The sequence below is a fragment of the Pelagibacterium nitratireducens genome (assembly GCF_037044555.1).
Taxonomy (GTDB): domain Bacteria; phylum Pseudomonadota; class Alphaproteobacteria; order Rhizobiales; family Devosiaceae; genus Pelagibacterium; species Pelagibacterium nitratireducens.
The window spans coordinates 718,547-773,985 of the sequence record NZ_CP146275.1; the positions used below are offsets into that span (position 1 = coordinate 718,547).

57 protein-coding genes and 2 tRNA genes (2 of these 59 running past the window's edge) are annotated in these 55,439 nt (G+C 62.1%); 30 read left to right on the forward strand and 29 right to left on the reverse strand.

Going from position 1 to position 55,439, the window contains the following annotated elements; all coding sequences use genetic code 11:
- A protein-coding gene (locus V6617_RS03735; RefSeq protein ID WP_338609181.1) for an ABC transporter substrate-binding protein crosses the window boundary here: on the reverse strand, positions 1–191 show its start. Its footprint begins 1,111 nt before the window's first position; 191 of the gene's 1,302 nt are visible here — the first part of the coding sequence; the start codon lies at positions 189–191; its stop codon lies beyond the left edge, outside the window.
- A gap of 11 nt (positions 192–202) precedes the next feature.
- The gene (locus V6617_RS03740; RefSeq protein ID WP_338609182.1) at positions 203–1,069 is read right to left on the reverse strand and encodes a metallophosphoesterase; all 867 of its coding nucleotides are present in this window, start codon (positions 1,067–1,069) and stop codon (positions 203–205) included.
- 156 nt (positions 1,070–1,225) lie between these two features.
- Between V6617_RS03740 and V6617_RS03745 the strand changes: the two genes are divergently transcribed.
- Entirely contained in the window at positions 1,226–1,798 is a 573-nt protein-coding gene (locus V6617_RS03745; RefSeq protein WP_338609183.1) for a TetR/AcrR family transcriptional regulator, read from the forward strand.
- Here V6617_RS03745 and V6617_RS03750 read toward each other — a convergent pair.
- The 3 genes from V6617_RS03750 to V6617_RS03760 are packed head-to-tail and all read right to left on the reverse strand — an operon-like array spanning position 1,795 to position 4,267.
- Entirely contained in the window at positions 1,795–2,544 is a 750-nt protein-coding gene (locus tag V6617_RS03750; RefSeq protein WP_338609185.1) for an amino acid ABC transporter ATP-binding protein, read from the reverse strand. The genes V6617_RS03745 and V6617_RS03750 overlap by 4 nt on opposite strands.
- Positions 2,541–3,434, reverse strand: coding sequence for an amino acid ABC transporter permease (locus tag V6617_RS03755; RefSeq protein WP_338609187.1), 894 nt, complete (start codon positions 3,432–3,434; stop codon positions 2,541–2,543). The genes V6617_RS03750 and V6617_RS03755 overlap by 4 nt, the downstream gene beginning before the upstream one ends.
- Positions 3,431–4,267, reverse strand: coding sequence for an ABC transporter substrate-binding protein (locus V6617_RS03760; RefSeq protein WP_338609189.1), 837 nt, complete (start codon positions 4,265–4,267; stop codon positions 3,431–3,433). Before V6617_RS03760 ends, V6617_RS03755 begins: the two co-directional genes overlap by 4 nt.
- Positions 4,268–4,531: 264 nt before the next feature.
- On the opposite strand from V6617_RS03760, the gene V6617_RS03765 reads away from it, so the two are divergent.
- Positions 4,532–6,400 carry a potassium/proton antiporter gene (locus tag V6617_RS03765; RefSeq protein WP_338609191.1) on the forward strand — a complete coding sequence of 623 codons (1,869 nt, stop codon included), beginning with the start codon at positions 4,532–4,534 and terminating at the stop codon, positions 6,398–6,400.
- Here the strand turns inward: V6617_RS03765 and V6617_RS03770 are convergent.
- Positions 6,391–6,951: a flavin reductase family protein gene (locus V6617_RS03770; protein ID WP_338609193.1), complete on the reverse strand. Its 561-nt coding sequence runs from the start codon at positions 6,949–6,951 to the stop codon at positions 6,391–6,393. The two genes, V6617_RS03765 and V6617_RS03770, sit on opposite strands and share 10 nt — an antisense overlap.
- Positions 6,952–7,062: 111 nt before the next feature.
- Here V6617_RS03770 and V6617_RS03775 point away from each other — a divergent pair, with 111 nt between their 5' ends.
- The 4 genes from V6617_RS03775 (at position 7,063) to V6617_RS03790 (ending at position 11,303) form a co-directional block, all read left to right on the forward strand.
- The gene (locus tag V6617_RS03775; protein ID WP_338609195.1) at positions 7,063–7,755 is read left to right on the forward strand and encodes a metalloregulator ArsR/SmtB family transcription factor; all 693 of its coding nucleotides are present in this window, start codon (positions 7,063–7,065) and stop codon (positions 7,753–7,755) included.
- A gap of 113 nt (positions 7,756–7,868) precedes the next feature.
- Positions 7,869–8,801 carry a VOC family protein gene (locus V6617_RS03780; RefSeq protein ID WP_338609196.1) on the forward strand — a complete coding sequence of 311 codons (933 nt, stop codon included), beginning with the start codon at positions 7,869–7,871 and terminating at the stop codon, positions 8,799–8,801.
- Between the two features lie 3 nt (positions 8,802–8,804).
- Entirely contained in the window at positions 8,805–9,413 is a 609-nt protein-coding gene (locus tag V6617_RS03785) for an alpha/beta hydrolase (protein ID WP_338609198.1), read from the forward strand.
- A 45-nt stretch (positions 9,414–9,458) separates the two neighbouring features.
- Positions 9,459–11,303: a diguanylate cyclase gene (locus V6617_RS03790; protein WP_338609200.1), complete on the forward strand. Its 1,845-nt coding sequence runs from the start codon at positions 9,459–9,461 to the stop codon at positions 11,301–11,303.
- Here the strand turns inward: V6617_RS03790 and V6617_RS03795 are convergent.
- Positions 11,300–11,593: a GNAT family N-acetyltransferase gene (locus V6617_RS03795; protein ID WP_338609202.1), complete on the reverse strand. Its 294-nt coding sequence runs from the start codon at positions 11,591–11,593 to the stop codon at positions 11,300–11,302. The genes V6617_RS03790 and V6617_RS03795 overlap by 4 nt on opposite strands.
- Positions 11,594–11,723: 130 nt before the next feature.
- Here V6617_RS03795 and V6617_RS03800 point away from each other — a divergent pair, with 130 nt between their 5' ends.
- Positions 11,724–12,095: a RidA family protein gene (locus tag V6617_RS03800; protein ID WP_338610623.1), complete on the forward strand. Its 372-nt coding sequence runs from the start codon at positions 11,724–11,726 to the stop codon at positions 12,093–12,095.
- A gap of 132 nt (positions 12,096–12,227) precedes the next feature.
- Here the strand turns inward: V6617_RS03800 and V6617_RS03805 are convergent, their stop codons facing one another.
- The gene (locus V6617_RS03805; protein WP_338609203.1) at positions 12,228–13,136 is read right to left on the reverse strand and encodes a VOC family protein; all 909 of its coding nucleotides are present in this window, start codon (positions 13,134–13,136) and stop codon (positions 12,228–12,230) included.
- 56 nt (positions 13,137–13,192) lie between these two features.
- Positions 13,193–13,975, reverse strand: a complete 783-nt coding sequence (locus V6617_RS03810; RefSeq protein ID WP_338609205.1) for a GntR family transcriptional regulator — start codon at positions 13,973–13,975, stop codon at positions 13,193–13,195.
- 247 nt (positions 13,976–14,222) lie between these two features.
- On the opposite strand from V6617_RS03810, the gene V6617_RS03815 reads away from it, so the two are divergent.
- Both V6617_RS03815 and V6617_RS03820 read left to right on the forward strand, forming a co-directional pair.
- Positions 14,223–15,698, forward strand: coding sequence for an NAD-dependent succinate-semialdehyde dehydrogenase (locus V6617_RS03815; RefSeq protein WP_338609207.1), 1,476 nt, complete (start codon positions 14,223–14,225; stop codon positions 15,696–15,698).
- Positions 15,699–15,790: 92 nt separating this feature from the next.
- Positions 15,791–16,327, forward strand: coding sequence for a thermonuclease family protein (locus V6617_RS03820; RefSeq protein WP_338609209.1), 537 nt, complete (start codon positions 15,791–15,793; stop codon positions 16,325–16,327).
- Here the strand turns inward: V6617_RS03820 and V6617_RS03825 are convergent, their stop codons facing one another.
- Together V6617_RS03825 and V6617_RS03830 are read right to left on the reverse strand one after the other, a co-directional pair.
- Positions 16,328–16,540, reverse strand: a complete 213-nt coding sequence (locus V6617_RS03825) for a SlyX family protein (protein WP_338609211.1) — start codon at positions 16,538–16,540, stop codon at positions 16,328–16,330.
- A gap of 13 nt (positions 16,541–16,553) precedes the next feature.
- Positions 16,554–16,946, reverse strand: coding sequence for a GNAT family N-acetyltransferase (locus V6617_RS03830; protein ID WP_338609213.1), 393 nt, complete (start codon positions 16,944–16,946; stop codon positions 16,554–16,556).
- A gap of 184 nt (positions 16,947–17,130) precedes the next feature.
- On the opposite strand from V6617_RS03830, the gene V6617_RS03835 reads away from it, so the two are divergent.
- The 3 genes from V6617_RS03835 (at position 17,131) to V6617_RS03845 (ending at position 20,250) form a co-directional block, all read left to right on the forward strand.
- Entirely contained in the window at positions 17,131–18,090 is a 960-nt protein-coding gene (locus V6617_RS03835; protein WP_338609215.1) for a PfkB family carbohydrate kinase, read from the forward strand.
- Between the two features lie 65 nt (positions 18,091–18,155).
- Complete coding sequence (locus tag V6617_RS03840; RefSeq protein ID WP_338609217.1) at positions 18,156–18,725, forward strand: hypothetical protein; 570 nt, start codon at positions 18,156–18,158, stop codon at positions 18,723–18,725.
- A gap of 184 nt (positions 18,726–18,909) precedes the next feature.
- Positions 18,910–20,250: an MFS transporter gene (locus V6617_RS03845; RefSeq protein ID WP_338609219.1), complete on the forward strand. Its 1,341-nt coding sequence runs from the start codon at positions 18,910–18,912 to the stop codon at positions 20,248–20,250.
- A gap of 100 nt (positions 20,251–20,350) precedes the next feature.
- On the opposite strand, the gene modB is transcribed toward V6617_RS03845, so the two are convergent.
- The 4 genes from modB to eda form a co-directional block, all read right to left on the reverse strand.
- Positions 20,351–21,034, reverse strand: a complete 684-nt coding sequence (gene modB / locus V6617_RS03850) for a molybdate ABC transporter permease subunit (RefSeq protein WP_338609220.1) — start codon at positions 21,032–21,034, stop codon at positions 20,351–20,353.
- Positions 21,031–21,762 carry a molybdate ABC transporter substrate-binding protein gene (modA, locus tag V6617_RS03855; RefSeq protein ID WP_338609221.1) on the reverse strand — a complete coding sequence of 244 codons (732 nt, stop codon included), beginning with the start codon at positions 21,760–21,762 and terminating at the stop codon, positions 21,031–21,033. The genes modB and modA overlap by 4 nt, the downstream gene beginning before the upstream one ends.
- 68 nt (positions 21,763–21,830) lie before the next feature.
- A complete protein-coding gene (locus V6617_RS03860) occupies positions 21,831–22,205 on the reverse strand; it encodes a winged helix-turn-helix domain-containing protein (protein WP_338609222.1) in 375 nt (124 codons plus the stop codon).
- On the reverse strand, positions 22,206–22,841 hold the full coding sequence (eda, locus tag V6617_RS03865) for a bifunctional 4-hydroxy-2-oxoglutarate aldolase/2-dehydro-3-deoxy-phosphogluconate aldolase (RefSeq protein ID WP_338609223.1): 636 nt from the start codon (positions 22,839–22,841) through the stop codon (positions 22,206–22,208).
- Between the two features lie 222 nt (positions 22,842–23,063).
- Between eda and nadA the strand changes: the two genes are divergently transcribed.
- Together nadA and V6617_RS03875 are read left to right on the forward strand one after the other, a co-directional pair.
- On the forward strand, positions 23,064–24,131 hold the full coding sequence (gene nadA / locus V6617_RS03870) for a quinolinate synthase NadA (protein WP_338609224.1): 1,068 nt from the start codon (positions 23,064–23,066) through the stop codon (positions 24,129–24,131).
- Positions 24,132–24,155: 24 nt separating this feature from the next.
- A complete protein-coding gene (locus tag V6617_RS03875) occupies positions 24,156–25,745 on the forward strand; it encodes an L-aspartate oxidase (RefSeq protein ID WP_338609226.1) in 1,590 nt (529 codons plus the stop codon).
- 19 nt (positions 25,746–25,764) lie between these two features.
- Here V6617_RS03875 and V6617_RS03880 read toward each other — a convergent pair whose 3' ends face one another.
- Positions 25,765–26,040, reverse strand: a complete 276-nt coding sequence (locus V6617_RS03880) for a DUF2277 domain-containing protein (RefSeq protein ID WP_338609227.1) — start codon at positions 26,038–26,040, stop codon at positions 25,765–25,767.
- A gap of 181 nt (positions 26,041–26,221) precedes the next feature.
- Positions 26,222–26,707 carry a helix-turn-helix domain-containing protein gene (locus tag V6617_RS03885; protein WP_338609229.1) on the reverse strand — a complete coding sequence of 162 codons (486 nt, stop codon included), beginning with the start codon at positions 26,705–26,707 and terminating at the stop codon, positions 26,222–26,224.
- Between the two features lie 117 nt (positions 26,708–26,824).
- Between V6617_RS03885 and V6617_RS03890 the strand changes: the two genes are divergently transcribed.
- Positions 26,825–27,355, forward strand: coding sequence for a dihydrofolate reductase family protein (locus V6617_RS03890; RefSeq protein WP_338609231.1), 531 nt, complete (start codon positions 26,825–26,827; stop codon positions 27,353–27,355).
- 92 nt (positions 27,356–27,447) lie between these two features.
- Here the strand turns inward: V6617_RS03890 and V6617_RS03895 are convergent, their stop codons facing one another.
- Positions 27,448–27,873 (reverse strand): hypothetical protein, encoded by a 426-nt coding sequence (locus tag V6617_RS03895; protein ID WP_338609233.1) that lies wholly within the window; start codon positions 27,871–27,873, stop codon positions 27,448–27,450.
- Between the two features lie 132 nt (positions 27,874–28,005).
- Between V6617_RS03895 and V6617_RS03900 the strand changes: the two genes are divergently transcribed.
- From V6617_RS03900 to V6617_RS03925, 6 genes are all read left to right on the forward strand, one after another.
- On the forward strand, positions 28,006–28,809 hold the full coding sequence (locus V6617_RS03900) for a creatininase family protein (RefSeq protein WP_338609235.1): 804 nt from the start codon (positions 28,006–28,008) through the stop codon (positions 28,807–28,809).
- Positions 28,809–29,711 carry a LysR family transcriptional regulator gene (locus V6617_RS03905; RefSeq protein ID WP_338609237.1) on the forward strand — a complete coding sequence of 301 codons (903 nt, stop codon included), beginning with the start codon at positions 28,809–28,811 and terminating at the stop codon, positions 29,709–29,711. The genes V6617_RS03900 and V6617_RS03905 overlap by 1 nt, the downstream gene beginning before the upstream one ends.
- A 4-nt stretch (positions 29,712–29,715) precedes the next feature.
- Positions 29,716–31,299, forward strand: coding sequence for a DUF1007 family protein (locus tag V6617_RS03910; RefSeq protein WP_338609238.1), 1,584 nt, complete (start codon positions 29,716–29,718; stop codon positions 31,297–31,299).
- A gap of 133 nt (positions 31,300–31,432) precedes the next feature.
- The gene (gene hemH / locus V6617_RS03915) at positions 31,433–32,455 is read left to right on the forward strand and encodes a ferrochelatase (RefSeq protein ID WP_338609239.1); all 1,023 of its coding nucleotides are present in this window, start codon (positions 31,433–31,435) and stop codon (positions 32,453–32,455) included.
- Positions 32,456–32,549: 94 nt separating this feature from the next.
- Positions 32,550–33,518, forward strand: coding sequence for an SPFH domain-containing protein (locus V6617_RS03920; RefSeq protein WP_338609241.1), 969 nt, complete (start codon positions 32,550–32,552; stop codon positions 33,516–33,518).
- A 4-nt stretch (positions 33,519–33,522) separates the two neighbouring features.
- Positions 33,523–33,984, forward strand: coding sequence for an NfeD family protein (locus V6617_RS03925; RefSeq protein WP_338609243.1), 462 nt, complete (start codon positions 33,523–33,525; stop codon positions 33,982–33,984).
- A gap of 7 nt (positions 33,985–33,991) precedes the next feature.
- Here the strand turns inward: V6617_RS03925 and V6617_RS03930 are convergent, their stop codons facing one another.
- A complete protein-coding gene (locus tag V6617_RS03930; protein WP_338609245.1) occupies positions 33,992–34,861 on the reverse strand; it encodes a flagellar motor protein MotB in 870 nt (289 codons plus the stop codon).
- A gap of 2 nt (positions 34,862–34,863) precedes the next feature.
- Positions 34,864–35,643, reverse strand: coding sequence for a motility protein A (locus V6617_RS03935; RefSeq protein WP_338609247.1), 780 nt, complete (start codon positions 35,641–35,643; stop codon positions 34,864–34,866).
- 261 nt (positions 35,644–35,904) lie between these two features.
- Between V6617_RS03935 and V6617_RS03940 the strand changes: the two genes are divergently transcribed.
- Complete coding sequence (locus V6617_RS03940; RefSeq protein ID WP_338609248.1) at positions 35,905–37,251, forward strand: outer membrane beta-barrel protein; 1,347 nt, start codon at positions 35,905–35,907, stop codon at positions 37,249–37,251.
- Here the strand turns inward: V6617_RS03940 and galU are convergent.
- Complete coding sequence (gene galU / locus V6617_RS03945) at positions 37,235–38,131, reverse strand: UTP--glucose-1-phosphate uridylyltransferase GalU (RefSeq protein WP_338609250.1); 897 nt, start codon at positions 38,129–38,131, stop codon at positions 37,235–37,237. The two genes, V6617_RS03940 and galU, sit on opposite strands and share 17 nt — an antisense overlap.
- A 123-nt stretch (positions 38,132–38,254) precedes the next feature.
- On the opposite strand from galU, the gene galE reads away from it, so the two are divergent.
- The 3 genes from galE to V6617_RS03960 are packed head-to-tail and all read left to right on the forward strand — an operon-like array spanning position 38,255 to position 41,647.
- Entirely contained in the window at positions 38,255–39,253 is a 999-nt protein-coding gene (galE, locus tag V6617_RS03950; RefSeq protein WP_338609252.1) for a UDP-glucose 4-epimerase GalE, read from the forward strand.
- Positions 39,205–40,449, forward strand: coding sequence for a lytic murein transglycosylase (locus tag V6617_RS03955; RefSeq protein WP_338609254.1), 1,245 nt, complete (start codon positions 39,205–39,207; stop codon positions 40,447–40,449). Before galE ends, V6617_RS03955 begins: the two co-directional genes overlap by 49 nt.
- Positions 40,450–40,498: 49 nt before the next feature.
- On the forward strand, positions 40,499–41,647 hold the full coding sequence (locus V6617_RS03960; protein ID WP_338609256.1) for a DUF459 domain-containing protein: 1,149 nt from the start codon (positions 40,499–40,501) through the stop codon (positions 41,645–41,647).
- A 53-nt stretch (positions 41,648–41,700) separates the two neighbouring features.
- Here V6617_RS03960 and V6617_RS03965 read toward each other — a convergent pair whose 3' ends face one another.
- The 4 genes from V6617_RS03965 to V6617_RS03980 form a co-directional block, all read right to left on the reverse strand.
- Positions 41,701–43,125: a glutamate synthase subunit beta gene (locus V6617_RS03965; RefSeq protein WP_338609258.1), complete on the reverse strand. Its 1,425-nt coding sequence runs from the start codon at positions 43,123–43,125 to the stop codon at positions 41,701–41,703.
- Positions 43,126–43,137: 12 nt separating this feature from the next.
- On the reverse strand, positions 43,138–47,853 hold the full coding sequence (gltB, locus tag V6617_RS03970) for a glutamate synthase large subunit (RefSeq protein WP_422394798.1): 4,716 nt from the start codon (positions 47,851–47,853) through the stop codon (positions 43,138–43,140).
- Between the two features lie 468 nt (positions 47,854–48,321).
- Entirely contained in the window at positions 48,322–48,801 is a 480-nt protein-coding gene (gene dps / locus V6617_RS03975) for a DNA starvation/stationary phase protection protein Dps (RefSeq protein WP_338609262.1), read from the reverse strand.
- Positions 48,802–48,928: 127 nt separating this feature from the next.
- Positions 48,929–49,381, reverse strand: coding sequence for an Hsp20 family protein (locus V6617_RS03980; RefSeq protein ID WP_338609264.1), 453 nt, complete (start codon positions 49,379–49,381; stop codon positions 48,929–48,931).
- 456 nt (positions 49,382–49,837) lie between these two features.
- Between V6617_RS03980 and V6617_RS03985 the strand changes: the two genes are divergently transcribed.
- Together V6617_RS03985 and V6617_RS03990 are read left to right on the forward strand one after the other, a co-directional pair.
- Positions 49,838–50,815 carry an alpha/beta hydrolase gene (locus V6617_RS03985; RefSeq protein ID WP_338609266.1) on the forward strand — a complete coding sequence of 326 codons (978 nt, stop codon included), beginning with the start codon at positions 49,838–49,840 and terminating at the stop codon, positions 50,813–50,815.
- Positions 50,812–51,231 carry a GFA family protein gene (locus V6617_RS03990; protein ID WP_338609268.1) on the forward strand — a complete coding sequence of 140 codons (420 nt, stop codon included), beginning with the start codon at positions 50,812–50,814 and terminating at the stop codon, positions 51,229–51,231. The genes V6617_RS03985 and V6617_RS03990 overlap by 4 nt, the downstream gene beginning before the upstream one ends.
- 54 nt (positions 51,232–51,285) lie before the next feature.
- Here the strand turns inward: V6617_RS03990 and hisN are convergent, their stop codons facing one another.
- On the reverse strand, positions 51,286–52,107 hold the full coding sequence (gene hisN, locus V6617_RS03995; RefSeq protein WP_338609270.1) for a histidinol-phosphatase: 822 nt from the start codon (positions 52,105–52,107) through the stop codon (positions 51,286–51,288).
- A gap of 314 nt (positions 52,108–52,421) precedes the next feature.
- The gene (locus V6617_RS04000; protein ID WP_338609271.1) at positions 52,422–53,339 is read right to left on the reverse strand and encodes an N-formylglutamate amidohydrolase; all 918 of its coding nucleotides are present in this window, start codon (positions 53,337–53,339) and stop codon (positions 52,422–52,424) included.
- Between the two features lie 136 nt (positions 53,340–53,475).
- On the opposite strand from V6617_RS04000, the gene cpdR reads away from it, so the two are divergent.
- The 3 genes from cpdR to V6617_RS04015 all read left to right on the forward strand — a co-directional run bounded on the left by cpdR (position 53,476) and on the right by V6617_RS04015 (position 54,401).
- Entirely contained in the window at positions 53,476–53,847 is a 372-nt protein-coding gene (gene cpdR / locus V6617_RS04005) for a cell cycle two-component system response regulator CpdR (protein ID WP_014131860.1), read from the forward strand.
- Between the two features lie 316 nt (positions 53,848–54,163).
- Positions 54,164–54,238: transfer RNA gene (locus tag V6617_RS04010), tRNA-Val, on the forward strand.
- An 88-nt stretch (positions 54,239–54,326) separates the two neighbouring features.
- Positions 54,327–54,401, forward strand: a tRNA-Val gene (locus V6617_RS04015).
- Positions 54,402–54,586: 185 nt separating this feature from the next.
- Here V6617_RS04015 and V6617_RS04020 read toward each other — a convergent pair.
- A complete protein-coding gene (locus tag V6617_RS04020; protein WP_338609275.1) occupies positions 54,587–55,174 on the reverse strand; it encodes a DJ-1/PfpI family protein in 588 nt (195 codons plus the stop codon).
- A 62-nt stretch (positions 55,175–55,236) separates the two neighbouring features.
- A protein-coding gene (locus V6617_RS04025; RefSeq protein WP_338609277.1) for a substrate-binding domain-containing protein crosses the window boundary here: on the reverse strand, positions 55,237–55,439 show its final stretch. 751 nt of this gene lie beyond the right edge of the window; 203 of the gene's 954 nt are visible here — the last part of the coding sequence; its start codon lies beyond the right edge, outside the window — the gene reads right to left on this strand; the stop codon is at positions 55,237–55,239.

The following is a 55,439-nucleotide window of genomic DNA, read 5'->3' on the forward strand; positions in this document are numbered from 1 at the left end:
GCGGCCATGAACTCATCGATCAGCTTGCGGGTCGCGTCCGCGCCGAGGCCGGCAGAGCCGAGATTGTAGTTGTAGAACGTGATGGTGACCGGCTCGTCGATGGTGGACGGGATGGTCTGGGCGGTGGCGGGCAATGCGCCGGCCAGGACGAGGGTGGCCGAGGCGGCCAGGAGAAGGGTTCTGCGGTTCATCTGGGATTTCCTTATTCTGCGGCCTGGGTGGCTTCGTATTTGCGGAGCATTTCGGCCATGCCCGCAAAGGTGAAGCTGTTGAGTTCGCGTCGTTGCGAGGGCTGGGGCACAAAGGAAATGGTCAGGCCCGAGGGGCGGATGGTGCCGAGCGCAAGAGAGGCGCCCTCGACCATGCGCATGCCTTCATGGAGATAGGTGACGTCGGTGGCGGCGTGGGTGCCGATGCCGACGACGACGGGAATGCCGTGCCAGTTGGAAACGCGGTCGAAATGGATGTGGCCCGAGAGAATGCCGAGGATATTGCGGCCGGCAAGCAGGTCAGCCAGCTTGCGAGTGTCGGCGATGGTGAGGCTTTCCCATTCCATATCGGGCCTGTCCTCATCGAGCGCGGGGGCGTGGTGGACGGCGATCAGCTTGGGGAGGTCGGGATGGGCATCGAGTTCGCCTTCGAGCCAGGCGAACTGTTCGGGCTCGATCGAGCCGCCGACCTTGCCCGGAGCGCTCGAATCGAGCGTGATGAGGTGGATGCCGTCGATCACCTGCGCATGAAAGAACGGAGCGGCGAGGTCTTGGGTGCGACCGAGCATGCCGGTGTAAAAGCCCTCGCGCTTGTCGTGATTGCCGAGCGCGAAGAACAGGGGAATTTCAAGGGCCGCTTCGTCGAGGATGGCCTTGAGGTTGCGATAGGAGCCCGCATCGCCCTGATTGGTCAGATCGCCGGTGGCGACGATGAATTTGGGCTGGGGCACCAGGGTCTTGATGTCGGCCAGCAGGGCCTTGAGATTGGCCGTGGTATCGGAAAACAGGTGATCGTCGACGATGTCGGGATTGCCGATATGGAGATCGGTAAGATGGACGAAGGTGAAGAGATCGGTCATGACGCGTGTCCTGATGTTGATGGCATTGCGTCCGCCTGGGACGCCCTGAGCCGATCGTCTTTCGGCGCGCACCCCGCGCTTTGGGCGAAAGACTTGTGCCCGGCTGCAAACACAGCTACCGTCGGAACATGACAGGTGAATGAAGGTTCATTCAGTATGGAAGCGACGATCGGCAAGAAGGACAGAATCCTCGATGCTGCGGCTCAATTGATTGTGGAAAACGGCTTGCAGTGCTCGATGGCTGCGATTGCCGAGCGGGCGGGCGTGGCCACCGGATCGCTCTATAACTATTTTCCCTCAAAGGGCGCGCTGGTGCTTGGGGTCTATGTGCGGGTCGGCGAACAGATGTCGCGGGCGGTGGTGGTCGAGCACGATCAGGCGGTCAGCCATGAGGACCGGATAAAGGGCTATATCGCGCGATATATCGCGTTTATCGCGGCCGATGCCGAACGGGCCAAGCTGTTTGAATATCTCGACAATTCTCCCGAATTGAGCCTTACCGAGATCGCGGCGACGTTTTCGGGGTTCGTCGACTATACGCGCGTTCTGTTTGAAGGCGCGCGGGAAGCCGGGGTGGTGCGCGAGGGGCGGGCCTATCTTTTGGGGAGCTTTGTGCGCGGGGCCATCCGCCACACGATCAAGCGCCGCCGGCTCGATCCGACGCCGATCGAGGATAGCGAATACGCCTGGATCGCGGATATGTGCTGGAAGGCCGTGGCGCGGGATTAAAGCCGTCCAGCCTCGATGATGCGCTGCAGGAATTTCTGCGTGCGGGGGTTCTGGGGGTTCGAGAACAGGGTTTTGGGTTCGGCTTCTTCCACGATGCGGCCGCCGTCGAGAAAGCAGACGCGGTCGGCGACGTCGCGGGCGAAACCCATTTCGTGGGTGACGATGACCATGGTCATGCCATCGGATTTGAGCCGGCGGATGATGGCGAGCACCTCGCCGACCAGTTCGGGATCGAGCGCGGCGGTCACCTCATCGAACAGCATGACCTCGGGCTGGGTGGCCAAGGCGCGTACGATGGCGACGCGCTGTTGCTGGCCGCCCGAGAGCTGTTCGGGATAGGCGTTCTCGAACTCGGCCATGCCGAAGGCGGTGAGCAGTTCGCGGGCGGTGGCCTGCGCCTCGGACCTTGAAATGCCGTGGACCTTGAGCGGGGCCAGGGTGATGTTTTCCATCACGCTCATATGGGGAAAGAGGTTGTAGGACTGGAAGACGATGCCGATCCTGCGATAGACGCCATTGCGGCCCCAGGAGGGGTCTTCGAGGGATTTTCCGTCCAGTGCGATGGTGCCGTGATCGAATTCGGTCAGCCGGTTGATGCAGCGCAGAAGGGTCGACTTGCCCGACCCCGAGGCGCCGATCAGGCACACGACCTCGTGGGGGGCAATGGCGAGATTGATGTCGTCGAGAACGAGGGTCTCACCATAATATTTGGTGAGACCGGAAATGGTTATGCGGTCGTTGGTCAAGAGGCCCCCTGCAGGCGGCGCTGACGGTCTCTTTTTGTCAGGTAGTCGGTGAGGCGGGCCATCGGGATGGTCGCAACAAGGAACAGCAGCGCGGCGGCAATCAGCGAAGAATAGTTGAAGGTCTGGGCGGTGTAGATCTGGGCCTCGCGGACAGCGTCGCGCACGCCGATGACCGAAAGCAGCGCCACGTCCTTTTGCAGGGCGACGGCGAGGTTGAGGAGCACGGGCATAACGTTGCGAATGGCCTGGGGCAGGATGGCGTAGCGCATGGTCTGCCATTGGGAGAGGCCAAGGGCTCTGGCGGCGGCACCCTGGCCGTCATGGACGGCCTCGATGCCGGAGCGATAGATTTCGGCCGAATAGGCGGCGTAGGAAACCACCATGGCGGTGGCGCCCCAGAACAGCGCCGAATTGGGCAAGCCCGGAAGGTTGAGTGCCGGAATGCCGAAGCCGAAGATCAAGACAAGCAAAAGGACCGGCAGACCGCGGAAGAGGTCGATATAGACCACTGTAAACACCCGCAGCGGCGCGAACCACGGACCGGTCAGCGAGCGGAACAGGGCGAGAACCAGCCCCCACGCCATGATGGCGAACAGGCAGATCACCCAGACCTGAAGATTGAGCCAGAAGCCGCGCAGCACCTGGGGGAACGATACCGCCATGGCATTGAGATCGAAAAACTGCCGCGCGATGCGAGGCCATTGTTCGGCCGAGGTCACGGCATAGGCGATGGCGCCGAAAACGACGGCGACCATGACAATCGAGATGATGGCGGGCAGGTAGCGATCCCTGGCGCGCAGTTTCTTTTTTGCCGGGGGGAGAGGCCGACGCGGCCCCGGTTGGGGGGCCGCGTCGGTATCGATGCCTTGCGGCGGTAGTCCAGAACTCATTCGGTGATGACCGGCAGGTCGGGATCGGCAATCAGATATTGAGCGACCAGCGCGTCGATGACGCTTTCGGATTTGAGTTCGGCGATGGCCTCGTTAACCCATTCGACAAGGTCGTTGCCCTGCTCGAAGATCAGGCCGTGGCCGTAATCGTTCTCGTCGGGCGGCAGGATGGCGGCGATGGTGGCGTCTGGCACCTGGACGGCGGTGAGGTAGAGTGCTGTGGGCAATTCGGTGGCCACAGCATCGATCTGGTTGCCCTGCAGGGCCTGGAACAGGCCGACCTGATCACTATAGACGGCGGGTTCGTCAACGCCGATGATGTCTTCGACATAGTCGAGATCGGTGGTGCCGATCATCACGCCCCAGCGCACCTCGCGCAAATCGGCAAAGCTTGTCGCCTCTTCAACGGCTGAGCCGGGCATGGCGACCACGGCTTTTTGCGGCTGGTAATAGACGTCCGAGAAGGTGGCGATCTGGGCGCGATCCTCGGTCACCGAGATCTGCTGGATGCCGAAATCGTAATCCTTGGCGCCGGGCGCAATGGCCTGATCGAAGGTTTCGCGCACCCAGACCACATCCTCGGGCGCAAAGCCCATCTTTTCGGCCAGCGCATAAACGAAAGCGCTTTCAAAGCCTTCCCCGTTCGAGGGATCGTTGTCCATCATCCAGGGGGGAAACACCGGATCGGATGTCGCGACGGTGAGTTGGCCCGGCGCGAACAGGCGCGGATCGTCAGGCGTTTTTTCCTGAGCGTGCGCCGTGCCGATACCAAGCGCGGTAGCGAGCGATGCGGCAACGGCCAGGCGGCTCAGCAATGAGAATTTTGTCGACATGATCGAGGACCTCCAGCGTCCAGGGAGAAAAAGTCCGGGGATTTCGATATTATCGGGCGCATCAAGCGGCGCAAGGGGCGTCTCGATCCCTGACAGCGACAAATCCGGGCAGGGCCTGCTAATTTTTTGCCGCCAAAGCGTTTTTTTGCCCCGGCGGGGGTGGACGCGACGCATTGGCGCCGTAATCATTGCCGTTATTGACTTTCTTTGCCTCCGCGGCCGGTTCGGCCGGCTGCCAAACATTTTAGATCGGGTCATTTGGGGATGATCGACTGGATTTATCCGCTGCTCCTGGTGGGCGCGGCGCTCATCGTCGTTTCGGTTTTTACCAGTCTCGTGGCGTTCCGCTTCGGGGCACCCTTGCTGCTGTTGTTTCTGGGCATCGGCCTGGGCGCGGGCAGCGACGGGCTGGGGATCGAATTTTCCGACGTCAACACCGCCTATTTCGTGGGCTCGCTGGCGCTTGCGGTCATTCTTTTCGATTCGGGGTTCGGCACATCGCTGAAATCATTCCGGCAGGCGGCGGCGCCATCGATCGTTCTGGCGACGGTGGGGGTGCTGCTGACCACGGCGATCGTGGGCATGGCGGCACGGTTGATGTTCGGGTTCGGTTGGGCCGAGGGGCTTTTGATGGGCGCCATCGTTTCCTCGACCGACGCGGCGGCGGTGTTTTTCCTTTTGCGCGTGGGCGGCATCACCATTCGCGACAAGGTGCGCTCGACGCTCGAAGTGGAGTCGGGATCGAACGATCCGATGGCGATCTTTCTGACCATCATGTTCGTGGAACTGCTGGCTTCGGGGTCGGGCATCACCGGGTTCACCCATGAATTTGTCGTGGGGTTCGGGTTGCAGATGGGGCTGGGGGTGACCCTGGGCATCGCGGGGGGAGCGGCGATCGTTTTCATCATCAACCGGGTGGAACTGGAGGGCGCGCTCTATCCCATTATCGTTCTGGGCATGGCGGTGCTGCTGTTTGCCTTTACCGGGCTGCTTGGAGGATCTGGCGCGCTTGCCGCCTATGTGGCGGGGCTGGTGGCGGGCAATCGCCGGGTGCGGGCGCGGGCGACGCTGGTGCGGTTCCAGGACGGGATGACCTGGCTGGCCCAGATCGTCATGTTCCTCATCCTGGGGCTCCTGGCCAGCCCCTCCCAGTTCGGCGAGGTGGCGCTGCCGGCTGTGGCGCTGGCGCTGTTCTTGATGTTTGTGGCGCGGCCGGTCGCGGTGTGGCTGTGCCTTCTGGCGTTCCAGTATCAGCGCGACGAGATCGCGTTCATTTCCTGGGTGGGCCTGCGCGGCGCGGTCTCGATCCTTCTGGCCATCCTGCCGCTGATCGCATTGCTCGAAAACGGGGCCGTGCTGTTCAACACCGCCTTCATCATCGTTCTGACCTCGCTTTTGGTGCAGGGCTGGACCATCCGGCCCATGGCGCAATGGCTGGGCCTGATCGTGCCGCCGCGCATCGGTCCGGTCGAGCGCGTCGGGCTCGAATTGCCGGGCAGCGCGCATCACGAATTGATCGTCTACCACGTTGTCGAGGGGAGCCCGGTGGCCGAGGGCGAAAGGCTGCCGCGCTGGGCGCGTCCCTCGCTGATCGTGCGGGACGGGCAATCGATGCGGTTTCAGTATGCCGGGCGCATCAAGGCCGGCGACTATGTCTATATGTTCATTGCGCCGCGCTATACGCGGCTGCTCGACCGGCTTTTCGCCAGCCCCACCAAGGTGGAGGCCGATGACAAGGATTTCTTCGGCGAGTTCAGGATCAACCCCAGGCGTCCGCTCGTTGCGCTCAAGGATGCCTATGACGCCCAGATCGGGCCCAATGTTTCGCTGGAGAAAACCATTGGCGACTATATGCGCGAGCGGCTGGGCGGGACGGCGGAAATCGGCGACCGGGTGGCCATCGGGGCGCTCGAGCTGATCGTGCGCGAGGTCGATATCGAGGGCGAGGTGTCCGAAGCCGGGCTGGCCATCGACCAGGACGCCCAGAAAGCCCGCGTGCCCGTGTTCATGAGCGGGCGGGAACTCAAGGCGTTCGTCCGGGCCAAGCTCAACGAACGGCGGACCAAAAAGTCCAGCCGGAAGATCGAGGCGCAACAGGCCGCCGAGCCTGCTGCCGATCGCTCTCAGGACTGATCGAGACCCTTGTAGCCGCGCCGGTGCCATATGAGCGGGGCGCGATCGGGGAAGGAGCGGGTGTGGGTGACGATGCCGGCATAGAGGGTGTGGGTGTCCAAAACGATTGCGCCGGCCAGGACGCAATCGAGACTGGTGACGGCGCCGGAAAGCAGGGGCTGACCCGAGGGCCAGTGCTGCCAGTCATCAACCGCAAAACGATCGTCAGGTCCCCAGCCGGCAAAGGCGTCCGCGACCGATTGCTGGTCCTCTGCGAGAACCGAGAGCGAAAAGCGGCCGGCGGCGTCGATGGTGCGGGCCAGATCGGTGTCGCGGGTGATGGAGACGATGACGGCGGGCGGTTCGGCGCTCAGCGAGAGCATGGCGGTGACGGTACGGCCGTACTGGCTGTCGCCCGAACGGGCGGTCACGACAGTGACCGATGCGGCCAGCGTGCTCATGGCGCTGGTAAACTGGGATGCGGGCACCGCGTCGGCGGCGGCGGGGTGGTCGGCCAGCGCGAGGGCAAGGGCCGGGCTGGCCGGCGGCAATTTGATGTTCGGTTTTGTCATTTCAGGGCTGTTCGGAGCGCCGATCGGTGTAGAGAAACCGGCAGGGCTTGATCTTGCGACCCGGTCTCTGTATTTTCCAAGTAAGTGCTTTCTAAATGTCGCTCCGGAGCCATGTCAAGCAGCAAACCGGTTATTGAAAATTCGCCCCCCTTGCCCGAGGCCGCAACCTGGTCTCCGCGCAATGCGGCCGAGCGCGTCCTGTTCCACCTCAAGATGCACGGAGACAAGACGGCCGGCGAGTTGGGCCGGGCGCTCGGAACGTCGGGGGAAGCGGCGCGCCAGCAATTGGTGCGGCTGTCCGAGGACGGACTTGTGGAAAGCTGGAGCCAGTCGCGCGGGGTGGGGCGGCCGTCCCAGTTCTGGCGCCTGACGGCGGCGGGACAATCGCGGTTTCCCGACACCCATGCGGCGCTCACCGTCGAGCTTTTGGGTATCGTGGGCGACACGCTGGGGGCCGAGGTGCTCTCGCGGATCATCGATGCGCGCGAGGAGCGCACCAAATCGGTCTATCACGCGGCGATGAGCGATGCGGGCGGGCTGGGCGAGCGGGTGGCTAGGCTGGCCGATCTGCGCTCGGCCGAGGGGTATATGGCCGACTGGGAGCCCGATGGCGAGGGCGGGTATGTGCTTTATGAAAACCATTGCCCGATCTGCGCGGCGGCGACGGCATGCCAGAATTTCTGCCGGGCCGAACTGGCGGTATTCCGCGATGTATTGGGGCCCGGAGCGAAGGTGGAGCGCACCGATCATATCGTTATGGGCGCGCGGCGGTGTGCGTATCGGATTTCCCGCGCCGGGGACTGATCGTTCGGCAATATCGAATAATGAATGAACCATAGTCCGGATTATCCGGACCGGTGGCTGGACTATATTGGTCTCCAACAGAGCCCGGAGGGGCTTTAACCGGAGATCGGATCATGCTCAACCAGATCAGGGGCCTTCATCATGTGACGTCGATGTCGCGCGATGGCGATGCCAACAATCACTTCTTTACCGATACGCTCGGTCTGCGCCGGGTCAAAAAGACCGTCAATTTCGACGAGCCTTCGGTCTATCATCTCTATTATGGCGACGAGGCGGGGATGCCGGGGTCGGTGATGACCTATTTCCCGTTCCCTCATATCATCCGCGGCCGCCCCGGCACCGGCGAAGTGGGCGAGACGGTGTTTTCGGTTCCCGAGGGCAGCCTTTCGTTCTGGAAGGAGCGGTTTGCCGAAAAGGGCGTTGGCGGGGTGATTTCCGAAGAGGCGTTCGGGGAAAGCCGTCTGCGGTTTACCGCCGTCGATGGCGACAGTTTCGCGCTCGTGGAAGCCAAGGGCGACGCGCGGGCCCCCTGGACCGGCGGAGCGGTGGCCGGGGACGAGGCGATCCGTGGTTTTGCCGGTGCCAGCTTGCGGCTTGGCGACAGCGGGGCGACCGAAGAGCTGCTCAAATTCATGGGGTATGAACACGCCGACACCTCCAAGGGTATCAAGCGGTTCGTGATTCCGGGCGGCAATGGGGCCGATATTATCGATTTGCAGACCCTGCCCAACATGCCGCGCGGCGATCTGGGAGCCGGATCGGTGCACCACATCGCTTTTGCCGTCGACGATCGCGAAGCTCAGAAGGCGGTGCGTCAGGCGCTGCTCGACACAGGGTATCAGGTGACCCCGGTGATCGATCGCGATTATTTCTATGCGATCTATTTCCGCACGCCCGGTGGCGTTCTGTTCGAGATCGCGACCAATGAGCCCGGTTTCGACAAGGACGAGGACACCGCCCATCTGGGCGAGGCCCTCAAACTGCCCAGCCAGCACGAACATCTGCGGGCGTGGCTGGAAACCCATCTGCCCGAAATAAAGGACTGACCGATGAGCGAAACCTATTTCACCAAGGAGCATGCCGGGCAGGGGCCGGCTGCTCCCACGCTCGTGCTGCTGCATGGCACGGGGGGCGACGAGAACCAGTTCTTCAATCTGGGGCGGCAATTGCTGCCCCAGGCCCGGCTGGTCGCCATACGGGGCGATGTGTCCGAGGGTGGAGCGCTGCGCTATTTCAGGCGGACGGGCGAGGGCGTTTACGACATGGACGACCTTGCGGTGCGGACCGAGAAGATGGCGGGGTTCCTGAAGGGGCTGAAGTCGGATGGTCCGCTGATCGGGCTCGGCTATTCCAATGGCGCCAATATTTTGGCCTCGGTGATGATGGCCCATCCCGAACTGATCGATGCGAGCGTGCTCATGCACCCGCTGATCCCCTGGACTCCCGACCCGGTGCACGGGCTTGCAGAGCGGGACGTGCTGATTACGGCGGGGCGGCGAGACCCGATCTGCCCGGCACCGCTCACCCAGGCGCTGGCCGACTGGTTCGGCGCCCAGAGAGCGGCGACGAAGATCGCCTGGCATGAGGGCGGTCACGAAATCGTGCAGGCCGAACTGGCGGCCACCGCGGAATTTCTCGCGGACTTCAATCATGGGTAACAGAGCGTAAACCACTGGCCCGATACGGTTTTGTGGTGCCGGCGCATGAGTGCGCCGGCGCTGTTGGGGGCAAAGCGGGCGATGATGAAATCGCTGATTGGACGACTGGCCGGACCGAGTTTGCGCACACGGGTCCTTTGGCTCGTGCTTGCTGCGCTTGTGCTTGTGGGCCTTGCCGGCTGGTTTGCCATCAACCGCATCATCGACTCCCTGACGCTCCAATTTGGCACCATGATCGCCGAACGGCAGGTCCAGTATGACCGCTATCGCGGCATGGCGGCGCTGAGCCGGGAAATTTCGCTGGCCGAGGCACTCAGCCGTTCTCCGGTCATGGTCGACTGGTTCGCCGACGAACAGAACCCCGAGCGCATGGCGCGCGGGCTGGCCGAAATGGAGCACTACCGGAGATCGTTTACGGACCAGAGCGTTTTCCTGGTCGTCAACGCTTCGGGCAATTACTATTTCAACGACGCCCAGAACAGTTTTGGCGCGGATCCCTACAGCTACACTCTGGAGCCGTCCCTGCAGCGCGATGCCTGGTATTACGCGACGCGGGAGCGGCGCGAGGGGTGTCATCTCAACGTCAATGTCGACGAGGTGCTCAGGCTCACCAAGGTCTGGATCAACTGCCTGGTCAACAGGGGCGGGGAAGTGCTGGGCATGGTGGGCACCGGGCTCGATCTGACCGATTTCATCCGCGAGGTGGTCGATTTGCCCCAGCCGGGCGTCGATTCGATCTTTGTCGATCAGGGCGGCGCGGTGCAGGCACACCGGGATGCTTCGCTCGTCGATTTCCGCTCGATCACCAAGGACATCGCCGAAAAGACGACAGTGTTTTCACTTGTCGATACCCTCGAAGATATGGCGCTGTTGCGGGCCATGATGAACGGGGCGATGGAGGCCCCCAACCAGATTCGCACCGCGACGCTGACCATGGGGGGCATGCCCAAGCTGGTCGGGGTGGGCTATCTCGATCACATCGGTTGGTACAACATCACGGTGATGGACCTTGATGCCATCATTGACCGGCGAATCTTTTTGCCCGTCGGGTTGGCCGCCATCGCGATCCTTTTGGCGGTGGGGCTGGCGCTGAGCTGGATTTTCCGCATCGCGGTGCTCGACCGGCTCGCAAAGGTGGAGGGCGGGCTTGTCGCCCTGCGCGAGGGCAGGCGGGCGGTGATGAAGCCCGATCGCAGCGCCGACGAAATCGGCAGGCTGTCGCGCACGCTGATCGAAATGTCCGATACGATTACCGATGCGCGGCTGAGCCTTGAGAGCCAGGTGCGCGAGCGCACCGAGCAGCTCCAGTCACTGGTCAATCTCGACGCGTTGACCAAGATCGACAATCGGCGCGGGTTCGAGGAAAAGTTCATCGTCAATCGTCGCCGGGAGGACGATGCCAGCCGGATCAACGGGCTGATGCTGATCGACGTCGACAACTTCAAGGCCGTCAACGATACCGCGGGCCATTCGGCGGGCGACCAAGTGGTGATCGAGGTGGCCCGGCGCCTCAAAGCGTCACTGCGGCGCGTGGATGTCTGCGCGCGGTGGGGCGGAGACGAGTTCATCGTTCTGGTGCGCGACTGCTCGCCACAGGGGTTGTCCCAGATCGCCAACGCGCTCACCGACATGATGCGCCAAATGCCGGTGGTTCTCTCGGACGGAGAGCGACTGGCGGTGACCATCAGTATCGGCGCGGTGCTCGTGCTGGTCGAGGACAGCCTCGAGCTTGCCACCGAGATGGCCGATGCGGCGCTCTACAGGGCCAAGGAAGAGGGCCGCGACCGGGTGGTGCTGTTCGAGCGCGAGATGGCCATGGGCCAAGACGCCGACGACGATGCGACCGATGACCGAACGGTCGCGCAGGCGATCGACAGCGAGGCCGTCTAGACCAGCAGGTCGTCCCAATCGGGATGGCGGCGGAACTGCACGGCCACATAGGGACATTGCGGGACGATCTTGAAATTGCCCTCACGCGCATCGGCAACGGCGCGCTTGACCAGTTGCAGGGCAATGCCGCGGCCCTCGAAGGCGCGCGGAACGCCGGTGTGGGTAATGATGATCGAGCGGTCCGGCCGGCGCAGATAGGTCATTTCGGCCTGCGCGCCCCCGTCGAGGTCGGCCCAATAGCGTCCATGGTCGCCGTTCACTGTGTGGTGGATGTCGAGATCGATGGCCATGGCGTGTTCCTTACAAGCGCTTCGGTGTGAGCGTAACGCACAAGAGATGGTTCCGGTTGACGGCAAGAGCAAGGCTTTGCACTCTCTTGCCCGATATCAAGGAGTTCCCATGAGCCTGCCCATCCATCACATGATCGAGCGCGGCCCGCGTCCGGTCGCCCCGTTTTCCCATGCCGTCGAGGCCGATGGCTGGGTGTTTGTCACCGGACAGATGCCCACCGATCCCGACGCCCCCGATGCGCCGCTGCCCGAGGGCATCGTGGCGCAGACGCGGCGGGTGATGGACAATCTGGCAATCGTTCTGGGCGGGATCGGGTTGTCGCTTGAAAACATCACGATGGCGCGGATCTATCTCACCGCCCTCGAGCGCGACTACGCCGAGATGAATGCGACCTATCAATCATATTTCGAGCCCGGAAAACTACCGGCCCGGACGACAATCGGGGTGACCGGGCTGGCGGTTGGGGCGCTTGTCGAGATCGACCTCATCGCGCGCCGCTGAGTTCGGTGAGGGCGGCCTGCAAATGGCAGTCTTTTGCGCTTCCGGTGCTCACGTACCCGAAAGTACGCTCCGCTCCGGTTCTCAAAGACTACCATTTTCGGCTCACCCTGACCTAACTCTCCACCACACGGCCTAAGCGAGTAGAACACGCAGGCGGTTGCCGGCGGGGTCGCGGGTTTCGATGCCGGTTTCGATGTCCTCGACATCCGATCCGGCGATGGTGAGGCGGTCGCGAATTTTCGAGAGGGTTTTTGCGTCGGGGACGACGATTTCGAACCAGCGCAGGCCCGATGCGCCGACGGGGGGCATTGCGGGATTGCGGCCGGCCCAGATGTTGAAGGCCAGAATGTGGGGAGCATAATCGAGATTGACGTCGCCCATGCCGTAACGGCGCGAGAGAAGCTGGCCGGCAAAGCCGATCTGGTCGCGGTAAAAGCCCATGGCGGTATCGAGATCGTCCACATGGACGTGGACGTGTCCGATGCGGGTGCCCTCGGGCATGGGGGCGAACGGGGTTTCGTCGCCGTCGAGTTCGGCCATAAGGCCGGGCACGTCAATGGGCTCGCGGCCTGAATGGGTTTTGCCGTCCGGGGTTACGGCCATCAGTTCGTCATGTTCGACGAATTTTCCGCGCCATGGGGTTTCGAAGGTGATTTCGATGCCGTTGCCGTCGAGATCCCACAGGTAAAGCGCCTCGGAGACCAGATGGTCGGTGGGGGAGATGCGAATGCGGGCGGCGATGGCACGGTTGAGCATGCGGGCGAAATCGCGGCGCGTGGGAACGTGAATGGCGACGTGGTAGAGCCCGACGGTATGGGGGACGACCGGCCCGTCGGCGCCGGTTTCGAGCACAACAAGCACCTTGCCGCCAACGCCCAGTTCGAGCCGGTCGGGTGTCCGGTTTATCAGGGTCAGTCCGACAACATCGCGCCAGATGGACAGGGCGCGCTCGGGGTCGGTGACGGCAATATGGATCTGTCCCAGACGGGTCCGGGTGGGAACCAGAAGCGGCGTTGCGACGCTGGGTCCGGTGTCGAGCATGGCATTATCTCCGTGGCCGTTTATTGCCATCAAGATAACCCCGGGACGCGTTCCGATTAAGTGGACGGAACGCGACGGATTGTTGCCAAATCGCGAATAACGCCGGATGGGGCGGGGCCGCGACTGGCGGCGCGGGAGACGAAAAGCTCGGGATGACGGTCGGCCAGGGCTTCGGTTTCGCTGATCATGCCATCGAGATGAACATGCATGGCGCGGGCTGCCCGGTCGCCTTTTCCGACCTTTATCTCGGCGGCGATATTGGCGTGTTCTTCGATGCCGACGGCGATGCGGCGGATGGTGTTGGTCATCTGCCGGGCTCGATCGAGATTGTTGCGGGCGGTATCGACGACAGCCTTCATGCGCCTGTAGTCCAGCGCACCCAACAGCTCATCGTGAAATTCCAAATCGAGACGATGGAAGGTCTGCCGGTCCTCGTTGCGGGCGCTTTCGCGCTGGGCCTGAACATTGGCTTCCAGCCGCTCGATGAGACCGGGTGGGCGGTGGGAGGCGAGCGTGCGAACCGCCTCGCCCTCAAGGGCCTTGCGGATGAAGATGTATTCCTTGATGGCGCCGAGCGAGAGGAAGGACACAACGGTGCCGCGTTGGGGAAGGATATCGAGCAGTCCTTCGGATTCCAGCCGTGCAAAGGCTTCGGCCACCGGGGAACGCGAGACGCCGAGCCGGGCACAGATCTGAGCTTTGTCGAGCATGGTGCCGGGGGGCAGGCGGAGTTCGATGATGGCGTTGCGCAATTGCGCGGCCACTCTGGCGGCCATGGACCCACGCGGCATTTCAGCCGAACCGGAAAGAAAGGAATAGGTCGTTTCGGCGGTATCCATTCGGCCCGTCGTCAAATCGGCATTGCTCGTAATTATAACAGTTTTGTCGAACCTGACCAGCAAAACCGCAACCATTGCGTTGCTGTTGCCATTGGGCAATTTGAGGCGTTCAATCGCAAAAACACTCAGGATCATTTCACCGTTTCATGGAAGCGGCGCAATGATCCCGGCCCTGGTTCTGTCGCGTTTGCGGACCGGACAAGTGGACTGCACGTATCCTGGAAACGCTCTTTTAAGGAGGCTCCCGATGACCCTGACATCCGCGCTCACCGATCGGCTCAAGGAACCGCGGCTGATTGCAGCCGGCGGCTTTATCAACGGCAAGTGGAACACGGTCTCCTCGCGGGGGAAGGTGTTTCGGGTTGCCAATCCGGCAACCGGTGAGGTGCTGGCGCAGATTCCCGACCTTTCGACCCATGCAACGCGCGAGGCGATCGATGCCGCCCATGCGGCACAGCCGGGCTGGGTGGCAAAATCGGCAAAGGAGCGTGCCGATCTGCTCAAAAGCCTGCATCGGCTGATGGTGGAAAACGCCGACGACCTGGCCACCATTCTGACGCTGGAAATGGGCAAGCCCTGGAAGGAAGCGCGCGGGGAAATTCTTTACGGCGCCAGCTTTATCGAATGGTTCGCCGAGGAGGCGCGGCGCGTCTATGGCGATACGATCCCCGGGCACACCGCCAACACCAGAATCAGCGTCATCAAGCAGCCGGTGGGGGTGGTGGGGGTCATTACGCCCTGGAATTTCCCCAACGCGATGCTGGCGAGGAAACTGGCGCCGGCCCTGGCGGCGGGATGCACTGTGGTCTCCAAGCCAGCGTCGGAAACGCCGCTTTCGGCGCTGGCGATTGCACGGCTGATGGAATGGGCGGGATTTCCGGCCGGGGTGCTCAACATCGTGCCGGGTACGGACTCGGCGGCCATCGGGCAGGAATTGTGCGCCAATCCCAAGGTCGCCAAGATATCCTTTACCGGCTCGACCAATGTGGGAAAGATCCTGATGCGGCAATGCGCGGACGGGATCAAGCGCATGAGCATGGAACTGGGCGGGAACGCACCGTTCATCGTGTTCGATGACGCCGATGTCGATGCAGCGGTCGCGGGGGCCATTGCATCGAAATTCCGCAATGCGGGGCAGACCTGCGTTTGCGCCAACCGGGTCTATGTGCAGGCGGGTATTCATGATGCGTTCGTGGCGCGGCTCAAAGACAAAATGGCCGAGCTCAAGCTTGGCAATGGCATGGACGAGGGGGTCGAGTTGGGCCCGCTGATCACCGACAAGGCGGTGGGCAAGGTCGAAGAGCTTGTGGGCGACGCGAGGGAAAAGGGTGCCGATGTGGTCATGGGCGGGGCTGCGACCGGGGAGCGGACCTTTTATCCGCCCACGCTTCTGGTTGGAGCGACCAGGGAGATGCGGCTGGCGCGCGAGGAGATTTTTGGCCCGGTGGCGCCGGTTTTCAAGTTCGAAACCGTCGATGAGGCGATCGAGTTGGCCAATGCGACCGAATTCGGGCTGGCGGCCTATTTCTATGGCAAGGACATATCGCAAGTGACCCGCGTCGCCGAGGCGCTGGAATACGGGATCGTGGGGATCAATACGGGGATGATTTCGACCGAGGTGGCGCCGTTCGGCGGGGTCAAGCAGTCGGGGTTCGGCCGGGAAGGCTCCAAATACGGGATCGAGGATTATCTCAACATCAAATATCTCTGCCTTGCCGTGTAAGTCCTAACGGTAGATCGCCCAGCTTGGCGCTTACGGCCCGTTAGAACCTGTTGGCTATCGTCTGCCGTAAAGGGCGTGGAGACGATTCGGCGATGCGGGTGAGAGCGAATTTCGGGCGGGCGCGGTTTACGGCGCAGCCGCGGCGGCGGGCGCCGATGGTGCTCGAGCCGCTGGTTGCGCTGATCGCGGTGGCGGCACTGGGCTGGGTGGCGATCGAGCGGGGCTATGTCGAGGTTCCCGGGTTCGAGGTGCCGGAGGCGGCTTCAGGCTACGAGACGATCGTGCACCATTTCTCGCTGTGCGCGGGGAGCGGGCGGACCTGCGTGATCGATGGGGATACGATCCGGATCGAGGGGCAATCGGTGCGGATTGCCGATATCGATACGCCCGAAGTGCGCGATTACGGCTGCGCCGAGGAAAAGGCGCTCGGTGACCGGGCGACGCTTCGGATGCTCGAACTGGTCAATGGGGGCGGGTTCACCATGACGCTCTGGGATCATCGCGACGCCGACATGTACGGGCGCAAGCTTCGGGTGCTCGAACGCGACGGACAATCGCTGGGCATGATGCTGGTTGCCGAAGGGCTGGCGCGCCCCTGGGGTGGCGCGCGCGAAAGCTGGTGCAGCTGATCAATAATGGGGCGGAGGAGGCTCGGCCTTGCCGGTGCGGGCAAGCTGTTCGACGGCGGCGATCTGGTCGTCGATCATGGCGAGCTGGCGCTTGAGCCTGTCGATTTCGCGCCACTGGCCGGTGATAACGGCGCTTAGCTCCTCGATGGTCTGGTCCTGATGGGCCAGACGCTCTTCGAGGGCGATGAGCCGTTGTTCGTGGTTTTCGGCCATTGTTGCGTCGTCCTTAGTCGATGGTCAAAACCCCGGCGTCGGTGGGCTTGAAGCCGCAGGAGAGGTAGAAATCGCGCAGATGGGGCTCGAAGTCCACATGGACTTTCTGCAATCCGCGCTTGCGGGCGACCTTGAGGGCCGCTTCGACCATGGACTGGCCGATCCCGTGGTCACGGAAATCGGGGTGTACGCAGGCATCGACCAGAAACCCGTGAATGCCGCCATCCCAGGCCATGTTGGTAAAACCGATGATGCGGTCTCCAAGATAGGCGCCGACATGGGTGAGGCTGCGGGTGAGAATGGACTGGAAATCGGAAACTCCATCGATCTCCCACGTGGCCCGCCAGAGATCGGAGAGTTCGCGCTGGCTGGGAAACGGATCGATCCGTACGTCGACGACGTCCATGACAATTCCTCGTGCTAAAAATGGAAAAAGTATCAGGGGCACAATGCCCCGGCCCGGCAAAGGTTGCAGGCGCGGTCGCGGGTATCGCTGTGTGCGCCGTTCGGTGCGCAAACATCTGCTCATGATCTTGGCGGATGCCCAGAGGTTCTGTAAACAGGCCGGGCCTTGAGACGGGGAGGACGCGATGTTCGTGGTTGCAGGGGAAAGCCTTATCGATCTTGTCGCCAGACCGCATGAGGCGGGCGCGGCGATGGAAATGAGCGCCCATGAGGGCGGGTCGCCCTACAATTGCGCCATTGCGCTGGCCAAGCTGGGCCAGAAATCGGGGTTTTTATGCCCGATCTCCAAGGACACGTTCGGCGATCTGCTGATGGGGCCGCTCAATGATGCCGGGGTCGTGCCGCTGATTTCCGAGCGGTCCGACTGCAATACGACGCTGGCGGTGGTGACGCGCAATGCCAAAGGCCTGCCGGCCTATGCGTTCTATCGCAAGGGTACCGCCGAGCGCGATATCTCGCGCGAGAAACTGATGGCGGCGCTGCCCGAGACGATCGATGTGTTCCAGATCGGGGGGTTCTTGCCGATCGAGGCAGAGGATGCGCAAATCTGGCTCGATGTGGTCGGGGAGGTGGCGGCGCGCGGCGCGGTTCTTTCAATCGATCCCAATGTGCGCCCGTCGCTGATTTCCGATTTTGTCGGGTACAAGGAACGGCTCGGCGCGTTTCTCGATCTTGCCCATATCGTCAAGGTCTCCGACGAGGATCTTGCGGCGCTCGATGGGTCGATGAGCATCGAGGCGCATGCAAAAAGTTTGCTGGCCCGGCCCAATGTCGAACTGGTGGTTGTGACGATGGGCGAGCAGGGATCGCGGGCCTTTACGGCATCGGCCGAGGCGAAAGCGCCGATCCATCGGCCGGCGGTGTTCGGGGATACGGTTGGGGCAGGCGACAGTCTGATGGCCGGGGTGCTTGCGGCACTTGCCGACCGCGACGGGTTGGCCGTGGGGCGGCTTGGGGCGCTCGATGGAGAGGCGCTTGGCGAGGTGCTGGCGTTCGGGGCCGTGACGGCGGGGCTCAATTGCGGATTTGTGGGGTGTCATCCGCCGAGCCGGGCCGAGGTCGAGGCTGTATTGAAAAGCGCCTGAACGGCATATTGCCGCCCGATTGTTGCAACAGGTTTGACCCCGAAATTCCACAAGGACCCATTGCCATGAAAAAGCTGCTGGCCGCTCTCGCTCTGGTCTCGCTCGGTGCCACGCCCGTCATGGGCCAGGCGATCAGCGAATATACGCAATACGACCTCGATGCCGACTGCAACCTGATCGACCGCGCGCCCGACAATGAAGGCGAGTGGGCCGATTTCGTGTGCACGGGGCATGCGGGATATCCGTTCGTTCTGCGCTCGTCGGACGGGAGGGACAGCGTTACATACGGCTTTGCCACCGAGTCCGGCATGGCGACGTTCGCGCCGTTCAATTACGCCCATGACACCGTGGAATGGCGGGTGCGGATCGACCGGAACACCGAGCGGCCCGTCGCGGCGATCCAGCGCTGGTTCATCGCCGACGCGATGGGCGACTGGACGAGGCAGCTTCTTGTGGTCTCCAAGGTTGGGCAGCCCGACGGCGGCGGGGCGTGCGCCATGGCCTATGTGGCCGCTACGGAAGGCGCCAACGAGCGGGCGCGGCGACTGGCCGACGAGTTGGTCGACGGGTTCGAATGCGGCAGCACCGCTCCAACCGTCGAGGATGGTGTCCGCGACATCGTGGGTGAGCGTTAGGTTGCTTAGAGATTCGGGTGATGGTGGCCTGACCCAACTCTCCACACAACCTACGATCGATATCCATTTAAGATAATGCTGTCGGGACGGGGTGAGGCGCAGCGTCCTTGGGGTCAAGCGTTTGGTGATTGCCGATGGGTGCCGCCGGACGTAATGTCGCACCTCGAACGATCCGGACACGGCCATGACCCCCTTTCATCAGATTTTGGGCAACAATCTGGTTGCCAACATCACGAACTTTACGGTGTGGTTCGCGATCACCTTCTGGATCTTTATCGAGACCCAGTCGGTGTTTGCGACCGGCATGATCGCCGGGATCTATCTGGTGTTCACGGCGGCCTTCGGGTTCTGGCTGGGCTCGATCGTCGACCACAATTCCAAGCGCATAGCGATGATGGGATCGAGCCTTGTCTCGTTCCTTTTTTATGTCGCGGCGCTGGTGATGCTGCTGGCCGAACCAGCGGGCGCGTTCACCGATCCGTTCGGCCCCTATCTGTGGGTGTTCGTCCTGCTGGTCATGCTCGGCGTGATCGCGGGCAATGTCCGCTCGATTGCGCTGCCGACGCTGGTGACCATCATGATCGCCGAGGACGAGCGCGACAAGGCGAACGGGCTGGTGGGGATGGTGACCGGCATCGGGTTTTTGACCACTTCGGTGATCTCGGGGTTCCTTGTTGCCTGGGGCGGGATGTGGCTGGTGCTTATCCTGGCGCTGGCGTCCACGATACTGGCGTTCGTTCATCTGGGATTTCTGCGGGTCAATGAAGGCCGCCCGGTGCCAGTCGAGGGGGAAATCCAGCCGCCGCGGACAGTGGATATCGCGGGCACGATAGCGATCATCGCGGCGGTGCCGGGGCTGTTTGCCCTGATCTTTTTCGCCACTTTCAACAATTTCCTCGGCGGCATCTTCATGGCGCTGCTCGATGCCTATGGGCTTTCGCTGGTTTCGGTCGAGGTCTGGGGGCTGCTGTTCGGGGTGCTCTCGACGGCGTTCATCGTTTCGGGGATCGTGATTTCGCGCACGGGGCTGGGCAAAAATCCTCTGCGCACGCTGCTGCTGGTCAACCTTATCACATGGTCGGTGTGCTGCGTTTTCACGCTGCAATCCTCGATCTGGCTTCTGACGGCGGGGTGTTTCGTGTGGATGTTCATGGCGCCCTATGCCGAGGCGGCCGAACACACGACGCTGCAAAAGGTGGTTCCGCTGGAGCGGCAGGGGCGGGTGTTCGGGTTTGCCCAATCGGTTGAACAGGCGGCCTCGCCGCTGACGGCGTTCCTGATCGGGCCCTATACCCAGTTCGTGGTGATCCCGTTCATGACCGACGGGCAGGGCGCGCAAACGATTGGCGGCTGGTTCGGCACCGGTCCGGATCGCGGCATTGCGCTTGTGTTCACGGTAGCGGGGCTGATCGGGGTGCTGGTGACCATCCTGGCGCTCAATTCGCGGCCCTACAAACGGCTTTCGGCCTTTTACGCGGGGGCGCCGGACAGCACGGAAACCGCAGAGGGGCCAAAACCGGCTTAAGCTCGTTGCACCGTTTCACGGGAACCGTGCAACTATTTAAGTCTGTGTTTTGTCGCGCTTCCGAACCGGATAAGTGGTTTCCACTTGTCCTGGAAACGCTCTAAGGCTGGATGCGGGACACCGCCCGGTCGACGCTCATGGTCAGGGCCAGCGCCACGAATGCAAAGACCAGCATGGCGAAGGCGATGATGTGGGCTTCGGTCCAGCGAAGCTGTTCGACGTAATCGAAAATGGCGATGGAGAGCACCTTGGTCTGGCCTGGAATGTTGCCGCCGATCATCATCACCACGCCGAATTCGCCCACCGTGTGGGAAAAGCCGAGCACGGCTGCGGTGAGATAACCGGGGCGGGCAAGGGGCAGGATGACCAGCGCAAAGGCCTTTCGAAAGTCGAGGCCGAGGGAATAAGCCGCTTCGAGCGGGCCGGGGCCGATGGCGGCAAAGCTGTTGCGCAGCGGCTGGACGACGAAGGGCAGCGAATAGAGCACCGAGCCGATGACCAGGCCCGGGAAGGTGAAGGCGAGGCTGCGTCCGCCCCAGAGCGGGGCCAGCCAGCCGCCCGGACCGGCGGTGCCCAAAAGGATGAGCATATAGAACCCCAGAACGGTTGGCGGCAGAACGAGCGGCAAGGCGATCAGCGCGTTGACGATGATCGTCCAGCGCGATTTCGAGCGGGCCAGCCACCAGGCAAGGGGCGTGCCGATGACCACGAGGATGAGGGTGGTGACGAAGGCCAGCGAGAGGGTGAGCCTGATGGCCGGCCAGATTTCCCAGAACAGTGTCATGGCTCGATCGTCCCGTAGCCATCGGATCGGATGATGGTTCGGGCGGCGTCGGTGACAAGAAAATCGAGGAATGCGATAGCGGGCTGGTTGTCGGCGTCGAGCAGCACGGCGTCCTGGGTGATGGGGGTGTGAAGGTCTTCGACCACCCAGCGTGACCCATCGGTGCGCCCGGCGACCTGGGAGAGCGCGACGAAGCCAAGTTCAGCATTTGCGGTGTCGACGAACTGGTAGGTTTGGGAAATATTCTGGCCGATGACCAGCTTGCCGGCGAGCGCTTCTGTGAGATTTAGAGCCTCGATCACTTCCATTGCGGCAGCGCCATAAGGAGCGGCGGCGGGTTCGGCGATGGCGAGGTGGGTGAAATTTCCCTTCAGGCTTTGCGGGCCGGTGACCAGATCGGGGAGGGTGGAAAACAGGACCAACTTGCCCACCGCGTAGGTGAAACCGCTGCCCTCTGTGGCCAAGCCTTCGTCAAGAAGGCGCGCGGGCGTGGCGGCGTCGGCCGAGAGGAACGCATCGAAAGGGGCACCTTGGGTGATCTGGGCGTAGAGCTGGCCGGTGGAACCGAAGGAAAAGGCGATTTCGCTGCCGGTTTCAGCCGTGAAAGCGGCGCCGAGTTTTTGGGCTGTAGCGGTGAAATTGGCGGCGACGGCGATCCGGGCGTCTTGCGCCCAGGCAGGCCCCGATGCGGCGAGGATCGCAAGCGCGGCGATGGGAAGGCGAAGCAAAGGTGACCCTCGATATGTTTATCCAGACATATCGATTTCTGGCATGAAGCGGGTGTGAAAGGCAATGGCTAGGGTTTTGGGGGCGTGCGTCGGACGAGGGTGCGCATCGCCTCGACGTCGGGTTCGATAGCGGCCCGGATCTTTTGTTCGATGGCGCGGTAGCGGAAAAGGACTTCGCGGCCCGCTTCGGTGAGATGGGCGCCGCCCTGCGCCTTGCCACCGCGGGTTGTTTCGACCAACGGGGTGCCCGCCCCATCGTTGAGCGCCTGAACCAGGGTCCAGGCGCGCTTGTAGCTCATGGACATGGCCTTGCCGGCGGCGCTGATCGAGCCGGTTTTTTCGATTCCCTCGAGCAGGTCGGCCCGGCCGGGGCCGATGTAGAAATTTTCATCGAGCACGATCCGCAGATGGCCCAGGCCGGAAGCGGGAATGGGCCGTTTCATCTATTGGGCGAGGCTGGCCGCTTCGCGGGCAAGCGCCTCGATCCTGTCGAAATCGCCGGCGGCGATGGCATCGGCGGGAACGACCCAGGAGCCGCCAACGCAGATGACGTTGGAAAGGCCCAAATAGATTTTCGCATTTTCGATATCGATGCCGCCTGTGGGGCAGAACATGATGTCGGGCAGGGGCGAAGCGAAGGCCTTGAGCACGGGCGTGCCGCCCATGGCTTCGGCGGGGAAGAATTTGAGATAGCTATAGCCCATCAGCGAGGCGGCCATAGCTTCGGTGGGCGAGGCGATGCCGGGCAGCAGAGGGATCGAGATATCCTCGGCCGCTTCGAGCAGGGCCAGCGGCGCCCCCGGCGAGACCATGAATTGGCAGCCGGCGTCGCGGGAGGCCTTCATATCCTTTTTGCGGCGCACGGTGCCCGAGCCGACCACGGCGCCTTTGACCTTGGCCATCTCTTCGATGACCTTGAGTGCATTGGGCGTGCGCAGGGTGATTTCGAGGTTGGGCAATCCGCCGGCCACCAGCGCTTCGGCGAGATTGCGGGCGCTCGAGACATCATCATGGATGATGACCGGCACCACGGGCGCTACCGAAAGGATGGATTTGAGCGTTGCTGCGTCCTGGGCCATGACGATCTCCAACTAAAGTCCTATGGGTTCTCCGTGCTCTAGCACGGGCTTTATTGAATTGGGAACGAAAACTCCCTAAGTCATCCAGGCTTGAAGAGCCTGGATGATCCAGGATTTGTTTTGTCGCGTTTCCGAAGCGCAAAAGTGCGGCCCACTTTTGCTGGAAACGCTTCTGCCGCAGGTCGTGAGCGGCCAGTGTCGAGTTGGCCGGGGAGCCCGAACATGATCCAGCAGATCAACGCCCTGACACCGATCGAAGAGGCGCGCGCCGTTCTGGCCGCCGATTTCGATCTGAAATTTTCCAAGGCAATTGAAACCGAAACGCGTCCGGTTTTCGAGAAGGTCAAGGATCGGATCCCCGAGATCGAATGGCCGTTCTATGCGCCGCTGATATTCCAGATCAATAAACTCAAGCGCGAAAAAAACGCCGTGATCCTGGCGCACAATTACCAGACGCCGCAGATCTTTTACGGTGTCGCCGATATCGTGGGCGACAGCCTGCAACTGGCCATCGAGGCGACCAAGGTCGAGGCCGAAACCATCGTGCAGTGCGGCGTGCACTTCATGGCCGAGACCTCCAAACTGCTCAACCCGTCCAAGCGCGTTCTGATCCCCGACAGCCGGGCGGGATGCTCGCTGGCCTCTTCGATCACGGCCGAGGATGTCCTGGCCATGCGGGCACAATATCCGGGCGTGCCGGTTGTGACTTATGTCAATTCATCGGCGGCGGTGAAAGCTGTGACCGATGTGTGCTGCACCTCGTCCAATGCGCTCGAAATCGTCGAGGCGGTCGAGGGCGATACGGTGATGATGATCCCCGACCAGTTTCTGGCGCAGAACACGGCGAAAAAGACCAAAAAGAAGATCGTCACCTGGGCAGGCGCGTGCGAGGTGCACGAGACCTTTACCGCCGACGATATCGCAGAATTGCGGGCCGCCTATCCGGGCGCCAAGATCATCGCCCATCCCGAATGTCCGCCCGAGGTGATCGATGCCGTCGATTTTGCCGGCTCGACGTCGGGGATGATCGACTGGGTCAAAACGCAAAAGCCGCCCAAGGTGGTGATGGTCACCGAATGCTCGATGAGCGACAATGTGGCGGCCGAGACCGAGGGCGTGTCCTTCCTGCGCGGCTGCAACATCTGTCCGCACATGAAACGCATCAACCTGGAAAACATCCTGTGGAGCCTGCACACTGGCACCGAGGAAGTGACGATTGCCGAGGAGCTGATGGAGCCGGCGCGGGCGGCGGTCGAGCGGATGATCGAATTTTCGCGGCCGAAGAACTAGCGCCGGTTCTCGGGGGGCATTTTCTTGGACATCTTCGACAACGTCTTTAACGCAGAAGGCGTGGTGATTGTGGGGGCGGGGCTGGCGGGGCTGTTTTGTGCGCTCAAGCTGGCGCCGCGGCCAGTGACCGTGCTTTCGCCCATGCCACTGGGTTCCGGGGCGTCTTCTGCCTGGGCTCAGGGCGGGGTGGCGGCGGCGGTCGGTGCGGGCGATAGCGCGCAGGCCCATGCAGCCGATACCGAAATGGCAGGGGCGGGGATCGTCGATCACGGGGTTGCCGAATCGGTGACCGGGGAGGCGGCGGCGCGGATCGAGGATCTGGCGCGTTGGGGCACCCCGTTCGATCGCGATGGATTGGGGCAGTTCATCTTGTCGCGCGAAGCTGCCCATTCGGCCAACCGGGTGGTGCGGGTATCGGGGGACCGCGCCGGGCACGCCATCATGCAGGCGATCATCGCCAAGGTGAGGGCCACGCCCTCGATACGGGTCGTCGAGGGGATTACCGCCGTCGATCTGGCCCATGCGGACGGGCGGATCGTCGGGGTGTTCTGCAGGCGGCTGGGGGATCGCTATGTGGAACCTGTGTTCATCCGGGCGCGGGCCACGGTTCTGGCGGCAGGCGGTCTGGGCGGGCTCTATGCGGTGACCACAAACCCGCCCTCGGTGCGGGGGCACGCCATGGGCATGGCGGCGCGGGCCGGGGCGGTGATTGCCGATCCCGAATTCGTCCAGTTTCATCCGACGGCGATTTTGACCGGGCGCGATCCGGCGCCGCTGGCGACCGAGGCGTTGCGGGGGGAGGGAGCGATCCTGGTCAACGATTTAGGCGAGCGGTTCATGGCCGATATCCATCCCGACGCCGAACTGGCGCCGCGCGATATCGTGGCGCGCGCCAATTTCCGGCAGATCAAGGCAGGGCGGGACGTGTTTCTCGATACGCGGGCGGCGCTGGGGGAAAAAATTCTCACGGCCTATCCCACGGTCGCCGACTATTGCCGCATGGCGGGGATCGATCCGGTTGCCGAGCCGATCCCGGTGACACCGGCGGCCCATTATCACATGGGCGGGGTCAAGGTGGACGAGGATGGACGGTCTTCGCTTCCCGGGCTCTGGGTGTGCGGGGAGGCGTCGTGCACGGGGTTGCACGGGGCAAACCGGCTGGCGTCGAACTCGCTGCTCGAAGCGATCGTTTATGGTGCGCGGATTGCCGAGGACATCTCGGGACTGGAGCCGCAGCGGCGACCGCTGCCCGATTTTGCCGGCATCGCCTGGGATGCCGAAAAGGGCGCGCGGGCCGAGGAGGTGTTGCGCAACCTCAGGGCGGTCAAGGATCTGCGGGCCATCATGAGTAATGATGTGGGGGTGGAGCGCGATGCGGCCGGGCTCAAACGGGCGCTGCGCGGGCTTTTGGAGCTTGAGAACACCGCGCTGGAAGTCACCCGCGCCTATCTCAACATGGTGACGTCGGCGACATTGGTCGCGGCGGCGGCGCTCAAACGCACCGAGAGCCGTGGCGGGCATTTTCGCACCGATTTTCCGCAAACCGGCGATGGATGGCAGGTGCATACCGAAATGACGCTGGCCGAGGCGCGGGCGATCAGGGCCGAGGCGTGAGGGCTGCTGTCACTACGGTTCAGGCAGGGCGCGCATAGCGCTCGCTTGCCCGCTCGCGGGCCTTGGCGGCAACGATCTCGCGGTTTTTGGGCGGGGCGTTGGTGTCCATGGTAGCGAGCAGCTTGCGCACGGATTTCTCGATCTCTTCGACTGCTTCATGGAAGGCGGCTTCGTTGACCTTCGACGGCCGGGTGGTGCCGGAAATCTTGCGCACGAACTGAAGCGCGGCGTCGTGCATCTCGTTTCTTGTGGCGGGCGGCTCGAAATTGAACAGCGGCTTGATGTTGCGGCACATGGGTGCTCTCCTTTGCTGGCAGTCGAGTGTTGCACCGGGGCTGGGGCGATGCAAACGCAAGGGGGGCCAAGATTGCGTGGGGGTGATTGTTGGGGAGCGATACGTTTAAGAGCAAACGGGCAGGTTTCGACGTCTTGGGCATTCGACCATGACATCGGACCCCCTGATCGCTACTATTGTTCTAAGCGGAAATCGCGGCCTCATATGCTGCCTGCATCTTCGCCAGAGCGGAAAACTCAGGCGCAGGCGAACCCAGATGGATGTGCCGCAACTCGGCCATGAACTCTGCCCAAAGCTGAGGGCCACCCTCCTCCAGAACGCGTGCCCGTTGTGAAAGCTCGAATGAAGGAAGTGCGTGTCTTATCCCCCAGCTTCCCATGAAGGCCATCAGGGGCACCAGTTCGATCGCGCTTTCAGTCAAGCTATAGAGAATTCTCTGCTTGTGGCCGGGATCAGAAGCGCGTGTGAGCATTCCATTGGTAGTGAGACGCTGCAAGCGGTCGGACAGAATGTTGGACGCAATGCCTTCCGTACTTTCGCTCAGAAATGATCGGAAGCTCCGGCGGCGACCGCCAAACATAGCATCACGCAGAATGATAAGGCTCCACCGATCACCGAAGTTTTCGAGGGTGAGGTTGATTGGGCATCCTGAGCGTCGAACTCTCATTGAACTCAAAACCGATTGCAAAATAGGGATGGTTTTCGCCTTGGGCTGACTGCTACCACAGTTTCGGTAACAATTGAACGTGGCGTGACGCGATGTCTGCCAATTGGGAGGCACGAGATGGCCAAGCTTTTCTTTGGAATGAACCAGTCGCTGGACGGCTACGTGGACCATGATCGGATGACGCCGCCTAGTCCCAAGCTGTTTCGTCACTTCGTTGACCAGACGGACAGCCTTGCCGGCAGCCTTTATGGCCGCCATCTTTATGGGCTCATGAGCTATTGGGACCAAGACCAACCAGGCTGGGATGCCGATCATCATGCCTTTGCGAAAGCATGGCGCAAAGCGCCTAAATGGGTGGTGTCTAGCACGCTGCAAACTGTCGGGCGCAATGCCACGATCCTCGGTCCCGACCTCGAAGCGGAAGTGCGCCGGTTGAAGGCTGAGGCGCAAGGAGAGATCGAAGTTGGCGGACCCAAGCTTGCGCAACGCCTGACCGATTTGGGTCTGATCGATGAATACCGGATTTACCTCCACCCAGAGGTACTAGGACACGGCACCCCATTTTTCGCTGCCGCCCGACCCCCCCTGCGCCTGGCCGGCAGTGAGCAGATTGATGACCATGTAATCCGGCTTAGCTACATCCCCTAAGGTCTGTTTTCCTGGCTCGGTCGCCATAGCAGTCCTTCAACTTCCCACCCCAAAGCCGCCCCCAGCGCCGGCCTGTGACGGACCCGCTTGCGCTAAAACCTGAGCACTTCGATGATGCGCTTGAGGGCCTTGCGCAGGTGCTTGTGGCGTTTGTCGCCGAGGTCGTCGGCAAGGGTCTGCTCGAGGTGGGCCCAGTGGTCCTCTATGGACTGGCGCATGGCGTGGCCCTGTTGCGACAGGCGGGCGCCGGGTTCCATTTCCGGGCCTACGGCAAGGCGCAGCAGCAGGTCGCGGCCTTCGAGGCGGGCCAGTCTTGCGTCGAGCTGATCAGCGGGCAGACCGGTGAACCGGGCGAGCGCGTCGGTGGTTGTGCCGGCGGGATCGGCGAGACCGAGCAGGATGGCATCGTCGCCCGCTTCGAGCCCGCGCGCCGCGAGCGGGGCGAGCAGAGCCTGCCGGGCCAGATGGCCCGCTTCGATCAGACGGTAAAGGGTCGAGCCGGCAGCGGATTTGCTCATGGATATTGATCTAGCCAAAACCGGGGCTCGCGTCGAATCGCCTTTGGCGGGAAAGTTAATCAGGGGCCGCATTGCTTGTCCGCGCTCCTGGTGCGCTATAGGGTCGATATTACAAATTTTCGGGGATGCGCCTTGCCGCTGACTTTCGTAAACGACATCGACGCGCTTGCCGATGTGGCGGTTGGCAATGGGACTATCGCCATTCTGCCGGTTGGCGCAACCGAAGCGCACGGCCCCCATCTTCCCGTTTCGACCGATTGCGACATTGCCCAAGGTCACCTTAACGCTCTGGCCCGCTATCTCTCCAGTCCAATCGACGCAGTGGTGCTGCCCATCCAGCGCATAGGGGCGTCGCGCGAGCATATGTGGGCCGATGGGACGCAGAGCAGGGACGAAGGCGAGCTGATTGCCGAGTGGTTCGGTGTTGCCGGGGAATGGGCCAAGGCAGGCGGGAAACGGCTGGTGATCGTTTCGAGCCATGGGGGCAATACGCCGGTGGTCGAAAACGTGATCCTTAAAGCGCGGGCCGAATTGGGTATGCTGGCGGTCGGCACGGCCTGGATGCGGTTCGGCATGCCCGAGGGGCTTTTTGACGCGCATGAACGGAAATACGGCATCCATGGCGGAGCCATCGAGACGGCGCTGATGCTCCATTACCTCCCCCACACGGTGGATATGGGCGAAGCCGCCAACTTCTCATCGGCGCTCGAAACGATCGAGGCGGGGATGACCCATCTTTCAGCCTATGGGCGGCACCGGTTCGGGTGGTTGAGTTCGGACCTCAATCGGCTCGGCGTGGTTGGCGATGCGCGTGCCGGGAGTGCCCAAAAGGGTGCCGCGCTGGCCGATCACATCCTTGAAGGTTTTGCACAATTGCTTGACGATGTGGCCCGGTTCGACCTTTCTTGGCTCAGAGATTCGCCAAAGGAGCGTTAATGAGCCAGGATCTGGCCCGTATCAGGGCGTTCGTGCAGGTGTTCGATGCTGGAGGGTTTTCGGCCGCGGCGCGCATTCACGGCCGGTCCAAGGCGCTGCTCTCCAAATATGTCACCGATCTCGAGGATTATCTCGGGGCGCGGCTGATGAACCGCACGACGCGTAAGCTGAGCCTGACCGAGGCGGGCGAGGCCTATTATCGCGAGGTGCGGGAAATCCTCTCGCAGCTGGACGATCTGGATGCCACGATCACCGAGCAGACAGCAGCGCCGCGCGGCATATTGCGGGTGTCGGCGCCGCGCAATTTCGGGGAATCGACGCTGCTCGAACCGCTGTTCGAATTCACCCGCGCCCATCCGGACGTAACGCTCGATCTGCGGCTCGAAGACCGCATGGTCGATCTTGTCGAAGAGGGAATCGATGTGGCGCTGCGCATTTCGCGCATGTCGGATACCTCGCTGATCGCCCGCAAGATCGCGGAAACTTCGGTTTCGGTCTGCGCGACGCCGGAGGTGATCAAGGCGTATGGCGTGCCCAAAACACCCGAGGCGCTCAAGGGCGTGCCGTGCATCATCGATACCAACATGACCGGACAGGCCAATTGGCAGTTCGTCGATGAGGGCCGCACGATTGCCATTCATGTGGATGGGCCGGTTCGGGTCAATTCTCCCGCCGGTGCGCTGGTTGCGGCACAAAAGGGCCTCGGTTTCGCGCTACTGCCGAGCTTTCTTGCCGATTCGGCCATTGCCAAGGGGGAACTGGTGCCGGTGCTGACCGACTATCTGCCGCAACGTCCATTTTTGCAGGCGGTCTATCCGCACCGCAGGCATTTGTCGGGCAAGGTGCGCGCGCTTATCGATTTTCTCGTCGAATGGTTCGAAACCCACCCGGTCAATTCCTGATTCCATGGCCCGAAATTTTCTCAAAACGATAGGCGCCGGTTGCCTTGCCGCGCTGGTTGGATGGGGCGGCCCGGCGCTGGCTCATCCCCATGTGTGGATCGACGCGGCGGGCGAAGTGCTGTTCGAAGACGGCGCGATTGTCGGTATGCGGCATCACTGGACGTTCGACGAATATTTTTCCGCCTGGGCCATTCAGGGGCTCGATGCGGATGGAGACGGGGTGCTCACACCCGCCGAACTGCAGCCATTGGCCGAGGAAAACATCGAGGGGCTCGATTTTTATTCCTATTACACGTTCGGCGATCCCGAAGGCGCCGGCGGTTCTGCGGCGGTGGCCGGGGCGAGCGATCCGTCCATGGTCTATGAGGACGGGCGGGTGACGCTGACGTTTTCGATGAATTTTGCCGAACCGCAGTCGGTCGGGGGCATCTACGACATCGAGGTTGGCGATCCGGAATATTATGCGGCCTTTACGTTTCCAGAAGAGGATTCGGTGACGCTGGAAGGCGCGCCGGAGGGGTGCAGCGTGGTTTCCAAGGAGCCGCAGCCCATCGATCCCGAACTCGAGGAACGGCTGTGGATGCTGGGGCCGGACGTAACCGAAATTCCCGCCGATCTGCGCGAGGCGGCGCGGGCCATGGCCAATCTGGTGACGGTGAGTTGCCCCGGCGGCGTGCCGGCGACGGCGCTCGATGCGATCGGCGAGGCGACGACCCAGCGGCCGGCATCGCCGTTTTCCGCGCCCCCGCCCGAGACTTCGCTAGTCCCCACGCAGGGCGGGTTTTTCGGCTGGGTCAGCCAGCAGCAGCGGCGCTTTTACGGGACGATGACGTCGGCGCTGGGTGCATTGCGGACCGATGGGAACGCCTTCTGGCTGCTGGGGGGCTTGAGTTTTCTCTATGGCATCTTCCATGCCGCCGGACCGGGGCATGGCAAGGTGGTGATCTCGTCCTATGTGCTGGCCAACGAACGCCAGTTGCGGCGCGGGATCGTTCTGAGCTTTCTTGCCGCCATGATGCAATCGGCGGTGGCGGTGGCGTTCGTTGTGGTTGCCGCGAGCGTGTTGCAACTGACCTCGATGGCCATGAGCCGGGCGGCGTGGTGGATGGAAATCATCTCCTATGGGATGGTGGCGCTGCTCGGGGCGTGGCTGGCGGCGCGCAAGCTGGTGTTTCCCCACAAACACCATCACGCGCATGGCAATTCGCATGGCCATCACCACGACCATGACGACCACACATGCGACCACCATGTGGTGACGCCGCAGCAGGCGCGGGGCGGGTGGAAGGAATCGCTTGGGGTTGTCGTTTCGGTCGGTCTGCGTCCGTGTTCGGGCGCGCTGGTGGTGCTGGTCTTTGCGTTGAGCCAGAATGTTCTGGCCGCCGGAATCGCTGCGACGTTCCTCATGGGTCTGGGAACGGCGATAACGGTGGCGGTGCTGGCTTCGGCTGCGGTCTATCTCAAGGGCGGCGCCCTGCGGCTGACCGGGCATGGCGCTGCGGGCGAATCGGTGGTCTGGTGGCTGGAGATGGCTGGTGCGCTGCTGGTCATGGCGTTTGGCATGATCTTGCTGTTTGCGACGATCTAGGTGGGCCAAAGGCGCGTATTGAGCGGGCAAATGGCCGCATCTTTTCGCCAAAGTGTTGCCCCGGCAGGCTTTGGCGCTATTGTGCCCGTCAACAAGAACAAAGACCTCACAATCCGCACCTCTCAGGATCCCGATGAACGCTCATCTGCCGCCCGATCATCCGCCCGTCAAACCGCGCAAAATCGGCGTTTTGCTGCTCAATCTGGGGACGCCCGACGGAACCGATTACTGGAGCGTACGGCGCTATCTCAAGGAATTCCTTTCCGATCCGCGCGTGATCGAGACGCCCAAATGGCTGTGGTGGCCGATCCTCAATCTGGGCATTTTGACGTTCCGGCCGCAAAAGACCGGGGCCAATTACGCCAAGATCTGGGACAAGCGGACCGATGAAAGCCCGCTGCGGGTGATCACCCGCGGGCAGGCCGAAAAACTCCAGCAGGCCATGGCGGCGGACGGGGTGATCGTCGAATACGGGATGCGCTACGGCAATCCTTCGACCGAAAGCGCTATCGGCAAGCTCCGGGAGCAGGGGTGCGACAAGATATTGCTGTTTCCGCTCTACCCGCAATATTCGGCAACCACGACCGCCACGGCCAATGATCAGGCCTTCCGGGCGCTGGCCAATATGCGCTGGCAGCCCGCCGTGCGCACCGTCCCGGCCTATTTCGGGGACGACATCTATGTCGAAACGCTGGCCCGATCGATCAGGGAAGGGGTCGAAAAGCTCGATTTCGAACCCGATCTGGTGATCACCTCCTATCACGGCATGCCCAAAACCTATCTCGACAAGGGCGACCCCTATCATTGCCAGTGCCACAAGACGACGCGGCTGGTGCGCGAAAAGCTCGGCTGGCCGAAAGACAAGATCATGCTGACCTTCCAGAGTCGGTTCGGACCCACCGAATGGCTTCAGCCCTATACCGACCAGACGCTCAAGGAACTGCCGGGCAAGGGGATCAAGAAGGTTGCCATTCTCGCGCCGGCCTTTTCGGCCGATTGCATCGAAACCCTCGAGGAAATCGCCATCGGGGGCGAGGAGGAATTCATGCATGCGGGGGGCGAGCGCTATGCCTATATCCCGTGCCTCAACGATACGCCGGACGGCATGGCGATGATCGAAGGGGTCGTGCGTCGCGAGTTGTCGGGCTGGCTCTAGGCGGCAACCTCGCGATTGTCAGCGCTCTGACCCGACCGTAAAGTCCTTGCCGTGGGACCGGCCTTTCGAGTCGGGCAAGTGGGAAGGCTGAATTATGGACGGGTTTTCGATAGTTCTTATCGTCATCGGCATTCTGGCCGTGATGGTTTTGCTGGCCGGGGTCAAGACCGTGCCGCAGGGGCACAATTACACGGTCGAGCGGTTCGGGCGTTATACGCGGACGCTCAAGCCGGGGCTCAACATCATCATTCCGTTCATCGACGGCATCGGGCGCAAGCTCAACATGATGGAGCAGGTGCTCGATGTGCCGCACCAGGAAGTCATCACCCGCGACAACGCCTCGATAACGGCGGACGGGGTGACGTTCTACCAGGTCCTGGATGCGGCGCAGGCGGCCTATGAGATTTCCAATCTCGAACAGGGCGTGCTCAATCTGACCATGACCAACATCCGCTCGGTGATGGGCTCGCTCGATCTGGACGAATTGCTGTCAAACCGCGACGAGATCAATTCGCGCGTGCTCCGGGTGGTCGATGCGGCGGTGGCGCCCTGGGGCGTCAAGATCACGCGCATCGAGATCAAGGACATCGAGCCGCCGCGCGATCTTGTCGATGCCATGGGCCGTCAGATGAAGGCGGAGCGCGACCGGCGCGCCGTGATTCTCGAGGCCGAAGGGCAGCGCCAGGCGCAAATTCTCAAGGCCGAGGGTGAAAAGCAGGCCCAGGTGCTCGAAGCTGAAGGCCGGCGCGAAGCCGCGTTTCGCGATGCCGAGGCGCGCGAGCGGTCGGCTGAGGCCGAGGCCAAGGCGACCGAGATGGTTTCCGAAGCGATTGCCAAGGGCGATGTGCAGGCCATCAATTATTTTGTCGCCAACAACTACGTCAAGGCGCTCGAAAAAATTGCCTCGGCGCCCAACCAGAAGGTTCTGATGCTGCCGCTGGAAGCCGCCAATGTCATCGGCGCGCTGGGTGGTGTTGCCGAGATCGCCCGCGAGGCATTCGGGGGCGAAGCGCCACGGCGCAACGCACCGGGGCGCCCACCCGCCACGCGGGGCGAAAGCTAAGGCCATGGACCTTATCTCGCTGATTGGAGACAATGCGGGCTGGGCGTGGCTGGTCTTCGGGCTCGTGCTGCTCGGGGTCGAACTTCTCGTTCCCGGCGTTTTCATGGTGTGGCTGGGCGGGGCGGCGCTTCTGACCGGTTTGACCGTGTTCCAGATCGGGATTGGCTGGCCGATCCAATGGGGGCTGTTCGGCGTTCTCTCGGTGGTGCTGGTCGCAAGCTGGCTGGCCTATTCGCGCCGTCGTCACGGCGATACGCCGCCGAGCGAAGATCCGCTGATCAATGCGCGGACCGCCCGGCTGCTGGGGCGTGAAACCGCGCTTGTCGAAGCGATCAGTGACGGGGTGGGGCGCGTGCGGATCGACGATACGCTGTGGCGGGTGTCAGGTCCCGAGCTTCCGGCGGGATCGCATGTGCGCATTACAGGCGCGCGGGGCGGATTGCTCGAGGTCGAAGCCGTGGGCTGACCCTGGTTCAGGGCGCCCATTGGGCAGGAACGGGCGGTTCCTCGTTGAGCACTGTGATCTTGATGCGCTGATTGGCAGCCAGATAGGGATCGTTGGCGAAATAGGGATCGGTTTCGGCCCGGCCCACCACCGCCTTGATCCGCGACGCCGACAGGCCGAATTCCTCGAGGATCTGCCGGGACACGTTGGCGCGGTCAAACGAGAGCTCCCAAGCCCCATATTCGGGATCGACATAGGAAATCCCGGCGGCGGTGTGGCCGGAAATCCGGATCTGGTTGGGCAGGCGCTGGAGGGCCGGGGCAATGGTGGCCAATGCCTGGCGCGTGTGCTCGAAGGGATATCGCGACCCCTCGGCGAACATGGGCCGCCCCTCCTGATCGGCGATCAGGATGTTGAGCCCTTCCTCGGTTTCCTCGAGAATGAGATTGTCTGTGATGTCGGTAATGACCGGGTTCTCGCGCCAGGCCTGCTCGATGCTGGCGGCGGCGAGCGAAAAGCGCCTTGGGGTTTCGAGTTCGGCGCGCTCAAGCTCGAAAGTCTGCGCTTCGGGGCCCTGCTGGGCGGCTTCGTCGTGGTCCTGGGTTTCGAACTGGCTGTCGCTCTGGTCGGGTTCCTGGGTCACGAGCTTGAGAAAGTCGCGCTGGGGCGTGCCTTCGCGCTCGATCACACCGGCGCGGGCAATGGTTTGGGAAAACCCGAACGCATCGCGCATCGAGCCGGCGACGATCTGGAGCTTTCGCTCGTCCTGGATGGAGAACGAAATGATGAGCACGAAAAAGCAGACAAGGATCGACATCAAATCGGCAAAAGTCACCAGCCATTCGGGGACCTCGGACTTGTTGTCCTTCTTGCGCGCTGCGGCGCTCGCGCGTGCCATGGTCAGGCGGCTGCCCTGAGCTGGGATTCGTCGGCTTCGCGCTGCTGTTCGGGCAGGTAGGCAACCAGCATTTCACGAATCAGGTTGGGGCTCTTGCCATCGCGGATGGACATGATGCCATCGATGATGAGTGTCTGGTTGATCTCCTCGACGCTGAATTTGGCGAGCAGTTTGTCGGATATCGGCAGGCACACCAGATTGGCGATGATCGCGCCGTAGAGCGTGGTCAGCAGCGCGACCGCCATGGCCGGCCCGATCGCAGAGGGATCGTCCATGCTCCCGAGCATCTGGACGAGCCCAACAAGCGTGCCGATCATCCCGAAGGCCGGCGCGGCATCGCCGAGCGATTTGAAGACGCGCTGGCCTTCGCTCAGCCGGGAGAGATACTGGTCGCGCTCGAGCTCCATGGATTCGCGGATGAATTCGGGATCGTAGGCGTCGGCAATGTATTGCGCGCCTTTGCGCAGATTGGGCTCGTCGAAGTCCATGCCTTCGAGGCCGAGCGGGCCCTGGCGGCGCGCGATGTCGCCCATCCGGGCAATCTTTTCGATCAACTCGCGCGGTTCGACCTTCTTGTGGGTGAAGGCGACGCGCCCGCCGGTGACCAGGGCCTGGCCCACTCCGGCCAGGGGAAAGCGGATCAGCGTGGCGGCGAATCCGCCACCGATGACGATGAAAATCGAGGGGATATCGACAAACGCGGAAAACGATCCGCCCATGAAAATGGCAAAAGCAATAACGGCGGCACCAGCGATGATGCCCAAAATCGTGGCGAGATCCATGCCAAAAACTCCATGGCCCAAGATGGGCCAGGTCGCGAGGTCCAAATATGGGGACACTATAGGAAGCAGGTCATACCAAGGCCTTAACCGCTTCAAATTTGATGACCTTGGATGCGAGGAAATGTGAGCACCGGTAAAGCTTTCTTAACCATAAGTTGAAAGCCTCCGGTCATAATTTCCGGAACCGTGAAATTGACCTTTGGTGCCCGAACAATTCTCGTCCTGACCCTTGCGGGTGCCGGTGCTTTGGCTGGTGCCTCAATGACGCTTGCCCAAGGGGACGGGTCGGGGACCGACAATCCCGATCTGTTGCGCGGGTCGCTGGGCGTGGGGTGCCGGCCGGGGACGTTGTGTCAGTTTCCCGCCCCCGATCTGGCCGTGCCTTTCACCTTGCCCGCCGCGCCCTTGCCGCTTTCAACTCCCGAGCCTGCCACCAGTGCGGCTGTCGCGGCGCCACCAGAGGCGGCGCCCGCTTCGGAACCGGTGCAACCTGCCGTGGCGGCTCCGGTCGATACGGCCGATTGGGGCGAACTGGGATACGGAATTGCCCTGCGGGGCGCCTATGTGCGCAGCGGGGCGACCGAGCGGTTTGAAATGCTGACGATCCCCTCGGTTTCCTATTCCCGTTCCGGCGGGACGACCGATCTGGCGCTGAACGCGTCGGCGACGCTGGTTGCGCCGCAATCGGATGATGCGCGCGTCGGCGCGGCCAATGTGTCGGCCGATGTCGTCCATAGGCTTTCGCCGTCGGCGGGGCTGGCATTCAATGCCGACCTTGCGCTGTCCCAGGATGCGCCGGACGGCTTAAGTGCCGATGAGGCGGATCTGGCCAGCGCGCCGGTTTCGGTCTTGGGTACTGCCGGGCTCGGCTACACGCATCGGTTCGGCAATTTTACCGTCAGCGGGGCCGGTGACATCGCGCGCGACTGGGTTGGCGAGGCCGTTCAGGCCGATGGCACGGTGATCGACAACAGCCATGAAGGCGCAACCCGCTATGGCGGCGAGCTCAGGGTGGCGTATGAATTGACCCCGATAGTCGGGGTGTTCGGCCAGGGGGCTGTGGGACGGACCGAGTTCGATGGGGTCGATCCCGATCTGGGCGCCAGCCGCTCAGGCGACGATTTCGAGCTGCGTGGCGGCATCACGACAAACTGGTCCGACGTCGTGACGCTGGAGGCGTCCATTGGCTCGGGCTGGCGGATGTTTGACGCCGATGCCATCCCCGAAGCGCAGACATGGCTCTATGGCGTTTCGGCTGCCTATCGTCCGACGACGACCACCGAGTTCACGGCGAGCTTCGATACCGAACTAACGCCGGGGCAGGGTGGCTCGGGCGCCAGCGCAACCTATGGTGTGGACGTTGAAGCCCGGCACAGGGCCAATTCATGGCTCGCCCTGCGGGCCTCGGCGGGTACGCAATGGGCAGTGCCCGAGGACGGCTCGGCGACCAGCCGGAGCTATTCGGCGGGGCTTGGCGCCGATTTCACGGTCAGCCAGCACACCACTGCAACGCTCGACTATGATTATGGATTGCGCGAGGACCCCGCCGCGGCGATTGCCAGCCGCGACGAGCACCGGATCAGCGGCGGCGTCAGTCTTCAATACTGATTGGGGTGTCGCCGGTCAGGGTCTTGAGTTCGCTCAAGAACGCATCGGCAATATCGGGCCGGTCGAGCGCGAAGGCGACATTGGCGGTCAGGAACCCGATCTTGGAGCCGCAATCGAAAACCTGTCCATCGTATTTGACGCCGATGAAGGGCTGGCGGTCCATGAGGTAGTGCATGGCGTCGGTGATCTGGATTTCACCGCCCGTGCCCACGGTCTGCTCGCCCAGAAGGGAAAAGATTTCCGGCTGAAGGATGTAGCGGCCCGAAATGATGAGGTTTGAGGGCGCATCCTCGGGCTTGGGCTTTTCGACCATGCCGGTGATGGCGAACCCGCTGTCGGGGCCTTCGCCACGGGCGACGACGCCATAGGAAGAGACGTCTTCGGGCGCACACTCCTCGACCGCGATAATGTTGCCGCCCGTTTCTTCATAAGCGTCCATCATCTGCTTGAGCACGCCGGGAGAGGATTTGAAGATCATGTCGGGCAACAAGAGCGCGAAGGGTTCGCGCCCGACGATGTCGCGGGCGCACCATACGGCATGGCCGAGGCCGAGCGGTTCCTGCTGGCGGGTGAAGCTCGACTGGCCCGCCTTGGGCAGGTCGCGGCGGAGCTGTTCGAGGGCTTCGGTCTTGCCGCGCGCCTCGAGCGTTGCCTCGAGCTCGAACTGACGGTCGAAATGGTCCTCGATGACACCCTTGTTGCGGCCGGTGACGAAAACGAAATGCTCGATGCCCGCCTCGCGGGCCTCATCGACGGCATACTGGATGACCGGCTTGTCGACGACCGTCAGCATCTCCTTGGGCATGGCTTTGGTGGCGGGAAGAAACCTTGTTCCAAGGCCGGCGACAGGAAAGACGGCTGTACGGACTCTCTGGACCACTTCATACTCCCTTGCGATTGCTTTGACATAAACTAAGACAGTTTCAATGTCTTAATGCAAGATTGTGGTGACAGTTGCATGCCAGCAATGCATGCGAGGGCATAAGCGGATTTAAGGACAATCATGGCTATACTGGTCACGGGCGGCGCGGGATATATCGGCTCGCATATGGTGCTGCATCTGGCGGATGCGGGCGAGAACGTCGTGGTACTCGACAATCTGACCACCGGTTTTTCCTGGCTGGTCGATCATCGGGTCAAGCTCGTTGAAGGCAATGTGGCCGATGCCGAGCTGGTGTCGAAAATCATTGCCGAAAACGAAATTGATTCGATCATTCATTTTGCCGGTTCGATCATCGTGCCGGAATCGGTGGAAAACCCGCTCAAATATTACAAGAACAATACGGCCAATACGCGCGATCTGATTGCCGCCGCGGTGGCGGGCGGGGTCAAGCATTTCATCTTTTCATCGACCGCGGCAGTCTATGGCATGGTGGGGCTCGAGCCGGTGGCCGAGGACGCAATCCTTTCGCCGGTCTCGCCCTATGGGCGCTCGAAACTGATGAGCGAATGGATGCTGGCCGATGTGGCTGCGGCCCATCCGATCACCTATGGGGTCTTGCGCTATTTCAACGTGGCGGGCGCGGACCCCCAAATGCGCTCGGGACAATCGACGGCGGGCGCTACGCACCTGATCAAGGTGGCAGTGCAGACCGCGCTGGGGCATCGCGAGACGATGAGCGTATTCGGCGATGACTATCCGACGCCCGATGGCACCTGCGTGCGCGACTATATCCATGTGGCCGACCTTGTTGCGGCGCATGGATTGCTGCTCGGGCATTTGCGCGATGGCGGGGAAAGCACCACCGTCAATTGCGGTTATGGGCGCGGGTTTTCGGTCGATGAGGTGATTTCGACCGTCAAATCGGTGACGGGGATCGATTTTCCCGTCGAACACGGGCCGCGCCGGCCGGGCGATCCGGCCTCGATCGTGGCAGGGGCCGACCGGATCAAGGCGCTGGGCTGGGTGCCCAAGCATGACGACCTCGCCGGAATCGTGGAGATGGCCTATAAATGGGAAAAATATCTCGATACGCGCAACGACCGGCCCTCCATTCTCTGATCGGAGCGATTTTCGTCTGGTTGGGGCTGGCCGGAGCGGGTCTGGCGCAGCCGGTCGAGAGCTTCGGGGCGTTCAAGGACCGGATGGAAGCGGTTGCCGTAGCCAATGGCATAGACCGCGATTTCTATCGCGCGGTCATGGGGCCGGTCACGCCCGACCCTTCGATCCCGTCTCTGATTTCCGGGCAACCCGAATTCGTGACGCCGATCTGGGCGTATCTCGATGCCCGGATCGGATCGGGACGGATTGCGCGCGGGCGGGCGGCGGTCGCGGCCAATGGCGGATTGCTGAATGCCGTAGGGCAGCGCTATGGGGTCGATCCTTACGTTCTGGCGGCGATCTGGGGGATGGAATCCGATTATGGCGCGGTGCTGTCCAACCGCTCGCTCATCAAGCCGATCATCCCGTCTCTTGCAACGCTTGCCCATCAGCGGCGTGGGCGGGTGGCAGAGGATGAGGCCGAACTGATCGCTGCTCTGGCGATCGCGCAGGCGCGGGGATCGGCGGAAGGACTTGTGGGCTCCTGGGCCGGGGCGCTGGGGCATCTGCAACTCATTCCCACCGCCTATCTGCAATATGGGCAGGATGGCGATGGGGACGGCGTTGCCGATCCGCACACTTCGCTTGCCGATGCGCTGGCGTCATCGGCCAATTATCTGCGCGGGCTGGGTTATCGGCCCGGTCTCGATTGGGGGTTCGAGGTCGAAGTGCCCGAAGGGTTCGACTACCTGCTGGCCGATCGCGAGGCTTTTCGGACCATAGGCTTTTTCGCCGAGCGGGGCGTCGCACGGGTGGCGGGGCGAGAGTTCACCGACCTGGACATCGAGGTCTTCCTTTATGTTCCGGCGGGGGCGGCAGGGCCGAAATTTTTGATGACGCGCAATTATCTGGTGTTCAAGGGATACAATTTCTCCGATTCTTACGCGATGGCGGTTGCCCATCTGACCGACAGGCTCAAGGGCGCCGGGCCGTTCGTTGCTTCATGGCCACGCGGCGCGCAATTTCCCGATCGCCAGCAGCGGATCGATATCCAGACGATGCTGGCGCGGCTGGGGTATTACGGGGGCGTGGTTGACGGCAACATCGGGCCGGTGACGCAGGCGGCCTATGCGCGGTTTCAGGCGGACGCGGGGTTGGTCGCTGACGGGTTCGTGACCCGCGAGGCGCATCGATTGCTGGCCAGTGCCGTTCAATAATTAAGTGGTGGCGCTTTGAGGGTGCTGTGAATTGGACTAGAAACCGCTGATGGTCATGTGGCGTTCCATAGTTGTTTTTCTGGTGCTCGCGCTTTCGGCGTCCGGCGTTTTGGCGCAGGAGCGCAGCACGCGCACGCTGTTCGAGGTGCTGTTCGGTTCGGGGAATGAAGAGCAGCAGAGCCAGCCGCAAGAGCCGGTCACGTCGCAGCCCCGGCCCCAGGCCCAGCCTGCGCCCCAACCCCGGCAGGCCGAGCCGCCTGAAACCAGCGAAGTGGAAAAATCGGACAATGCACGTCGGGTAGCCGTGTTCGGGGATTCGCTGGCCGTCGATCTGGCGCGAGCGCTGGAGCGGCTCTATGCGGACAATCCCGAAATATCGGTCCGCGAGCAGGCGGTCGGATCGTCGGGCTTTGTACGCAACGATTTTTTCGACTGGAACGCGGCGATCGAGGACGAGGTGATCGCCGACAGCTTCGATGTCGCGGTGGTGGCCATCGGGATCAATGACCGGCAGGCACTCGACGGGGCCGAGGCGCTGTCGGACCCGTGGCGCAGTGCTTATCGGGACCGGATCGATGCGTTTCTGGCCGACATCAACGCGGCCGGGAAGGAAGTCGTCTGGCTCGAATTGCCGCCGATGCAACAGCCCAGCTATGGGGCTGCCATGGCGCAGATTTCCTCCATCCACAAGGCGGCGGTCAATGCGGCTGGCGGGGCGTGGGTGGAGACCTATGACCGCTATCTGGGCGAAGATGGCGGCTACAGCGCCGATGGACCGGATCTGAACGGCAATATCGTGGATATGCGCAAGGGCGACGGCATCCATTTTTCTGCGGCCGGCGCTGACAAGCTGGCCTTTTATATCGACAGGGCGATGGGTTCGGGCGGCGGTGGCCGGGTCAGCCTGTCGGGCAGCACCTCGGAGGTCGCCGACCTGCTGGCGGGGACAGATGCCGCCGGGATGGTCCGGCCGCCCTATCAAGGGCTCGACCAGATGCGGCTGGTCGAGATGGCCAGTTTCGTGCAGGACCTTGGCGGTGCGGCGCAGAGGGCGAACGATCTTATCGTGGCGGGGCAGGCCACGGCGGGAACGCGCGGTTTTGCGCTCGAGGACATGCTCGATGCGCCGGTGGGACGGGTGGATGCGTTCGGCTTGGGTCGGGCCGAAACAATTATCGAAAACCCCGGTGGGCGTTGAGAAAAAAGCCCCGGAGTTTGTCCGGGGCTTTTTTCTGATTCAGATCGAACAGATCAGCGCGGCAGAGCGGTCTCGCCCATGAGGTCGAGATCGATGGCGCGGGCCGCCTGACGGCCCTCGCGAATGGCCCAGACGACCAGCGACTGGCCGCGGCGCATGTCGCCGGCGGCATAGACACCATCCACGCTGGTCTTGTAGCTGAAGGTATCGGCGAACAGATTGCCGCGCTTGTCGAGCCTGGCGCCGAGCTGTTCGAGCATGCCGTCGTGGATCGGATGGGCAAAGCCGATGGCCATCAGCACCAGTTCGGCGGGCAGGATGAAATCGCTGCCCTCGATGGGCTGGCGGTCATTGCCGACGCGGGCGCATTTGACGCCCGAGACGTGGCCGCGCTCGTCCGACACGATCTCGACGGTTCCGGCCTGGAACTCACGATTGGCGCCTTCGGCCTGCGAAGATGAGGTGCGCATCTTGACGGCCCAGTTTGGCCATGAAGTGAGCTTGTCTTCCTTTTCGGGCGGACGCGGGCGGATATCGAGCTGGGTCACCGAGACGGCGCCCTGACGGAACGCGGTGCCCACGCAATCGGATGCCGTATCGCCGCCGCCAATCACTACCACATTCTTGCCGGCGGCAAGGATGGGTTCGTCGGTGACCAGTTCTCCGCCATTGCGGCGGTTCTGCTGGACGAGATAGGGCATGGCGTAGTGGACGCCGGCAAAGTCGGTGCCCTCACAGCCCGGATGGCGCGGGAATTCCGAGCCGCCGCAGAGCAGCACCGCGTCGTGGTTTTCCTTAAGATCCGAGAAGGGGCGGGTGACGCCGATGTTTTCACCGAAATGAAAGATCACGCCTTCGGCTTCCATCTGGGCCTGACGGAAATCGATATGGCCCTTTTCCATCTTGAAGTCGGGAATGCCATACCGCATCAATCCGCCCGGCTTGGGCTCACGCTCGAAGAGGTGAACCTCGTGGCCGACGCGGGCAAGCTGTTGCGCGGCGGCGAGACCGGCCGGGCCGGCGCCGACGATGGCGATCTTCTTGCCGGTCTTTTTGTCGGCAATCTGGGGGCGGACCCAGCCGCCCTTGATGGCCTTGTCGGCAATGGCCTGTTCCACGGTCTTGATGGCGACCGGCACGTCCTCAAGGTTGAGCGTGCACGCTTCCTCGCAGGGTGCGGGGCAGATGCGGCCGGTGAACTCGGGGAAGTTGTTGGTCGAATGAAGGTTGCGCGAGGCCTCCTCCCAATCGTCCTGATAAACGAGATCGTTCCAGTCCGGAATCTGGTTGTGCACGGGGCAGCCCGTATCGCCATGGCAATAGGGGATGCCGCAATCCATGCAGCGGGCGGCCTGGTTCTTCACTTCCGGCTCGGTGAGCGGAATCGTGAACTCGCGATGGTGCCGAACGCGATCCGAGGCAGGCTCGTAGCGCTGTTCCTGGCGATCTATTTCAAGAAAGCCTGTTACCTTACCCATTGGCTTTCTCCTTTACTCTGCTGCGGTTGGGCGCGAGCGGCCCGTGCGCAAATCTTCCATTTCCTGCATCGCCCGGCGGTATTCGACAGGCATGACCTTGACGAATTTGGGACGGTATTGCTCCCAATTGTCCAGGATCAGCTTGGCGCGTGATGAGCCGGTATAGTGCAGATGGTTGGAAATGAGCTGGAACAGACGCTCGTCGTCATGCTTGGTCATGTCGCCGGAAACGTCGACCCGGCCGTGCCATTCGAGATCGCCACCGTGGTGGTGGATCTTGCGCATCAGCTCTTCTTCCTCGGTGACGGGTTCGAGATCGACCATGGCGAGGTTGCAGCGCGAGCGGAAGGTTTCCTCCTCGTCGAGCACGTAAGCGACACCACCGGACATCCCGGCGGCGAAGTTGCGGCCGGTCTTGCCGATGACCACGACGACACCGCCGGTCATGTATTCACAGCCGTGATCGCCAGTGCCTTCGACAACGGCGATGGCGCCCGAGTTGCGCACGGCGAAACGCTCGCCGGCCACGCCGCGGAAATAGCATTCGCCCTCGATGGCGCCGTAAAGCACGGTGTTGCCCACGATCATCGATTCCTCGGGCACGATCCGGGACTTTTCGGAGGGACGAATGACGATGCGGCCACCCGAAAGTCCCTTGCCGACATAGTCGTTGGCGTCCCCGATCAGATCGAAGCTGATGCCTTTGGCAAGGAACGCGCCAAAGCTCTGGCCCGCTGTGCCGCGCAGGGTGACCGAAATGGTGTCTTCGGCCAGTCCTTTGTGCCCATGGGCCTTGGCGACTTCGCCCGACAGCATGGCGCCGGTCGAGCGGTTGAGCGAGCGGATTGGGCTTTCGAACTGGATCGGCTCTTTGGTGTCGATGGCGTTGCGGGCCTTGGCGATCAGCTCGCGGTCGAGCACGGCCTCGAGGTGATGGTTCTGAAATTCGGTATGATGGATCGAATCCCCGCCGAGGGGCTCGGGCTTATAAAACAGCTTGGAGAAATCGAGCCCCTTGGCCTTCCAGTGATTGTCGAGCCGGGTCTGCTCGAGCAGGTCGGAGCGGCCGATCACCTCATTGAGAGTCCGGGCGCCCATTTTGGCGAGCAGCTTGCGCAACTCTTCGGCGACAAAGAAGAAATAGTTGATGACGTGCTCGGGCGTTCCCTTGAAGCGCTTGCGCAGCACGGGGTCCTGGGTGGCGATGCCGACCGGGCAGGTGTTGAGATGACACTTGCGCATCATGATGCAGCCAGCCGCGATCAGCGGGGCGGTGGCAAAGCCGTACTCATCGGCACCGAGCATGGCGCCGATCAGAACATCGCGGCCGGTGCGGAAGCCGCCATCGACCTGAAGGGCCACGCGTGAACGCAGACGGTTGATAACCAGGGTCTGATGGGTTTCGGCCAGACCGATTTCCCATGGGCTGCCGGCATGCTTGAGCGAGGTCAGCGGCGATGCGCCCGTGCCCCCGTCATAGCCGGCAATGGTGATGTGGTCGGCACGCGCCTTGGCGACGCCGGCGGCTACCGTGCCCACGCCCACTTCAGAGACCAGCTTGACCGAAATGGCGGCGTCGGGGTTGACGTTCTTGAGGTCGTAGATGAGCTGGGCCAGATCCTCGATGGAATAGATATCGTGGTGTGGTGGCGGCGAAATCAGAGCCACGCCCGGGGTCGAATGGCGAATCTTGGCGATCACCCAGTCCACCTTGTGGCCGGGGAGTTGTCCGCCTTCGCCGGGCTTGGCACCCTGTGCGACCTTGATCTGGAGCATGTCGGCGTTGACCAGATATTCGGTGGTGACGCCAAACCGGCCCGAGGCGATCTGCTTGATGGCCGAGCGCTCAGGGTTCATGGCGCCGTCAGCCAGCGGCTTGAAGCGCTTGGGGTCTTCTCCGCCCTCGCCGGTGTTGGACTTGCCGCCGATCTTGTTCATGGCCATGGCGAGCGTTGTGTGGGCTTCGCGCGAAATCGACCCGAAGCTCATGGCGCCGGTGGCAAAGCGCTGCACGATGGCTTCGGCGGGCTCGACTTCGGAGATGTCGACCGGTTCGCCGAGCGGCTTGATCTCGAACAGCGAACGGATGGTCAGATGCTCGGCGTTCTCGCCGTTGGCGGCGCGGGCGAACGCGTCATAGCGCTCCTGGGCGCTTTCGGGCGTATCGTCCTTCAGCCGCACTGCATGCTGGAGGTCGGCGATGGTGTTGGGGCCCCAGGCATGGGCTTCCCCACGCATGCGATAGGCGTATTCGCCGCCGACCTCAAGGCTCTTGCGCAACACGGCATCGTCGGAAAAGGCGAGGGTGTGGCGGCGCAGGGTTTCCTCGGCCACTTGTGCCAGGCCCACACCTTCGATGGTGGTGGCGGTGCCGAAAAAGAAGCGCTTGACGAATTCGGAGGAGAGCCCGACCGCGTCGAAAATCTGCGCGCCGCAATATGACTGGTAGGTCGAAATGCCCATCTTGGACATGATCTTGAGCAGACCCTTACCCACCGATTTGATGTAGCGGTAGATGACTTCGCCGGCATCGACTTCGGCGGGAAATTCGCCTTCGGCGTGCAGCGCAGCGAGGGCCTCGAAGGCCAGATAGGGGTTGATGGCTTCGGCGCCATAGCCGGCCAGGACGGCGAAGTGGTGCACTTCACGCGCTTCGCCGGTTTCGACCACAAGGCCCGAGGAGGTGCGCAGCCCCTTGCGGATCAGGTGATGGTGCACGGCAGCAGTGGCCAGCAGCGCAGGGATGGCGATCCGGTTTGCAGCGACCAGACGGTCGGACAGGATGATGATGTTGTAGCCGTTCTGGACCGAGGATTCGGCGCGTTCGCACAGGGCGTCGAGCGCGGCCTGCATACCGGCGGTGCCCTTTGCGGCATCGTAGGTGATGTCGAGGGTTGCGGTATGGAACTGGTTATCGGCCATGTCGCCGAGCGCGCGGATCTTTTCAAGATCCTCGTTGGTCAGGATGGGCTGGCGCACTTCGAGGCGCTTGGTGGTCGAAAGACCTTCCAGATCGAACAGATTGGGGCGCGGGCCGATGAACGAGACAAGGCTCATCACCGATTCCTCGCGAATCGGGTCGATGGGCGGGTTGGTGACCTGCGCAAAGTTCTGCTTGAAATAGGTATAGAGCAGCTTGGGCTTGTCCGAGAGGGCCGAGAGGGGCGTATCGGTGCCCATCGAGCCGACGGCTTCCTGGCCCGTGGTCGCCATGGGCGCCATGAGGACCTTGATGTCTTCCTGGCTGTAGCCAAAGGCCTGCAAACGGTCGAGAAGGCTCTCGGTGGTTGCTGGTGCCTTGGGTTCGGCTTCGGGCAGGTCCTCGAGCACGATCTGGGTCTTGGCGAGCCAGTTCGCATAAGGGTTCTTGCCGGCGAGAGCCTTTTTGATCTCGTCGTCGGAGACGATGCGGCCCTCTTCGAGGTCAATGAACAGCATGCGGCCCGGCTGCAGGCGCCAGCGCTCGACGACGTCTTCTTCAGGGATATCGAGCACGCCCGATTCCGAGGCGAGAACGACGTGACCTTCCTTTGTCACCAGATAGCGGGCCGGGCGCAGGCCGTTGCGGTCGAGGGTGGCAACGACGTAGCGGCCGTCCGAAAGCGACATGGCGGCAGGCCCGTCCCAGGGCTCCATCAGAGCTGCGTGGTATTCGTAAAAGGCGCGGCGCTCGTCATCCATCAGCGAATTGCCGGCCCAGGCTTCCGGGATCAGCATCATGGCCGCATGGGGCAACGGGTAACCGCCGCGCACGAGGAATTCGAGCGCGTTGTCGAAACAGGCGGTGTCGGACTGGCCTTCATAGGAGATCGGCCAGATCTTGGTGATGTCGTCGCCGAACTTGGGCGAGGCCACCGAGGCCTGACGGGCCGCCATCCAGTTGACGTTGCCGCGGATGGTGTTGATTTCCCCGTTGTGGATGGTCATCCGGTAGGGGTGAGCCAGCTTCCAGGACGGGAAGGTGTTGGTCGAAAAACGCTGGTGAACGAGCGCGATGGCGCTGTCGAACTGGGTGTCGTGCAGGTCGGGGTAGAACTTGCCGAGCTGGTCGGCCAGGAACATGCCCTTGTAGACGATGGTGCGGGCCGACATCGAGACGATGTAAAAGCCGTTGTCGCCCTGCACTTCGGGGATTTCTTTATAGAGCGTGTTGGAGATCACCTTGCGCGTTATCAGGAGCTTGCGCTCGAAGGCGTCGATGTCCTCGAGCCCTTCGGGACGGGCGACAAACATCTGCTCGATGATGGGCTGGGTGGCGATGACGCCTTCGGACAGTGCCGAGTTGTCGAACGGAACGACACGCTCGCCGAGGATTTCGAGCCCCTCTGCGGCAATCGTCTTGCGTACGAGATCGGCGCAACGGTCGCGCAGGGCGGTATCGTTGGGATAAAAGATCATGATCGGGGCATAGAACCCCGCATCGGGCAGGTCGAAATCGGCGACCTTGTTGAAAAAGGCATGCGGAATCTGGACGAGAATGCCCGCGCCGTCGCCCATGAGCGGGTCGGCGCCGACCGCGCCGCGGTGTTCGAGGTTCTCGAGGATTTCGAGCCCCTTCTGCACCACTTCGTGGCTCCTGATGTTCTTGATGTTGGCGATCATGCCGATGCCGCAGGCATCGTGCTCATTGGCCGGGTCATAAAGACCCTGGGCGGCGTTGCGTTTGGTCGCAGTGGTGCCCGGAAGTGCCGCAGCCGCCTCGATCAAATGCTTGTCCATTTCGCCCATATCAGGTCCTCGCCAAAGTTAACGGAAGGCAAGCCAATTCACCGTCCGTGCAGGTCGCTCGTTCGGGTCGTACAAGGATCAATGTACGGCTCGGGTGAGCAGACCGGTTTATTTACACTGGAGCGGCGCTGCATCCAAATGGCCGCTCAAATGAACCCCTATCGGGTTCCACCGGGCCGCTCCTCCTCTTGATGGGCGGGCTTTGACCGGCGACACAGATCGGGCCGGGAGACGGTCGATGCTGCGATTTTCTGCCAAGACACTCCTTAGCACAGTCTCTGTGTGAAGGATTGCCTGTCATTTGTCAATAATGGACAGCAATGCTGCCCTAAAATTTGCGCGACACTCGCAGATTTTTTGCGCGGCGGCAAGTTCGGCCTGCCGATTTTAGGATGGGCAGACTAAAATGGCAAACGGGCGCGCCCGGTCAGGGGCGCGCCCGCTCACAATGGAAAAATCCCGCCTTCTCTATTCGAGGTGGGATTTGATGAACCACAGGTTCTTGTCGAGATCGCGCGAGAAGGCGGTCAGGATATCGGCGGCGTCGGCGTCACCGGCTTCATCGGTGGCGTCGATATCCTCGCGGACCTGATTGGCGAGCGCTGCGTAGCGTTTGGCCAGTTCGGTCAGGTGGTCATTGGTTTTGCGGATATCGGTGGGGTAGGCATCAAGCGTTGTCTGTTTGGCGACGATCTGGGAGGTGCCCAGGGCAATGCCGTCGAGCTGGGCAACGCGCTCGGCGATCACATCGACATGAGTGTCGAGGCTGGCGCGCATGGGGTCGAGCATTTCATGGATTGCAATGAAATCGGGGCCCTTGAGATTCCAGTGGGCCTGCTTGGTGATCAACGCCAGATCGATGGCATCGGCGAGGCGGGCGTTGAGGATGTCGATCACCACTTTGCGGGCATTGCCATCCTTGCCCAGGGAAATTGAGGGAGTGGCCATTTTTGAAAATTCCTTCTGCTGAAAACTGTCGGCTAATCAACACCGATGAGTGGTGTCGGGTTCCGTGGGCAAAAGAAAGGCGCGGTCCCTTTCGGAACCGCGCCCTGATGTCTGAGGGAAAGGCCGTTTAGTTGACGGTCTTGTCCTCGATCGTCTGGGGTGCGCTGGAAATCTCGATCTGGCGCGGGCGCTTGGATTCGGGCAGTTCGCGCTTGAGATCGATGTGCAGCAGGCCGTTTTCGAGCGAAGCGCCGGAGACCTCGACATGCTCGGCAAGCTGGAAGCGCAATTCGAAGGCGCGCTCGGCTATGCCGCGATGGAGGAATTCGCGCTTGTCACTGGCACCCGAGGCACGCGAGCCCTTGACCTGCAGGTTGTTTTCCTTGGTCTCGATGGCAATGTCGCCAGACGAGAAACCGGCGACCGCGATGGTCACGCGGTAGGTATCCTCACCGGTGCGCTCGATATTGTAGGGCGGGTAGGATTTCGCGTCTTCGGCGACCAGGGTGTCGAGGCGTGAGAACAGGCGGTCGAACCCGACGGTGGAGCGGTAAAAGGGCGAAAAATCAAGACGTTGCATTTTCAGTGTTCTCCTGAGTGTAGCAAGAACGTTTAGCTATGCTGCCGGGTCGGAGCTCCCATTTGAGGCGAGCGGTTTCCGGCGGCATCCCCGGGTCATCCGGCGGACAGCGTAAAGATAGGAACCGCCAATTTGCCGTTCAAGAGGCGCAAAAATGCCCGGCTGAATTGAATATGAACGGGGCACTCAGGGAGCGGTCAGGCGGGGCGGGTTAGAAGGGTGCATGTGATGCCGGAAACGGTGTCATAACAAAGCGCAGGCGCCGTTCACCGCCCCCCGCAACGGCGTCTGCGCATCGCTTTCGCGATGCATATTATTGCCGCGTGTCCGAACCGAAGAACCGGCAAGCACCCCCGTTCAAGCCGGGGGCAGGCTTTTTTCTGGACACGCTTTGTAGTGCCTCGTTTACCCGGCCCCGCTATTGTCGCTGAGACGCCCAACAGACAATCGGTGCATATGGACGCGACGCCCACTGGACACGAGTTTGTCCACCTTGAGAACAATCCCATCCCCAAAGGCGCCCGGTCGGGCTTTTTTTCGACCAGCGACAAGGTTCGGCTGCGCTACGGCCTTTTCCCAAAACAGGGTGGTGGCGCGCGGGGCACGATCGTTCTGGTGCAGGGGCGCACCGAGTTCATCGAGAAATATTTCGAGACTATAGGCGATTTCCAGAAGCGCGGATTTGCCGTCGCGACATTCGATCTGCGCGGGCAGGGCGGGTCGGACCGGCTGATTGGCAATCGGCGCCACGGGCATGTGGAAAATTTCGACGACTACTGGACCGATCTTCACGATTTTCACAAGGGCATCGTCCTGCCCGACTGCCCGCCTCCCTATTATCTTGTCGGGCATTCGACGGGGGGACTGGTCGGGCTTCTGGCGGCAACGCGCGACCGGCTGATGTTTGATCGGGTGTTTTTGTCCTCACCCATGGTGAGCCTGCCGGGGTTGCCCTTTTCGCTCAAATGGTCGTCGCGGCTGGTCGATGCAGCACGGTTTTTGGGACTATCCACGGTGCCGGTGGGGCGGCGCGAGGACAAGGCGCAGACCGAAGCGGGGTTCGAGGGCAATCCGCTGACTTCGGACAAGGCCCGCTATATGCGCAGCGTCGAGATATTGAAGGCACGACCCGATCTTTCTATCGGGCTTCCCACGCTGGGCTGGATCGGATCTTCGCTGGCCGCAATGCGCCGGGCCAATGGGGACGATTTCCCAGCCCGGCTCAAGATCCCCGTCTTCATCTGCGCGGCGGCACTCGACAGTGTTGTCGAGACCGGCGCGACCGAATCCCTGGGGCTGCGGCTGCGGGCCGGGCATCATGTGATAATTTCGGGCGCACGGCACGAACTGTTCATGGAGACCGACGCCATTCGTGCGCAGGTCTTTGCCGCGTTCGATGCCTTTGTGACCGAACAGAGTGGTGATGAGCGATGAATGGTGCAAACGGAGCGAGAGGCTCGTGTCAGTGCGGCACGATAACATTTACCGTTTCCGGTTCCTTCGACAGTTTCTTTTTGTGCCATTGCAGCCGATGCCGCAAGGATACGGGCTCGGCCCATGCGGCCAACCTGTTTTCCTCAACGGCGGTTCTGGAATGGGTGAGCGGGGCGGACAGTGTTCGCACCTACCGTGTGCCCGGCACTCGGCATGAGAAGAGTTTTTGCATCGGCTGCGGGGCTGCCGTCCCCATTATCCAGATGAACGGCCAACTGCTGGTTGTGCCGGCGGGCAGTCTCGATACCGAGATCGCCATCGCGCCCACTGGTCATATTTGCGTTGGCGATGCGGCGGAATGGGACGAACAACTGTCCCAAGCGCCACGATTCGACGGACTACCCGGGCCGGGTTAGGCCTTTGTTCGGCGGTCTGAATGGCACCTTTTGGCTAGGGGCGTGTACTGTTCCCTACTCCAGCATGGCGTCGCGCAGGACGCGCATTGCTTCTTCGTGCAGCTGTTCGGTTGCGGCGGCGATGCAGGTGCCGCCCATTTCGGCGCGGCCGCCATCCCAGGTGGTGACGATGCCCCCCGCTGCCTCGATGATGGGGATCAAGGGGGCGATGTCGACATCCTTGAGGCCCGCTTCGACGACGAGGTCAATATGGCCGGAGGCCAAAAGGCAATAGGCGTAGCAATCAAGCCCGTAGCGAACCTGCAGGGCGCGGGCGTTCAGCTCGGTCCAGGCGGAAAGATGGGGCCCGGTGAACATATCGGGGTTGGTGGTGCTGGTGCGGGCCTGTGACAGCCTGGTCACGGCGCTGACGGCGGCAGGGACGCGCGCGCCGTTATGGGTGTGTTCGAGCCTGCCGCCCACAGCCAGCCAGCGTTCGCCGGTAAAGGGCTGTTCCATGAGCCCGGCAATGGCCTTGCCCTGATAGGTGAGCCCGATCAACGTGCCCCAGACGGGAACGCCGGAAATGAAGGCTCTTGTGCCGTCTATGGGGTCGATGATCCAGTTGAACCGGGTCGTGGTGTCTTTTGTGTCCCATTCTTCCCCGATGATGCCGTGATCGGGGAAGCGGGCGGCAATCGCTTCGCGAATGCGGGTTTCGGCTTCCCGGTCAGCCTCGGTGACCGGGTCGAAGCCGGATGAAAACTTGTTATCCACAGCAAGTTGGGTTCGGAACCGGCCTAAAGTCGAGGTTCGCGCGGCGTCGGCGCCAGCGATCAGGGTCTGGGTGATGGCCTCGTCGCTGAGACCGGCTGGTGACGAAATTGTCATGGACATCCAAAATCTTGCGGGAAAATGAGTGTAATCGGTTGCAAAACCGCTTCCTTAACAGTGGGTTTACAGAAGTGATTCCTTTTTGCAACAGCGCATGCCGATTGCATACATCATCCCTTTGGCGGACTTGCGCTTTGGTGAAATAAGGTTCAAACACGATATTGCATGATGGATTGGTGGTTCTTTCGGCTCTTGCCGTTTCTCTTGAGCCGCCAATGTTTCCTCCCTTGACTTGGGCCGCCCAGAGCGGCCCACTCTTTTCCTTCTGTGGCCGCCCGGCGCGGAACACCCTTTTCCTTCCCCAGATATTTCGTGATTTATTCGGCGGCCAGTTGCGTGCGCGCCAGCGAAACCGCATCGAACCGCACCAGCGTTCCCAGAAGGGTTTCGGCAAGCTGCTGCATGGCTGAAAAGCCCTGATGCTTTTGCAGGGTCAATTCGTGCATGTAGAGGTGGCGGGAAAATTCGATCTGGATGGCGTGGATGCCATATTGGGGCCGGCCATAGGCGCGGGTGGTGTGTCCGCCGGCATAGGGGCGGTTGCGGGCGACTTTCAGGCCAGCGCCCGCGAACACTGCTTCCACAGTATCGATAAGGACCGGCGCACAGGTTGTACCGTAGCGGTCGCCCAGCACGACGTCGGGAGCCAGACGGTCATTGCCGCGATTGAGGCGCGGCATGGAATGGCAATCGACCAGGACGGCCACGCCGAAATGGCCGAGCGTTTCGCTCAACAGGGTTTGCAGGGTCTTGTGATAGGGCTTGTAGATGCCCTCAATGCGCATCAGCGCGTCTTCGAGCGCCAGGCGCTCACGATAGATGGGGCGATTCTCCGAAACGATGCGGGCAATGGTGCCCAGACCCGCCGCGATGCGCGGCGAGGTCGTGTTGAAATGTTCGGGCAGGGGATCGCGGAACATCTTGGGATCGAGTTCATAGGGCTCGCGGTTCACGTCGAGATAGGCGCGGGGGAAATTGGCGCGCAAGAGCGGTAGCCCCATATGGGGCGCGCGCCCAAAAATCTCGTCGACCCAGGCGTCTTCGGACTGGCGGATGGCCATTTCGTTGAGCCGGGAGAGTTTTAAGAACCGGGCGGGATAATCGCGGCCCGAATGGGACGAATTGACGATGATGGGAGCAACCTGTCGCCTTGGGCGGATTGTTTCAAAGGCAGGTCTGTCGGAATAGTCTGATTGCACACCCAACCCCTTGATGGCGCGGTCGTTGAAATGCAAGTTTGCAACGCGGCAACGCGCTTGTCCACAAAAGCAAAGCGGGATGAGGCGATTGTGACTGTTGCATGGGCCTTAGCTTTCGTAAAACATGCGAATCAAACCAGTTGCGGCTGGGACAAAGACACTGGGACCTTTCATGAGCCAATCGTTGAACCGGATTTTGCTGGCCGAAGACGACGCCGACATGCGTCGGTTTTTGACCCGGGCGCTCAAGAATGCCGGCTATGACGTGGTGGCGTTCGACAATGGAAAATCGGCCTATGAGCGGCTGCGCGAGGAACCCTTTACGCTGCTTTTGAGCGACATCGTGATGCCGGAAATGGACGGGATTGAACTGGCGCGGCGCGCCACCGAACTCGACCCGGATCTCAAGGTGATGTTCATCACCGGTTTTGCCGCCGTGGCGCTCAACCCCGACAGCGAAGCCCCCAAGGGCGCCTCGGTGCTCTCCAAACCTTTCCATCTGCGCGAGCTGGTGGGGGAAGTGGAGCGGCTGCTCGCCGCTTAGGTTGTGCGGATAGCTGGGTGATGGTGGCCTGCAAATCGCAGTCTTTTGCGCTTCCGGTATTCACGTACCCGAGTCCACCGGACCTTCGATAGCCGGTCATCACTCTCAAAGACTACAATATTCGCTGGCGCGGACCTTCGGTTCGGCTCACCCTGACCCAACTCTCCACACAACCTTGAAGCCGTCTAGCTGCCATAGGCGACGTACGTCACAAGAGCTTCAAATAACGGCAAAAACCTATTGACCGCGACTGGCGTTTTGTGGTGTATCCGCCCTGCGCTTCGCCTTTGGCGGGACGCGGATTTAAAGAAAGAGTGGGCGTATAGCTCAGCGGGAGAGCACTACGTTGACATCGTAGGGGTCACTGGTTCAATCCCAGTTACGCCCACCATTCATTCTCACCGGCCTGTCCGGGACTGCCTTGCAAGCAAGGCGATTTTTATGGGCACCGTCGCAGTTTTCCGATGGATATGCCGAGCGGGTGTATAGCTCAGCGGGAGAGCACTGCCTTCACACGGCAGGGGTCACTGGTTCAATCCCAGTTACACCCACCATTTTTCCAGACTATCCGATTGCTCGTGGCCGGAGTCGCGCCAAGATGGTGCGGTGTCCGATCTTCCTGCAAACTGCTCTTTACTGGCCATGACAAAGTGAAGGCGGCGGCAGGGTGTGCTGTTGCCACGGAGCGGTTGGGAGATTGGGCTCGAGGTGCCAAAAAGCGCCTCGAGCCGTAAGGCGCTCAGTCCAGCACGATCTTTGTGCCGAGAACGTTGAGGCATTCGCGGATGAAGGCGGCAAGCGCCGTCCAGCCTTTGGCCGAGACCATGTTGCCGTCGACAAGGGCTTCGGTGGGAGAGAGGTCCACATAGGTGCCGCCTGCCAGAATGACTTCGGGCTCGCAGGCGCCCAGCGCACCGACACGTTTGCCGCGCACCACGCCATCGACGGCGATCAGGATCTGGACGCCGTGGCAGATGGTGAAGATGGGCTTGCCGGTTTCGTGAAAATGGCGAACCATGTCCTGAACGCGCTTGTCGGTTCGGATGTACTCGGGACCGCGCCCGCCGGCCGCATAGACGGCGTCATACTCGTTGAGATCGACCTCGGCGAACGTCTTGTTGAGCTGGAAATAGTGCCCGAGCTTTTCGGTATAGGTCTGATGCCCCTCGAAATCGTGGAGGGAGGTGGCAATCATCTGGCCTGCCTTTTTGTCGGGGCAGACCACATGGACGATATGGCCAACGGCTTCCATCGCCTGCTGGTAAACGTAGATTTCGTACTCTTCGGTGAACTCGCCGACGAGCATGAGGATTTTTTTGGCGGGCATTGTCCGTCTCCAGATAAAAACGCGTGCAGGGGAGGGCCGCGTGGCGGCCCTCCCGAAATCGATCAGAACGGCGAGTCAGGGAAATAGAACTCGTCGGCATTGTCGATGGTGATCAGCGGGGCATCGAGGATGACCTCCCCACGTACCGGTGCCTGACCATTGAGATTGGCGGCGGTCAGATACATGGCCGTCTTGATCATCGAGGGCGGATAAGGGGTCGAGATCGGCGTGCGCGGATCTCCGGCCCGGACCATCTCGACAATAT

Coding starts and splice junctions, on each gene's coding strand:
- V6617_RS03740 (WP_338609182.1), bottom strand. CDS start 1,069: ATGACCGATCTCTTCACCTTCGTCCATCTTACCGATCTCCATATCGGC.
- V6617_RS03745 (WP_338609183.1), top strand. CDS start 1,226: ATGGAAGCGACGATCGGCAAGAAGGACAGAATCCTCGATGCTGCGGCT.
- V6617_RS03755 (WP_338609187.1), bottom strand. CDS start 3,434: ATGAGTTCTGGACTACCGCCGCAAGGCATCGATACCGACGCGGCCCCC.
- V6617_RS03760 (WP_338609189.1), bottom strand. CDS start 4,267: ATGTCGACAAAATTCTCATTGCTGAGCCGCCTGGCCGTTGCCGCATCG.
- V6617_RS03765 (WP_338609191.1), top strand. CDS start 4,532: ATGATCGACTGGATTTATCCGCTGCTCCTGGTGGGCGCGGCGCTCATC.
- V6617_RS03770 (WP_338609193.1), bottom strand. CDS start 6,951: ATGACAAAACCGAACATCAAATTGCCGCCGGCCAGCCCGGCCCTTGCC.
- V6617_RS03775 (WP_338609195.1), top strand. CDS start 7,063: ATGTCAAGCAGCAAACCGGTTATTGAAAATTCGCCCCCCTTGCCCGAG.
- V6617_RS03780 (WP_338609196.1), top strand. CDS start 7,869: ATGCTCAACCAGATCAGGGGCCTTCATCATGTGACGTCGATGTCGCGC.
- V6617_RS03785 (WP_338609198.1), top strand. CDS start 8,805: ATGAGCGAAACCTATTTCACCAAGGAGCATGCCGGGCAGGGGCCGGCT.
- V6617_RS03790 (WP_338609200.1), top strand. CDS start 9,459: ATGAGTGCGCCGGCGCTGTTGGGGGCAAAGCGGGCGATGATGAAATCG.
- V6617_RS03795 (WP_338609202.1), bottom strand. CDS start 11,593: ATGGCCATCGATCTCGACATCCACCACACAGTGAACGGCGACCATGGA.
- V6617_RS03800 (WP_338610623.1), top strand. CDS start 11,724: ATGATCGAGCGCGGCCCGCGTCCGGTCGCCCCGTTTTCCCATGCCGTC.
- V6617_RS03805 (WP_338609203.1), bottom strand. CDS start 13,136: ATGCTCGACACCGGACCCAGCGTCGCAACGCCGCTTCTGGTTCCCACC.
- V6617_RS03810 (WP_338609205.1), bottom strand. CDS start 13,975: ATGGATACCGCCGAAACGACCTATTCCTTTCTTTCCGGTTCGGCTGAA.
- V6617_RS03815 (WP_338609207.1), top strand. CDS start 14,223: ATGACCCTGACATCCGCGCTCACCGATCGGCTCAAGGAACCGCGGCTG.
- V6617_RS03820 (WP_338609209.1), top strand. CDS start 15,791: ATGCGGGTGAGAGCGAATTTCGGGCGGGCGCGGTTTACGGCGCAGCCG.
- V6617_RS03825 (WP_338609211.1), bottom strand. CDS start 16,540: ATGGCCGAAAACCACGAACAACGGCTCATCGCCCTCGAAGAGCGTCTG.
- V6617_RS03830 (WP_338609213.1), bottom strand. CDS start 16,946: ATGGACGTCGTCGACGTACGGATCGATCCGTTTCCCAGCCAGCGCGAA.
- V6617_RS03835 (WP_338609215.1), top strand. CDS start 17,131: ATGTTCGTGGTTGCAGGGGAAAGCCTTATCGATCTTGTCGCCAGACCG.
- V6617_RS03840 (WP_338609217.1), top strand. CDS start 18,156: ATGAAAAAGCTGCTGGCCGCTCTCGCTCTGGTCTCGCTCGGTGCCACG.
- V6617_RS03845 (WP_338609219.1), top strand. CDS start 18,910: ATGACCCCCTTTCATCAGATTTTGGGCAACAATCTGGTTGCCAACATC.
- modB (WP_338609220.1), bottom strand. CDS start 21,034: ATGACACTGTTCTGGGAAATCTGGCCGGCCATCAGGCTCACCCTCTCG.
- V6617_RS03860 (WP_338609222.1), bottom strand. CDS start 22,205: ATGAAACGGCCCATTCCCGCTTCCGGCCTGGGCCATCTGCGGATCGTG.
- eda (WP_338609223.1), bottom strand. CDS start 22,841: ATGGCCCAGGACGCAGCAACGCTCAAATCCATCCTTTCGGTAGCGCCC.
- nadA (WP_338609224.1), top strand. CDS start 23,064: ATGATCCAGCAGATCAACGCCCTGACACCGATCGAAGAGGCGCGCGCC.
- V6617_RS03880 (WP_338609227.1), bottom strand. CDS start 26,040: ATGTGCCGCAACATCAAGCCGCTGTTCAATTTCGAGCCGCCCGCCACA.
- V6617_RS03885 (WP_338609229.1), bottom strand. CDS start 26,707: ATGAGAGTTCGACGCTCAGGATGCCCAATCAACCTCACCCTCGAAAAC.
- V6617_RS03890 (WP_338609231.1), top strand. CDS start 26,825: ATGGCCAAGCTTTTCTTTGGAATGAACCAGTCGCTGGACGGCTACGTG.
- V6617_RS03895 (WP_338609233.1), bottom strand. CDS start 27,873: ATGAGCAAATCCGCTGCCGGCTCGACCCTTTACCGTCTGATCGAAGCG.
- V6617_RS03905 (WP_338609237.1), top strand. CDS start 28,809: ATGAGCCAGGATCTGGCCCGTATCAGGGCGTTCGTGCAGGTGTTCGAT.
- V6617_RS03910 (WP_338609238.1), top strand. CDS start 29,716: ATGGCCCGAAATTTTCTCAAAACGATAGGCGCCGGTTGCCTTGCCGCG.
- hemH (WP_338609239.1), top strand. CDS start 31,433: ATGAACGCTCATCTGCCGCCCGATCATCCGCCCGTCAAACCGCGCAAA.
- V6617_RS03920 (WP_338609241.1), top strand. CDS start 32,550: ATGGACGGGTTTTCGATAGTTCTTATCGTCATCGGCATTCTGGCCGTG.
- V6617_RS03925 (WP_338609243.1), top strand. CDS start 33,523: ATGGACCTTATCTCGCTGATTGGAGACAATGCGGGCTGGGCGTGGCTG.
- V6617_RS03930 (WP_338609245.1), bottom strand. CDS start 34,861: ATGGCACGCGCGAGCGCCGCAGCGCGCAAGAAGGACAACAAGTCCGAG.
- V6617_RS03935 (WP_338609247.1), bottom strand. CDS start 35,643: ATGGATCTCGCCACGATTTTGGGCATCATCGCTGGTGCCGCCGTTATT.
- V6617_RS03940 (WP_338609248.1), top strand. CDS start 35,905: ATGACGCTTGCCCAAGGGGACGGGTCGGGGACCGACAATCCCGATCTG.
- galE (WP_338609252.1), top strand. CDS start 38,255: ATGGCTATACTGGTCACGGGCGGCGCGGGATATATCGGCTCGCATATG.
- V6617_RS03955 (WP_338609254.1), top strand. CDS start 39,205: ATGGGAAAAATATCTCGATACGCGCAACGACCGGCCCTCCATTCTCTG.
- V6617_RS03960 (WP_338609256.1), top strand. CDS start 40,499: ATGGTCATGTGGCGTTCCATAGTTGTTTTTCTGGTGCTCGCGCTTTCG.
- V6617_RS03965 (WP_338609258.1), bottom strand. CDS start 43,125: ATGGGTAAGGTAACAGGCTTTCTTGAAATAGATCGCCAGGAACAGCGC.
- gltB (WP_422394798.1), bottom strand. CDS start 47,853: ATGGGCGAAATGGACAAGCATTTGATCGAGGCGGCTGCGGCACTTCCG.
- dps (WP_338609262.1), bottom strand. CDS start 48,801: ATGGCCACTCCCTCAATTTCCCTGGGCAAGGATGGCAATGCCCGCAAA.
- V6617_RS03980 (WP_338609264.1), bottom strand. CDS start 49,381: ATGCAACGTCTTGATTTTTCGCCCTTTTACCGCTCCACCGTCGGGTTC.
- V6617_RS03985 (WP_338609266.1), top strand. CDS start 49,838: ATGGACGCGACGCCCACTGGACACGAGTTTGTCCACCTTGAGAACAAT.
- V6617_RS03990 (WP_338609268.1), top strand. CDS start 50,812: ATGAATGGTGCAAACGGAGCGAGAGGCTCGTGTCAGTGCGGCACGATA.
- hisN (WP_338609270.1), bottom strand. CDS start 52,107: ATGTCCATGACAATTTCGTCACCAGCCGGTCTCAGCGACGAGGCCATC.
- cpdR (WP_014131860.1), top strand. CDS start 53,476: ATGAGCCAATCGTTGAACCGGATTTTGCTGGCCGAAGACGACGCCGAC.
- V6617_RS04020 (WP_338609275.1), bottom strand. CDS start 55,174: ATGCCCGCCAAAAAAATCCTCATGCTCGTCGGCGAGTTCACCGAAGAG.